Raw genomic sequence first — 45,919 nt, 5'->3', positions numbered from 1 at the left:
TTTTTTCTCCTTTTCATCTTACTTTGAAATTTTTTATTTATAGAAACAAGTTGGGTATAAACATGACAATACCCGGTACAAATGTTATAAGCAATAATACAGCAACCATAATACCATAGAATGGTAGCAAAGATTTGGTCATTTTCTCTATGGATACTTTTCCGATGGCGCATCCAACAAAAAGGGCGCTACCAACAGGCGGTGTACATAATCCAATAGCAAGTGCAAGAATTAGTACGACACCAAACTGAACCGGATCCATACCTAAGCTTGTAACAACCGGCAATAGAATGGGGGTTAGAATCAATATGAGTGGTGCCATATCCATAATACACCCAAGTAATAGGATGAGCACAAGTATAAGCAATAATAATAGAGTCTTGTTTTGAGTAATGGTCAATAATGCATTGGTTGCTAGTGCAGGTACCTGTAACAAGGCCAACATATGACCAAAAGCTTTGGCCGCTGCTATTAGACTTAGAACCAGAGCGAGGGTTTTTAAAGCATTATATAAGATATTACCCATACGTTTTAAAGGTATTTCTCTATACACAAAAAATGTTATAACAAAAGCATAAAGGCAGGCAACCGCTGCTGATTCTGTAGCTGTAAATACACCCGAAAGTACACCACCCATAATAATAACGGCGGTCATAAGACCAAAGAAAGCGTTCATGGTGATTTTCACTTTTTCTTTAAAAGGAATCTTATCCCCTTTTGGATAGCCCCTCTTAACGGCAATGATATAACTTAAGATCATAAGGCCAACCCCAAGAATAACACCCGGTAACATGCCACCAAGAAACAAACGACCAACAGAAACGCCACCGCCGGCTGCTAGAGAATATATAATCATATTATGACTTGGAGGAATGATCACCCCTTGACATGAGCTTGTTACGGTTACGGCAACAGAGTAATCATCATCATAGCCATTGTCTTTCATCATAGGAATCAATATGGCACCAATTGAGGATACATCGGCAACAGCTGAACCGGATATTCCACCAAAAAACATACTGGCTAGAATATTCACTTGTGCCATACCGCCTCTTACACGTCCAACCATAACATTGGCCAGTTCAATAAGTCGCCTGGATATGCCTCCGGCACCCATGATTTCACCTGCTACTATGAAAAAAGGAATAGCCATGAGGGAACTGGACTCAATACCTTTTACCATTTTTAAAATAATGGTCATTAGTGGCACTTGGTAATATAAGGCTGTTAGAACAGAAGATAGGGCTAATGAAAAGGTTACAGGTACTTTTAATATTAAAAGAACAAAAAATGAGATTAATAATATAGCGATTGCTGTACTTGCAACTGGCATTAGTTTTTACCTCCTAAGGATAGATTTTTTAAGGATTCTATAACTTCATCATCTTGAGTCTCTTCTTCGTTTTCAATTAAGCCAAGTAACTCCATAAGACTGTCAAAAACAACGAATACACCTGATATTGGAACGATAATGTATAAATAACCTGTTGGCATTTTTGTTGCCGGCATCGTAGAAGCCATCATAACCATCGCTAGCTGCCATCCATAGACCACCATGATGACACCAAAGGTTAATATACATAGGTCAACAAATTTTAGTAATACTTTTTGAACAGGTTCCGGGAACATTCTAAAGAATAATTCAATACTGATATGAAGCTTTTTCTTGACACCTAGTGCTAAAGCAATAAAGCCAAACCACACCATCATAATCAATGGCACTTCTTCTGACCACCTCAGACTAAAATTAAGAACATATCTAGAAAAAACTTGAATACAGGTTAGGATTGTTATCAGTACCAACATGATTTGCCCTAAGACAACCATAACTTTATGCAGTTGATCAACAATTTTTCTTATCTGATTCATGGGTAGTACTCCTTTCACTTGATTCATAACGGTATTAATATATAGTGCTGTTCATCAACACGATTCATGTTTGTTGTACTGTTTTATTATAGAAAGCCGGATTTCCATCCGGCCCTCTATCCATTATATGGTTAAGGTATAACAATTATGGCTACTTAACTGCTTGAACTTGTTTAATAAGGTCTGTATATTCAGCTGCGTATTTTTCATATACAGGTTCCATTGCTGCAGCAAATTCTGCTTTGGCTTCCGGTGTTAATTCTGTAATGATACTGCCTGCCGCTTCAACTTTTTCTCTTGACTCAACTTCTTTTGCATTCCATTTTTCAATTTGGAAGGCTTGAGCTTCTTTGGCAGCTTCTTTCATAATTGCAAGATCTTCAGCTGATATCTTTTGCATTGCTATGCTGCTTGCGATAATTATTTCTGGAACCCTTACATGACCATCAATGGTGTAATATTTTGCTACCTCATAGTGTGAGGAAGTATCATAACTTGGCCAGTTGTTTTCTGCACCATCGATAATGCCTGTTTGAATTGCACTGTATACTTCACCATATGGAAGTGGCGTTGGAGATGCACCAAGTGCTGCTACCATGTCCATCATAAGTTCACTTTGCATAACTCTAAATTTAAGTCCTTTTAAATCCGCTAAGGATTTGATTTCTTTTTGAGAATTGTAGAAGTTTCTTTGACCTGGATCAAACCAACCAAGGCCTACAAAATTCGCTGATTCAACACTCTTTAAGAAATTTTCCCCAATTTCACTATTAAGAACACTCCACATATGGTCTGCATCACGATAAATATATGGCAATTGTAATACGTTAAGTGATGGTGAAAACTCAGTTAGTGGCGCAATACTTGTTCTAGTTAGATCAATGGCACCAATCTGTACTTGTTCAATAACGTCTTTTTCTTCACCAAGTTGAGCTGCTGGGAATACTTCAATCTTAACACGGCCTTCTGTTTTTTCTTCTACAAGACGCGCAAACTCATAATCACCCAAAGTGGTTGGATAATCTGCTGGGTGTGTTTCTGCAAGCTTTAATATAACTGCTTCAACCGGTGCTGGTGCTTCTGTAGGTGTTTCTGCTGTTTCTGCTGGTGTTTCTACAGACGTTGCTGCTGGTTCCTCTGTTTTCGCACATCCGACTGCAAGTACTGCCATCATAGCTACGATCATCATAATACTAAGTAACTTCTTAATCATTGGTGTTACCCCCTTGTGATTTGTTGGTTTATGTAACAACTACATGTTCATCATACAGGGGGGCAATGCCTTCAACAATTCATAATCTTGTTATTATCATCATAATCTTGCGTCATCGTATGTTATTAAGAATCCTTCTCACTAAATCCATGACATTTTTGAACAAATAGCATGATTTTGTTCTTTATTCCATCTCTTGAATCCGTTTGACAATTTCCAAATAGTCGTTGGCATATCTATCATATAATGGACGAACTGCTTCTACAAAAGCTTCTCTATCTTCTATTTCTGTTATGATTGAACCTAACTCTCTAAGCTTTTTCTCCGATTCTTTTTCTTCAATGCGCCATTTATCTCTTTGATAGATTTCAGATTCTTTGGCACAAGCCATAATAATTTCTAAATCTTCTTCTGTGATTCGATCTAAGATTTTTTTGCTTGCAATCAACATTTCCGGTACGCGTACATGTTCATCTATGGTAAAATACTTGGCAACTTCATAGTGTAGAGATGTCTCATAACTAGGAAAGTTATTCTCAGCACCATCAATAACACCCGTCTGAATTGAACTATATACCTCACCATAGGCCATGGGTATCACTGAAGTGCCTAATGCCCTTGCCATTTCCACCATCAATTGACTTTCCATAACTCGAAACTTTAATCCTTCTAGATCAGATAGAGTCTTAACTTCCCTGACACTGTTGTAAAAACTACGGGCACCACCATCATACCAGGCCAGTCCGATCAAACCCTTATCTTCAATACTCTCTAAAAAAAAGTCTCCTATATCGCTATTAAGTACTTGCCACATATGATCACTATCACGATAAATATATGGGAGCTGAAGTACATTAAGCTGAGGTGAGATCTCCGCCACTTGACCCATGCTTAATCTTGTAAAATCTATAGCACCAAATCGAACTTGATCTAAAACCGCTTTCTCAGGTCCCAACTGCTCCGAATCATATACTTTGATGATAATACGGCCCTTTGTACGCTCTTCAACAAGACGTGCAAATTCTTTATCTGCCTTTGTTGTCGGATGATCGGACGGATGGATTTCAGCTAATCTAAAATAGATGACTTCCGGTTGTTTGACAACAGTTGCCCCTTGATCACTACAACCTGTGGTTAGAATAAATGTCATAATTATTGAAATCCATATTCTACTTATCTGCTTCAACTTCATCACCATCCTTTTTGGGCATACTTGTGTTATACCACTTGTTGCGATAGTCCGAGGGGGTCATCCCCTCATATTTCTTAAATACTCTTGTAAAGTAATTAGAGTCGAAATAGCCAATCTCATAACCGATTTCCTTGATGGACAGCAATGAGTTTTTAAGAAGTCGTTTTGCCACTATAATTCTGACCGAGCTAACATAGTCAATAAAGTTCGTATTCAGATGCTTCTTAAACACCTTGCTAATATAGCTTGGACTTAGGTCACAAATTGAAGAAAGCTGATCTAATGTTATATTTTCCGCATAATGTAAATTAATATATACAATGAGTTTATCCAGAATAATCGACGTTTTATCTGATTTTTGCTTGTCCAATTTCTCCATATATTGATTACAAAAGTCTCTTAGAAGATATTTGGCCTCGTGATGATTGCTTATTTTCATGGTTTGATTAAACAAATCAAAAGTATAAATGTCTGATTCATAAATATTATCTGATACCCGCTCTCTTATTAAAACAAAGTGTTCATAAAGCTTAATACGAATCATCTCCAAATCTTCTGATCCAGAAGATATGTCTTCAAATAATAAATCAATATATTTATTAAAGGCAGCTTCATCCTTGTCTTTTAAGCTTTTTACCAAAGCTTGAAGATCTTGCTCATTTCTTGAATCCCTCGTAGGTATACGTTTGTTACAGTTAGCTTTAGCTGTAGAAAATGATTTCCAAAGGCAATCTAGTTTATTGCAGATGTCACCGATACCAAAATCTGAGTATAGCTGATGCTCTAAGGCAAATAAACTACCGACTTCATTAAGAATTTTTCTTATTTTTTCTTGGATTTGCAGTAATTCATTTTGACGCTCACCCATTATAAAAATGTAGATGTAATCTTTGATTATTGTTGAGTATTTTTGTCTTACAATCTTATTGATTCTTGTATCGATGGCATCTAATAAACGTCTTCTCATAACTTGCAGTCTAAGTCCAGATGAAACCATTGCCTCATCCGCATTGGCACGTACCACTATGCCCATACCACATTCAAATTTGATGCCATTAAAGTCTAAGTATTCTTTACCTTGTTCGTTTTCAATATCACCATTTATGACCGATGATAAAAATTCATTTTCTAGATATTTGGAAACTTGTTCTAATTTAGATGCCATCATTTCTTTTGTTATTGCCTGTTGTTTTTCATCTTTTAGGGTTTTAATCGCTCTATTGATAACCTCTACTAAACGCTCATTGGATGCGGGTTTTACAATAAAATCCTCAACACCCAATTTAATGGCCTCGTGAGCATAATCAAACTGGTCATAGGCTGTTAGAAAAATCACTTTACTATCTGCCAGTATTTTTTTTAAAACTTTGACAGCTTCAATACCATTAAGTCCCGGCATCTGTATATCCATCACAATAATATTAGGGCTATTTAAAGCCGCACTTGATATGGCTTCTTGACCATTGGCTGCTTCATAGAATTCAAGATCTTCATTTAATTCTTTATTTAATATAAACTTTATAGCTTCTCTTTCAATGGATTCATCATCAACAATTAATATTTTATATTTTTCCATCTAAATCATTCCTTTCAAACTTGAATTCAACACAGGTGCCTGCACCTTTTTTACTCATCATTCTAAAGGATCCTTTATGTTGGTACATAATCTTGAAGCGATGATATACATTGCTAATACCGATACTATGGTGTTTCATTTCAGTAAAACTAAGCACTTCCTTCAAACGCCTTGGTGTCATGCCCACACCTGTATCAGTGATACGTAGAATAATCCATTCCTTATTATCTATTTGAAGGCTTTTAATCTTAATACGTATCTTACCGCCTTCAACCTTAGGTTCAATACCATGTATAATGGTATTTTCAATAATAGGCTGTAACATAAATATTGGTACACTCACTGACTTAGTACCTTGGTCTGCAACGATTTCATAGGTCAAACGCTCCTTGAATCTAAATTTTTGCAAGTAAATGTATTCCTCAGCAATCCATAATTCTTCCTGAAGATTTATAACAGTAGACTGATTCTTAAGTTTATATCGAAATAGATTAGACAGGGCTTGAATAAGTTTGGTTGTATCTTCTGCTCCTTCAAACATAGCCGTTCTAGATATGGTATTTAAAGTATTAAATAAGAAATGGGGATTGATCTGGGATTGAAGTGCTTCAAATTGAGACTCTCTTAGCAACTGTTCCATACGAACAACTTCTAGTTCTTCTTCATGAAGTCGCTTTTCTATGACCACCTTTTCTTTTAAGTCATCCACATACTGTCTGATATTATGACTCATTATATTAAAGGCATCTGATAGGGTTCCGACTTCATCTTTTGAAATGATGACCATTGGTTCAACATCAAGGTCTCCTGAAGCCATTTTCATGGAATTAGATGCCAAGTTTTTAATTGGATTAATAAAAGAATTGACAAAGAACAAGACGATAAACATCGTAAAAAGAGCACTGATGGCAATTAGAAAAATAGAAATTCTTCTCATAACTACCGCTTCTTCGGCAAGCTTATTATATAGTTCATTACCTTCTCCTAAGCTTAAGTATAACAGCTCTTCTATGTAGGATATGACATAAACTTCAATACTTTCACCTTCATAAAAAGCATTAAAGTAAGTGGGTATATTCTCTTCTCTTTCTTCTATTGCCTTATCCCAGTTCTCATACATAGCTTCTGAAGCATTGCGTATGGCAACGATGATAAAGTAGGCATCGGTAGACGTCAATTCCGCTTCAAGGTCTTCCACTTTTTCCATTAGATCTACTTTTTTTCTTGTATAGTTTTCTTTATCTTCCGGGTCAAGCTCTCGCAAGTATCTTGATACCAGTGTCTTATTTTCACTTGTCATGACCAGCAAACTATTAATGCCATAATAATTGTTCATAGTATCTTTAAACTGATCCACAATTTTATAATTATTATTGTTTAAATACAAATTAAAAAGACTTATGATTGCAATAACAATAAAAAAGTACAACAGGAGTTTTACTTTTATTGACAAGTGCAACCAGAAGTCTTTAAGTCTTTTCATAGCGTTCTTCCTTTCAGGAAAGATAGATTTTTTTGATATTGCGTCATTTCTTAATTATACTTTCTATCTATAAGATGGTCAATCTTAGTCTTATAAAGCATTACATACCAACTCATGTTTACTCTTCATCCTATCGTCCATTCCTTTACTAAACAATAAGCATTTTTTGATAAAGTGTGCATTTTTTGACATTACTTTCTCATAATGCATCTGTGATATTTATTTTATGCTATAATTGGCTAGGTATCCCAAAAAAAGATAGTCTATATTCTTGGAGGAAACACAAATGACAAAACCATCCTTTTATGCACAACTGGATCCGCGTAATAAATATATATTGCTTTGCTGTTTTTTTGTCTTTGCTGTTAATGGTTTATACGGCATGATTCTTGGCTCTTTATTACCACTTATCAGCAATGCCTATAACCTCAACAATACTATAAGTGGTGGTCTCATATCTGCCCATCAAGTTGGTAATCTTATTGCCGGTTTTATTGCCGGCGTTCTTCCCTTATATTTAGGTAGAAAAAAAGCTGTCATATTTATGTGTTGCTTTGTCGTCATGGGTTTTTTGATTATGATTCTAACTGGCAATCCGGTACTTCTTATTCTAGGTTTTCTTTTTACCGGATTAAGCCGTGGCAGTATTTCTAATTTTAACAATACCATGGTCAACGAAATCTCAAACAGCAGTTCAGCAGCCTTAAATGTATTACATAGTATTTTTGCTGTTGGAGCATTGTTGGCACCTTTCCTTGTTATATTCTCAACTAAACTTACCGGTGACTTTGGATGGAAATTGTCAGCTATTGTCATTATCATCCTCGCCATCATATCCATGATACTTTTTTCTAGAATGGATATGGACGCGTCATCCCGAATCAAGCAAAAAACCGACAAGTCCTATGTTTTTATTCAAGATCGACGGTTTCTAATTGGTGCCGGTATTTTGTTTTTCTATCTTTGTGCTGAAGCGACCATCAATGGTTGGATGGTAAAATACTTCATTGATTCAGGCATTATGTCTATACAATATGCGCAGATTCTTGCATCTTTATTATGGGTAGTTATCTTAGCCGGAAGATTAACAACCGCTTTTATAGGTGATCGTATTTCAAAAAAAATAACTTTAACTGTTTTAAGTGTCGGCACTGTTATGTTTTATTTGTTATTACTCTCAACAAGGAATACCACCACCATTACTCTGGCAATCATGGGTCTTGGTTTTTCCATGGCTGGCATCTACCCTACCACTGTATCGACACTAGGTAGTATCATCAAAACCTACCCCATGTCCATGGGCGTCCTCTTAATGATCAGTGGTATTGGCGCCATTATTATGCCAATTATAACCGGTGCCCTTGCAGATGGTTTTGGTGTCCTTGCCGGTATGAGTGCCATTATTGTTGCAACTCTAATGATGCTTATATTTGTCGGTTTATATGTTTTTGACAAATCAACACCTGCCAAACTTCCCTTGGAGACAACTTTGTAAATACAAGCATTCATACTATGGTTAAAGGGTCAAAACTAAGTTTCACTAAATTCACATACCATATATAGATTACGTTGATGCATTCGTAACTATATATGGTATGTAAAAGTTCAACTATATATTTTTGACGCCTTAACCACTATATAATTCAATTAAAAAGACGGCAGCCAGCAAGTATTATGGACTTGGTGGCTGCCGTCTTTTTTGTATAGGGAGGATGATGTGTTACATTACAAAGCAGTCAATTCTAAGCCTTCTAAGACTTCTCGCACATCGCCTGCTTTGTTAAGGGCTTTTGCAACCTCTATTCCTTTAGTGGATGTCATCTGGGAAATGGTCCACTTAACTTCAGGAATAAGGGCTACTGACATACTCAGCTTACTAATACCAATACCTAACCAGTAAGGTAATAGCTTTATATCTGCAGCGGCTTCACCGCATATGCTGACTGAAATATTTTCCTTTTTTGCTGCTTCTGCTATCACTTTCATACTTCTAAGTACAGCAGGATCATATTGGGAGTATAATGCTGATATTTTCAAGTTGGAGCGGTCAACTGCCATGGTGTACTGAATCAGGTCGTTGGTTCCAATAGAGAAAAAATCCACTTCTTTTGCAAATAGATCTGCCATGACAACCGCAGCTGGGGTTTCTATCATAATACCAACTTCAATATTTGAATCATAGGCTACATCCACCGCTTCAAGTTCCTTCTTACATATTTTTAGAATATCTTTTGCCTTTCTAATCTCAGTCAGACTGGCAATCATAGGAAACATAATTTTGATTTGACCATGGGCACTGGCTCTAAGTATTGCTCTAAGCTGTGTCTTAAAAATCTCGACTTCCTCAAGACATAAACGAATGCCACGATAACCTAAAAATGGATTGTCTTCCTTTGGAATATCAAACAGTGGACTTTCTTTGTCACCGCCAATGTCCAAGGTACGAATGGTAACATACCCTTCTGACATAGCTGTGGTTATTTTTTTATAGATCTCGTATTGCTCATCTTCTGTTGGTAACCTCTCTTGATCCATAAAAATAAATTCGGTTCTAAAGAGACCAACGCTTTTAGCATCACTTTTGACAATAAAATCAAGGTCTTTAATCTGACTGATGTTTGCAATCAGTTCTACTTCCATGTTATCTTGGGTTTTACATACCTTGCCTCTAAGGCTGGCATATTTTTCTTCTTCTTGAACCAGTTGTTTTTCTTTAACGTAGTAAGCATCTAGATAGATCTGATCCGGATCTACGATGACGCTGCCTTCTCGACCATCAAAAACAACCTCATCACCATCTTTTAATAAGGTGGTTCCTTTTTCTATCACCACATAGGGAATCTTAAGTAGTGTTGCTATAATGGCTGAATGAGCTGTTTTTCCACCCACTTCCGTTATAATTCCTTTAACATATTTGGTCTCAAGAGTGGATGTTTGTGATGGTGTCAGATCATGAGCGACCAATACATAGGGTTCGTTGATTGATCCAACATCGCTATAATGGCCCATAATGAGATTGACGACGCGACACGTGATGTCTTTGATATCAATGGCTCTTTCTTTCATATATGCGTTGTCCATAGCTTCAAAAATAGCTCGAAACCTATTACCCACAAGACTTAAGGCCCATTCTGCACAACACCTTTTATCCAGTATATAAGCTTCTACTTGACTTATCAGTTCCGGATCTTCTAATATGCTTTGGTGTGCTTCAAATATCTTGCTTTCCTGCTCACCAATATTTTTCATCGTGTTTAACCGAATGGTTTCAATCTCACCTATGGCTTTATTACGTGCGTCATGAAATATTTGTATCTCTTCATCGGTATTGCAGCCTAAACGCTCTACAGCTTCCATAGAGGTATCATGTATGATTCTTACAGGGCCATGGGCAATACCTTTGGCTATGGGTATGCCTATGATGGTATGCATACCACTACCTACCCTTGGAAATTAGATGTGAACAGTTGTGAAATACTTTCCATTGCTTGCACTTCATCATCACCTTCAGCTACAAAGGTCAATCGTTCACCTTTTGCAGCACCAACACTCATTAAGGATAATATGCTTTTAGGTTGAAATACTTTGTCAGCTTTACCGGATTTCATGAGTTTAATGTCACAAGTGAACTTCATAGCAACTTTCGCCAGCATACTGGCCGGTCTTGCGTGTAAACCTTCTTCTGCTTCTAATACAAAATCTTTCTTAACCATCTTAATCTCTCCTTTTTCCGTTCTCTAATAAGTATTTTTCAGCTTCAGCATTCCACAAGCCATTGTACTTCTTAACACATTCTGCTAAGCCTTTAAAGAATGCATCCTTTTCACCAAGCTTTTCAAAATCATCTATGGCTGTAAGAGGCATATCGATTTCATTATAAATCATCTTCTTGCCTCCTGGAATGTTAGGTAAATCCAGTATCGTATCAATGACACAATTGATACCGCCAATATGGGTCAGCATAACAGCGGGATTAATTAACTTCTTAGATGACATATTTAATGATTCAATCATATCGTCAGCATTGCCACCGGTTGAACCCATGATATGAGTGGGTGTATAATGCACATTGTAGAAATTAATATTCGCATTAAAGGTTGTGTCTGAAGGTCCGGCAAAAAAGTTCATACAACCATCTTTACCAAGTATTTTATCCCCTTCTTCGATAACCGGTCTTACAGGTGCATAAACAAATACATCATCATAGCCCTCACCATCACTTAGGTCCATTAAGGTCTTTACAGAATCTGCTTCTTTCATGGTATTAATAAAGTGTAGCTTTACACCTTGTTTTTCTGCTTCTTCTTGTGTGAAAAGAGATCTTGCACGGTCCAATCTGGCATCATCAATATCCGTTACAACCAATAAAGAGGGCTTTCTGTCACAATGCAGCGCATAATCAATAGCACCAAGACCCATTGGACCGGCACCTGCTAATAAGGCCATTTTACCCTTTTCTATGATGCCCATATAATGTTTGTACTCACCTGTCTTTGTGTGGTAGTTGGCATGAAAGCCACCAATAACACATGACATCGGTTCTGATAAAGATGCTTCGTAAAAAGCTTCTCCTTCATATTTAAGAAGAAAGCCAAGTTCCATGACTTCTCTTGGAATAATGCAATAGGTCGCTGATCCACCAAAAAATTCAAATGAATATCCGGGTGCATAAGGGCTGCCTTTATAATTTAAGGCCGGTTGTATGGCAAATTTTTCTCCAGGTGTAAATTGATCTTGCCATGCTTCACCTACTTCTACAATAACGCCTGAGAATTCATGACCCATAATTGTCGGGTTGGTTGCGATATTCTCAGGAACACGTTTGTGCTTGCTGCCTTGTATAACGGCTTTGTAGGTGGACATACATACACTGTCTGTAACGACTTTTACTAAAATCTCGTCTTTTTTAATCGCCGGTAACTCAAAAGTTTCTAGTTTTAATGTGTTGACATCATATAATCTAACCGCTTCTGTTTTCATTTAATCACTCCTATTTCGTCTTGTTTTCTATCATTATATTTGGTTAAAGTATCAAAACTAAGTTTCTCTAATTTACTTACAACACGTATGTAAAAGTTCAACTATATAGTTTTGACACTTTAACCATATTAACAGTAATCTCTTGGTACAACTCATTGACTCTTGTTAAGCTACCCATATGGGTTCCTTCTTCTTCAATAGATGCACTACTGGATGCTACACCTAGTCTCATGATGTCCATAAATCTTGCAAAATCCAGTGTTTCATTTTTTTTCATGACCTCGTCTATGCCAAAAGCAATACCCGCTACCATGGAATCACCTGCACCTACTGTACTGACAACCTTTAGCTTTAGAGCATCCATCTTAGCTGTTCCATCCTTACTAACCACAAGACAACCTTTTTCACCTTGTGAAATGACCACAGCATAGATGCCCATATCTAACAATTCCTGAGCTTTTAAGATCATATCTTGGTCATTATCAAACTTCTTTCCAAAATACATTTCTAACTCATTTTGATTTGGTTTTATGATCCAAGGCAAACCTTTGATACCCAACTCAAGTACATCTCGATCTGCATCTAGAATGACTTTAGCACCTTTTTCCTTGCCAAGTTCGCACCAATGCTTATAGATATCCTTAGGAACACCTTGTGGTAAACTGCCCGCCAAAACCAAAATATCTTTTTCGGATAAGTGATTCATAAGATAGGCATCAAGTGTCTCCAGTGTTTTGCTATCTACAACTGGCCCTTTTTCATTAATATCTGTAAAAGTATGGTTGTTGTGATCCACTACCTTTACATTGATACGGGTTTGGCCGGGTGTTTTAATGGCTTTATAACTGATACCTTCATCATCCAATAAACTGGTCAATCGATGGCCAATATCACCGCCGGTAATCATAACCGCTATGCTATCACCTTTTAATTTGTGTATCATCTTCGTTACATTGATGCCTTTGCCACCTGCGTCTTCTCTATACTCTTTTACGCGGTTAACCTGATCTACTTTGAAATCATCAATTTTCAAGGTTTTATCAATGGCAGGATTTAAAGTTACTGTATAAATCATGGACTACCTCACTTTTATTGTCAGATTACCAATCACCACTTGGGTTTGAAAGTCAAACCTAATTGCGGTTTGAAAATCAATCCTAATTGGTAAATTGTTTGTATATATAATCTATATCTGTGGTTTGACTCAGTTGCTTGATTTTCTCTTCATCTTCAACAATCTCTGCAAGATTAGATAGAATCATAAGATGTTCATTACCCACACCTGCAATCCCAACGACTAAATATACTGTATTACCGCTAAAATCAACGCCTTCCGGAAATTGAAGTATGCTGATACCTGTTTTAATGATTTTTTTCTTAGCATCGCTCACACCATGAGGTATTGCTGTGCCATTTCCGATGTAGGTTGAGAGCTCACTGTCACGTTGTACCATAGCATCTATATAACCTTCTTCGACATAGCCGCCTTCGAAGAGAATCTGTCCGGCCATTCTTATGGCCTCTTCCTTTGAGCTTGAAGGCAGACCTATACGTATGTTTTGTTTTTTCAATGGTTGATACACATCTTCACTTTCAATAGCATCTACAGATGATGAATGAAGTACAGCAAGTCTTTCTGCCAAGCGATCGTAGATATCTGTATTAATAAAGTCTGATATGGATATATGAATGGCACCTGGAACAACACCGCTTGCTCGCTTGGTCAGTTTTTCGTGGGTGATGACAAGATCACTTTGATCATCTAGCTGATCAATCGAACAGTTGATGACTTCCAGATTCACTTTGGCATCTTTTAAGGCTGCTTTAAGTTTACTTGCACCCATGGCACTAGATCCCATACCGGCATCACATGCGACCGCAATGGTTTTTACTTGTGATAAGTCCAAATCTTCATCAATCTTATTGACCATCTGTGTTTTACTGGTGTTTTTCATTTGACTGACATTTTCTTTTGCTTTGGTTAAAGCCTCTTCTTGCTCACCTTTTTTGTTAATAAGGACAGCAGCCACAAGGAAGGTTACTGCTGTGGATACAACAACACCTGCCAGTACCAGTATCAATCCGCCTCTTGGTGCCATGGCTGAAAGTGCAAAAATACTACCTGGTGACGGTACTGCAACAAGTCCTGCACCTGTGATGACGAAGGTGAATACGCCGGATGCTCCACCTGCTATTACTGCAAGTAACAAGGATGGTTGCATCAAGATATATGGGAAATAGATCTCATGAATACCACCGAAGAAATGAATGATAATCGCACCTGGTGCAGATTGCTTAATCATGCCTTTTGCAAACACCCAGTAAGCTAATAAGATTCCAAGTCCAGGTCCAGGATTGGTCTCAAGTAAGAAGAAAATGGATTTTCCAGCTGTTGCTGCTTGTTCTATACCCAGTGGACTCAGTACACCATGGTTGATGGCGTTGTTGAGGAATAATATTTTGGCTGGTTCTATGAATATAGAAGCCAGTGGTAGTAAACCGGCGTTTACAAATGCTTCAACGCCTGAACCAAATGTATTACTGATACCTTCAACAACCGGTCCTATGCCTACATAGGCAAGTAATGTTAATAGTGTGCCTAAGATACCTGCCGAGAAGTTGTTCACCAGCATTTCAAACCCTGTTGGTACTTTGCCGTCAACGGATTCATCAAACTTCTTCATAAGGTAACCGGCAATCGGTCCCATAATCATACCACCGATGAACATTGGAATACTTGTTCCTACGACAACACCCATGGTTGCCACGGCCCCTAGCACACCACCCCTTGTACCATAGACCATTTTACCGCCTGTATAACCGATAAGTAGTGGTAATAAGTAAACAATCATCGGACCAACTAAAGTCGCTAGATTTTCATTTGGTAACCATCCTGTTGGTATAAATAATGCTGTAATTAGCCCCCATGCAATAAATGCACCAATGTTTGGCATCACCATGCCACTTAAAAAACGTCCAAACTTTTGTAGACCTTGAGCGCTGGTATTATCATTTGTTATTGTTTTCATTTTTGAACCTCCTATTTTTCTTTAACATCATTTGTTCACTGTTCCTATTCACAGATGCCTTAAGTTGTTTTTATTATAATACAGTCAACACCTCATGTTAAAGCTTAAGAAAAACGACTATGGCAATATAGACAAGTGACATTCTTCTATAATGTCTTTGAATGTCACTTGCTTTATGCCTATATGATGTTTGCTTAAAGATGTTTTTTGATATGTTTTTTGATATATTATTCTATTATTTTAATCTTTCAACCAGTTCATCATAAACACCAGTCATAATAAAGTCTTCAATAGATATATGCTCTGCATTTGGTGCCACACCCATTGCTCTTGGTGTTAATGATTTGTGAGAGATGACAATGTCCGCATCGCCAGGTATTGCATCAATAGATGCGTTGGCTACTTGGATGGATAAACCAGCTTTTTGAAGTTTATTTTTTAATTTGCTGGCACCCATGGCACTAGATCCCATGCCTGCATCACATGCTACGATGATTTTTTTAACACTTGTTTTTACAACACTTGATTTTTTACCTTTTAGATCCACCATTTTTTCTTTGGCTTCTTCAAAAGTCGCTTCTGCTTGTGTGTCTTTTTTCTTAATAAGGACAGCAGCCACAAGGAATGTTACTGCTGTGGATACAACAACACCTGCCAGTACCGGTATCAATCCGCCTCTTGGTGCCATGGCTGAAAGTGCAAAAATACTACCTGGTGACGGTACTGCAACAAGTCCTGCACCTGTGATGACGAAGGTGAATACGCCGGATGCTCCACCTGCTATTACTGCAAGTAACAAGGATGGTTGCATCAAGATATATGGGAAATAGATCTCATGAATACCACCGAAGAAATGAATGATAATCGCACCTGGTGCAGATTGCTTAATCATGCCTTTTGCAAACACCCAGTAAGCTAATAAGATTCCAAGTCCAGGTCCAGGATTGGTCTCAAGTAAGAAGAAAATGGATTTTCCAGCTGTTGCTGCTTGTTCTATACCCAGTGGACTCAGTACACCATGGTTGATGGCGTTGTTGAGGAATAATATTTTGGCTGGTTCTATGAATATAGAAGCCAGTGGTAGTAAACCGGCGTTTACAAATGCTTCAACGCCTGAACCAAATGTATTACTGATACCTTCAACAACCGGTCCTATGCCTACATAGGCAAGTAATGTTAATAGTGTGCCTAAGATACCTGCCGAGAAGTTGTTCACCAGCATTTCAAACCCTGTTGGTACTTTGCCGTCAACGGATTCATCAAACTTCTTCATAAGGTAACCGGCAATCGGTCCCATAATCATACCACCGATGAACATTGGAATACTTGTTCCTACGACAACACCCATGGTTGCCACGGCCCCTAGCACACCACCCCTTGTACCATAGACCATTTTACCGCCTGTATAACCGATAAGTAGTGGTAATAAGTAAACAATCATCGGACCAACTAAAGTCGCTAGATTTTCATTTGGTAACCATCCTGTTGGTATAAATAATGCTGTAATTAGCCCCCATGCAATAAATGCACCAATGTTTGGCATCACCATACCACTTAAAAAACGTCCGAACTTCTGTAAACCTTCTCGTGATCCTGATTTCCCTTTTTCTGTGCTTTCCATATTTACCTCCTAAGATTTTTTGGTTTGTGCATTGATCAATGAACATGGTCTGAGTATACACCCCTGCCTAACCAAAAATAAAGAAATAGAAAAGTGGCTTTGGCATTCTGATAAGTGACATAAAAAAGCAATAAAAAAAAATGTCACTATTCAATAGTGACATTTTCTAATAGTCCATATATTAATAAGATTAGAAAAAGTCACGCCTTAATAGTGACATTTCTATATAACCTTGATATAAATAAGAATTAGGAAAAGTCACGCCTGAATAGTGACATTTCTATATAGTCCTTTGCCTTACCACTTTTTTATATGCCGAACACCAAGGATTGATAGTATTTGTCCAACAACGCATTGAGTTCAAATTCTACATCTTCTATTTGTCCTTCTTTGATGATATCTGCAAAACCACCTGTAATAATATTACGACTAATCTCAGATAAGACTTCTAAGATCTTTTGATTTAACACAACCGGTCCGACCATTACAATGATGGTATCCACAGGCACATAACCGGATGCTTGTTCCATAATAATCGGATCTGTTAAATCTATGACCTTTAGGCAAACACCTTTATCAATATCAGCCCGACAGTGTAGTAATTGCATGCCTTTTTTCATAAGAATGGTAGAACCTTTTTCTTCTCTTTCAATAAATGCTTTGCTCAGCACTGCAATCTCCTCTTGATTACTTGACAATGAAGTGCTGATATAGTGAATCAAATCCATCATCGTTTTTGCTGATACATATTTGTCATAAGAGAAATTGTCTATAACCTTCATAATGATATGACTATACTGTTCTAATGCGACAAGTTTTTCTTTTAGTGCCATTTTATTCTTAGTCTGTCTATGTGTGGTGTTTGGCTTATATCTTTTCAAAGCTTCTCTGATTTTCTTAATATCTTCATCCTTAATAACCGGATTCACCACCACACAAGGTATGGCCAAATTTTCTGTCGGCACGGTTGATATGATTAGGTCAATGGCACCTTCATCCATTGATTCCACATCTTGATCAATAACACTCACAACCCGAACGATATGGATGTTAGAAAAATTGCGTTCGATTTCCGAAACCAGTAGTTGAGAAGCGCCTATGCCATACATGCAAGCTACTACCACTTGATATTTTTTGACAATTTCCCTATGGTTTTTTTCTATGACTGCCCCGATATGGGTAGCTAAGTAAGCGATTTCATCTTCAGGAATCTGAATATGTTCCTTTTCTTCAATGACTTTAGCACAAGTGGCTATCGTCTGAAACAGCTTTGGATACATGCTTTTGATTTCTTCCACTAGGGGATTAATAATATCAAGGTCCATCTTCATGCGATAGATGGATGGTCTAAGATGCTTAACCAGACCCACAATAAGCTTGTCGTTATCTGATAAATATATACCTGTTTCCGACTCAACTTTTTGAATAAACTCTTTGACCAATTGAATGACTTTAAAATCCTCAATCATAGAAATCCTATTGTATTCACCTGTTTGTCTAAGCTTAGATCCTTTAAGATGCATGGTTAAATAGAGCAATTCTTCTTTTGGTAGGACTCTAAAAGGATTATCTTCTTTTTCAATAACCCAATCCCGTAAAAGATGAAAAATCTTATCTGATTCGATTAACGCTTTGGTTTTTGAGTCAATATAAAGTTCGTCCCAAAAAAACTTCCTTTTTAATGTCATGCTGAACCTTATGATTAGAGCAATATAGGCATTGTCCGCAAATTGATACCCCATATCTTCTTCCATACGCATTAAAAAAGCCCTTGTATGCTTTATACTTTCAAGATCCAGAAGCTCAAATATAGATTGATTGATATTTTCTTTTAATGTTCTTACATCAATGGGCTGGTGCTCTTTTTCTTTTATAACGTCAATAAGATCAACTAGATGAAAATGCTCATAAATCAAGGCAACAATCGCCTTTCTTTTTGCCTTTTCATCCCCGTCAATTAATATGCCCAAGCCCGGTTTACGAATCAACTCAATGTTGTATTGGTTAAACCATGGTTCTAACTGGGCAATATCGCCACCAATCGTACTTTCTGTAACATCCAATAATTGGGTTAATGTATATAATTTTGTAGGTTCATTGTATTGAAGCAGCTGAGCCCTAAGTATGATCTGCCGATCTATCGGTGTATATATGATTTCACTTACTTCTTCAAGAAGTGAATTTCTCAGTTTGGTTTTTATGGTATCATCCGCAACTAGAGAAATGCCTTTTCCCTTTTTTTTATTCAGATCACCACCATGTTTTATTATCCAGTTCTGCACATCGTTTAATTCTCTTAATATGGTTCTGGTACTCACATTAATCTGATCTGATATTTGTTGTACGGTTATATAGTTATTCGATTCAAGTATGATAGATATGACTTCCTTCATGCGTGATGTTAACATTTTAGCACCTCTCATTTTGAATTCAGACCTAAAGTTCGCCTACATTATACTTGTATTATACACGCCCCAACTTTAATACACTATTTATTTTTATTTTGTTTTGTCATTTATGCAAGTGACAAATAATACACTTCTCAATTTTAATAGACTATTATTTTATTGTTTAAAAGAATCACTTCCCTTAATAAGTTTTGATCAATGATTTATAACCTTCTCAATGCCTCAACAGGACTTAAACTTGTTGCTTTAAGTGCTGGCCATACCCCAAATACAGTACCAACTAATATTGAAAAAAGTAGAATGTAAATCGTTGAAACAACTGGCAGTACAATATCCACCTTTAAGTATAATCCAATCATATAGCCGCTTAACAAACCTATTGTTATTCCAATTATTCCTCCAATACCCGTAATAATGGATGACTCAAGTAAAAACTGTAATAAAATATCCTTGTTCTTCGCTCCAATTGCTTTTCTTATCCCAATTTCGCTGGTTCTTTCTGATACAGTAACAAGCATGATATTCATTATTCCAATTCCACCAACAAGCAAAGATATCGCGGCAATGATACCTATAACAAGGGTAATCATGTTTCCGATATTATGTGCCACAGATAATGATTTTTCTGCATTTTGTGCCAAATATAAATCTTCTCCATTATTACTATGTATGGATTCAATATAATAAATAACATTCTTTACAAACTCATCCGAATCAACATTATCTTTAATAGTCATGTCAATCCCATAAACCCTGTCATCTTTATTGTTCAAGTATTCCAAAGTGGTGTTTGGAGAATATGCAATACTATAATTATTTGCTCCGACCAGTTGATTAAGGAAATCGTCCTCTTTTTTATATACTCCAATCACAAAAAATCTAGTCGGAATACCATTTGTATCAAGAGTAATAGTTTCTCCTACCACGTTTTCATTACCAAAATACTTATTTGCAAACCTATTGTCAATTACAAGTACCTTTCGTTTAAGTGCCAAGTCATTTTCAATTAAATACCTTCCCTGTAACATCTGAATCTGCTGTATTTTATTATAGTTGTTATTGACGCCATATATCATCAAATTTATATTAGTATCATCTTTTATGTCAATATATGTACTCTGTAAATACACTCTTGATAAGGCAATAATTGAATCCTCAAATCTTTTTTTAATCAATATTTCATCTGACATATCGAGAAAATCTTGTTCTCTTAATTCTTTCGAGCTATCTGTTGTTATGTATACTCTCTTAATTCCTATTTTTTCAAACTCTGATATTACTAAACTGTCAAGTATGCTCCCAAGCATAATGATTGTCACTACCGAAGAAATACCTATGATGATTCCTAATATCGCTAAAAAAGTACGACTTTTTCTTTTCAATAAGTAGGAATATGATGCCTTTAAATAATATATTACTTTCATAGAAGCTACGCCTCCTGTAAAATCCCATCTTCAATTTTATATCTTTTATTCGCCATATTAGCATAACGTTCATCGTGTGTAATCAACACAACCGTCATACCTTTTTTATTCAAATCCTTAAATAAGCCCATAATTTCTCTTGTATTCTTAGAATCTAAGTTTCCTGTTGGCTCATCAGCTAGCAGTATTTTGGGATTAGTAACTAAAGCCCTGGCAATTGACGTGCGCTGCTTTTGTCCTCCTGAAAGTTCCGTGGAGTCATGATGGATTCTATCGCCCAAATCCATAAGTTCTAATACTTCCCGAGCTTTTTTAATACATTCTTTTTTTCCCTTTCCTCCATAAAATAAAGGAAGTATTACATTTTCTAGAGCTGTTAATCCTGGAATCAGAAAAAAGGATTGAAAAACAAAACCAATATATTTGTTACGTATAGTAGATAATTCAGATTGCCCTATAGTATTTATCGGGACACCCTCGAAAAAATAATTACCCGCCGTCGGACTATCTAAGCAACCTATTATATTCATCAGAGTACTTTTTCCCGAGCCACTTGTACCACTAATTGACACATAGTCACCTTCAAAAATATTAAGATTGATATTTTTAAGGGCAGTTACTTGTGTGTTATTCATTCCATAAATCTTTGATACATTATCTAACCTTATCATACAAGTCCCCCCTAATGCTATTGGGGTACAATACAATTAAATCCTGGTAATCAAGACCCTTAATTATTTCATAGTAAAAATCATTCATAATCCCAATCTCTACCTTGGTTTTTATATATTTCCCGTCTTTTTCCACCCATACAAAAGCCTCATTATTTTCACGCACTACGGCTTCAATTGGTACCGTGAGTGCATTTTTAGATGTTCTAGTAACGATTTCCGCCTGTATGCTTTGATATATTTTATATCGATCATCCATTAATTCCAGGGTCATTTCTATTACAATCCCATTATCCATTTTAGACCCACTCGTATTATTCGTTGCAATATGACTAATTTTCGTTACCCTACCTTTTCCCACAGAATTATTGTTATCATCTAAAAAATTCACTTCTAGTCCCTCATTAATATTATTAATATCATTTTCCGAAACATAACCACTAACTTTTACACAATTACTTTTTGGGATTTTTATTATACTTTCTCCAACAGTTACTGGCATCCCTTCTGCCTTGATTATCTCCATAATGATACCATCGACAGGCGCTCTCATAACAGTCTCTGAGAGTTTTTTATTTATTTCATTTATCTGCATTTTTAGAAGTGTATTCTTTTTATCTTGTATGATTTTTTCATTGAGATTAATCATACTTTTTTGCATTTGATATTTTAACTCTACTTCTTTTAAGTTATTTTGTATGTTATCAAGTTCTTGCTTTGAGATTATCCCCTGTTCAAATAGATGCTTGCTAAGCTCTAAATCTACACTTATCTTCTCTATTTCTAATTCTAAAGCATTTAACTTATATTCATTGTTTTTTCTATTACTATCTGCTTCATCTGAAAGCACTAAACCTATTTCTAATTCATTTCTTTTTAATAACAACTCTTCCTCAAGATTTTTCCCCTCAAACTCCACAAGCACATCACCTTTTTTCACCTCATCCCCAATACTAACTAGCATTCTAGAAATATACGTGTTAAAGGGAGCCTTTAAAGTTATGGTTTCGGCGGGTAGAATAAGGCCATTTACCAAAACTTCTGTCGTCAAGTCTTGAATATTTGTCGAAACCAGCAACACCTCATTTGAATAACCTTCATTTTTTGTTGACCACTTTATAACTATTAGTATTATACAAAAAATAATTATGATATAGAATAGAATATATCTTTTTTTCTTTAATCCTTGCATACAGCGACTCCTTAAATCTAGTATAAGATTAATTGACAGTTTCATAAATGAGGGTTTTATTAAATCAATATTATGGTTAAAGGGTCAAAACTTAGTTTCACTAAGTTCAACTATATTGTTTTGACACCTTAACCATATTATATAAATACATTACTCTCTTGAAACAGGAAGTTTTGTACTTATCTGTGTATTTTGTGATTTTTTATTACGCACTTCCAATATTAATAAAGTTATATTTCTAAAGGTTGTATAAATAATCCGAATTACTAAAAAAGCTGAAATGAATACCATGAAATAATTCTTAAAGTATATTGCTATAGATTTTAAAATTTCCATAATACTGCCTAGTTCAAAAAAATTCAACAAATCTTCTTTTGCAAAGGGTAATAGTTCAAATGCTGTTAAGGTAATGTTTTTTAACAGTGTAGCAAAGAATATGAAGAAAACTAAGCTGATCATTACATAAAGATAGAATACAATCTTACTTTTGCTCGTCAGCTCATTATGCGGCTCATAAATAGAAATCGAAAACGGTCTTAAGAGTTTTGCTTTAATATATCTTACTGTTGTATCATGCAGATTTGATATCCCCGACAAATCTGTAAAAAGCCAGTAGCCATCCATTTTTAAAAATGGATTAAAGTTATAAATCAATCCTATATACCTTATTACTGTTGCAATTAAGATTATATTGCTTTTCGTTATAATTGTTATAATAGCCAAAGTGCATAAATATAAATGTTCAAAATATATACCTCCCAAGTCAACTACGGCCCTTTGCTTTCTCTTAAGCACCCATATTCCTGATACATCTGCAAACAATACGGGCATTGTCATGTAAAATGCAAACCCTATACTATACGGAACAATTCCATAATGCATTGAAGCTCCAGCATGACCTAACTCGTGTATATAGCCTGATGAAATAATGAGGAGAGTTATTATCATCCAATCTTTATAAGAAACCGTCGGAATCATTAAATAGAAATCTGGTAATGCAATTGATCTTAGAATGATAAAAAAACCCGGAATTGATAATATCAAAACTAATAAAGAGAAGACTTTATTATATGGGTATTTTGTGAAGGAAAGCTTTTTTATAAGGCTTTCCTTTAAAATATTAACCTGAAACCAGAAATATTTTGATTTTTTTTCATTTTCCGCTTCACCTTCATATCCTTCAACAATACCTTTTGAAACAATGTGTGTCTTAATAATTTTTTCTAAATCCTCTGCTGTCGAAGATATACCAAGGCTTTGAAGTTTACAACATATGTCTGAAAGCGTATTCTCTCCATCTAAAAAAGACAGTATCAAATACAATTCCTCAGCAATTATCCAATGCTTTTTTTTGTGAACTATTATATATTTTTTATCCCTTGTTGCACTTTCAAATTCTTTTATTATTAATGCGTTTATCAACTTATATTTTTTGCTTTCCATAATAATTCACCTCGATGGATATATATAAAAGAAGAAATCACCAGAATAATATATTTAATAAATGATCTTATTTAAAATTTCAAAATAATTATAAAGAAAAATTTATGGCACATGCCCAAATAGGCTTAAAACCTAAGGATGCGTCTAATCCGCAAGCATGGGCAATACATCTTAATTCATTTCTAACCTCTAACTCTTCACATAATCTATCTTCTAGCTCACTAAATTTTATTTCGTGTATCGATTTGTTGATTGATTTTATCATTGATAACCTCGTTTCGTATTATCTCGTGATTTCTTCTTTTTTAATTTGCTAATAGACTTTTGATAGTCTCTCCCTCAATCGAATGCTCCATATAAGAATAAAAACGGTTGAGTGCATACGCTGAAACTGCTGTTGTTAAGGTAGCACTTCTATATTCTATAAAATCTGCTGGCTCAGTGGATATCTTTTTAATTTGAATCTCTCCAAAATCCACACCATGCCAGTAGCTCCCTGTAGCCGAACTCATTAAATAGATTATACCTTTATGAATTGAACTAACTATGGCTTTTTTTTCAGTTTCATTCATTACTATTTTGTTTCTCGATAATTCCAATATCTCAATCAAACTCAATATTGCATATGAGCTTTCCTTAGGATCTCCAAACACCTGTCCCCATGCTCCATTATCATGCTGGCTCTCTAATAAGTATTTTAATGATAATCGGATTTGAGAATTAAATCTGTTAAGTTGTTTTGTACACCTTAGTATTTGCCAAATTGCAAAATGTACGCCTGTAAAATAATAATCCTTCCAGCTTCCATCTGGATTTTGTTTAGAAAGTATTGATGAATAGACATTTTCTATTACTTCTGAATACTTGTTATAATCCAGAATTATAAGTGCATATATAAACTGTGCATTAGCTGAAATAACAGGATTTTTGTACATTTTTTTCAACAAAGTTCTTATATATATACACTTCACAGAAGAAATACTGTTAAAAAATCCCTTTTGATCTTTTTCCGTCAGCCAATAGTTTATTGTTCCATCCTTATTTGGATTCTGACTAATAATTTTATCTACAAGTTCTTTTGTGTACTTAAGCAATGTGACGTCTCTTGCTGCAACTGCATTTAATATTATTTCTCCTAACGTACCAATATCTGGCGGTATCTCTGGTAAATCTGGAAAATGTCCCCAGCCTTCTTTGAAATATCTATGTTTTCTATTTTCCAAATAATTTAATTCCTTTTCAAAATATGCATTGGTTATTGCACTATTATTCTTCATAGAAAACATAAGATTTAGTAAATACGATCGATAATAAACATCTCCTGGAAGTGCCTGTTCTTCTCCGGTAAAACCATAAGGATGTAAAAAAACCCCCCAGTGCGTTAACTCAGGGTAACCAGATTTACTTTGGTTGAGAATCCACTTAACTGAATCGGCAATCTGTTTTTTTATGTCTTCTCCAGAATATTCTTTATTTGATTCAATATAAGGATATATCCTTTTAGGCTCACCTTTTAAGGTTCTAAAATCGTATAATAAAAGATTTATGCGACTTTGAATGGAGCGTAAAGATTTTTGGCAAGGTGCATTACTGCCACATAAAAATAAAGCTTTTTCTACTTCTCTGTTTGCTTTGATAAGGTATTTTTCATCATAATTATTGCCATATAGCAAATCCATAATTTTCTCTTTGTCATGAATCGCATTCTTATGTGCCATAATAACTTCTGTGAGTATAGGAGTGTAAAATTCTCGCTCTAAATCCTTTTTCCAGATTTTTAAATCTAAAAACAATTTGTGTGCAACATAGTAGTGATCTAAGGATTTTTCAAGTAAGCTTATTTTATCAAACTCATTATTAATCCCTGCCAGAATAGGAAGAACAATTTTTGAATGTGCATTTAGTCCTACTGAAATCGAAAAAATATCTTCTTCAGTATAGTTTTTAATTTTACCAACATGATTTAGCTTAAATAGATTTGCACCCTCTAATACTTCATTGTAATATTTATTAAAGTAAGTCCAGAACTTTTCCATACTTTCTTTGCTTAATATTCTTTGAAGCTTTTCTACCCCCTCACAAAGACCTATTTGTAATTGTAAATTTTTTGCAGGCGTATTCATTTCATCTTTGTTCTCATAATTAGCAAGCAGAAAATGCTGAAAAGGATGAATAATCAGCATACTTATCTCAGATACTAACTCTAGCACTTTAAAGCTATTAATCGAAAAACTTTCTTCTAGCATATATACATAAGTTATGAAATAATATAAGCTCTTTGATTCAATCTCAAGATTGTTGTCACTCACATTGCTAAAGGCGTACTTTTTATTATTAATTTTTTTGAGAATATTTCTATGTGTTTTCACAATATTCTCAAGTTTTTCTTTTGTAAATATTTCAATCAATCTTGAAACATCCAAATCATATCTTTGCATTTATTTATACCTCTTATTTAATCCTATATTGAAAACAGTGACGGTAATGTACTTAAATGTGATGTTTTATTTTAAAGCACCACATGCGGACACCCCTGCATTAGCAGCACATGCTGAGATCCCTAAAAGTGTTTTTACAGACATAACGCGTCTGTCTTCCAGCTCTTTTAATAATCTTTCGTCAATGATCTTAATGTCAATAGCTTTGTTGATTTTTTTCATTTAATCTCCTCTTAAATGATTATTTTTGACCACCGCAGTTTGTTACTGTTGCATTAGCCCCGCATGCGCTTGCGGTAACATTTGCTGCACAGGCATTTGTGCTGACCTTGGTGGCCATTTCTTTTCTACCTTCAAGTTCAATGATTAACCTATCATCCAAACTTTTCACATCAATTGATTTGTTAATTGTAATCATGATTTTAATCTCCTTTTAAATTATTTTTTAATTAATCGTTCGCCTTTTATCAGTAATATATAAACATACTACTAAAGGGTGTGTATGCTTCTACTTTATAGTCCTGCTCTCGCATGTCCTGCACATAAATTTGGATTGATAATCCCTGATTTATTGGTTGCACAGGTTCCAGCATATGCATCTGCTGTACAAGCATTAACACCTATTACTGATTTTGACATTTCTCTTCTTAATTCTAACTCCCTCATAAGTCTTTCATCAATTTCCGAAAGATTAATAGGTTTGTTCAATGAAATCATTTTTTTCCTCCTAATATTGCCGTCACTGTATTCAAACTTACTATTTATAAATCAGCTCCTCATATATTTGGGGAACAGTTTTATCAAAAACTTCTATATATTTATCGCAATATGGTGTTTGAATCGATTGATTAATAACCCTAGCATGCGCGGGGCATCCTCCACCACAATACAGAATATACGCACACGTCTGGCATTTAGCAATATTTTGTGGCTTTCTATTCATCCATTGATCGTAAACCGGTGAATAGGCGAGACCATACTGATTGATTTGACCGATAATGTGTTTGTTGTCCCCAACTGTATCCCAGCATGGGTAAATGTCACCAAAAGGATCAAATACAAGCATACCGTTTACAGCTCCACAATATGTAGCTTTGAAATATGCATATTCTCCAGTTTCCACAACATATTTAATCCTTGTTGCTATATCAGCTGCTACACCACTCAAGGCGCTCGTAAAGATGCTCTTATTTTCGATTAATTTATTAACAATATCCTCATCAGTAATTGGCTTTTCTTCTTTTGAATAGCAGGTATGTACCGCTTTAAAGTAGTTTCTAAAATACTTATTCTCAGACCATCCCATCTCATCAAATAATGTATTTAACGCTGAAATCTCTTCGATATTTTCTTGATCAATATTTGTCCTTAAACTCACAAATATTTCTCTTTTTAATAATTCATCTACCACCTCTAAGGTTTTTTTATAAGTTGGTACACCATCCATATGCTTTCTACGATGATTATGAAGCTCTCCAGTCCCATCAAGCGTGATTTGAATTTCTCTTATAACTTTGGTCTCTATCAAATCGTAATAGTTTTCTATTTCATAACCATTACTTATAGCCATTACAGTTAATTCACTCTTCTTACAATGCTCTATAATTTGCTCAATTACTTTTCTGTTTTTCTTTAAAAATGGTTCTCCTCCATAGAGATTGATTTCACCAATTCTTCTTCCTTTTTCCATTTCTCTATTTAAATATTCAAAAATATTATTGACGGTCTCTATAGACATTTGCTGATTCATCCAATTTTGACCATTTTTATGTAGTTTTAATTCATAGCAATAAGGGCATCGAAAATTGCAGTCATAAGTTGGTATGATTGTAACCTGTAATAGCTTCTGGTCAACTTTTTGATATATTTCTGCAATTTTCTTCATATTCTCAATTTCTTCATTCTCCGTTACGGATGTAATATACCCTCTTTCAAGCAAAGTTTTCAGTATGCTTGGATTATAATTGACGGTCTCTTTATTTAATAAGTCCAGGGTTTGTATAACAGTTTCATCTACTTCATCCATTGCACCTGTACAGCCGTTCATTAATAAATATTTATTATTCTTTAGCTTATATCTTAAATTATATATACTCGAACGCATAATTATTCTCCTTATAAATAATCCTCTTAGATATTTGAGAAACACCCTTAACCCTATAAATACAGTGTTTTTGTGTCACACAAAAAATACCTCATAAGATCCTGGTGATATTATATTGTAAAAATCTTGAAGCACCTACTCCTATATTTAGTTGTTTATTGAACAATGATGTATATACATAGATCTAAAAAAGACAGATTCATCCATTCCCCCCAACAGATAACCTAGAATTTATTATAAAAAATAATTGGTTAAAGGGTCAAAACTAAGTTTCACTAAATTCACATACCATATATAGATTACGTTGATACATTCGTAACTATATATGGTATGCGAAAGTTCAACTATATAGTTTTGACGCCTTAACCATAATTACCATTTTAATTATATTTGTATTCTGATGTTCTGTCAATGCTATTTTATATATTTTTTAATATTTCATCTTTTTATAAGTCTTAGGTAGTTTAATAGTATAATTATTTTTTTAATGTCTATTTTCTTTTTAATTTTTACCTTTTTTTATTTATATAGTCTAGTGGCATTCATTTGTAATACAAAAATAATTAAATTGAATCTAGGTAAATCTCTTTAATCTCCTAGAGAGAACAAAAAAGAGGCTATACCAGGTCTCGCTTTCGCGTAGTGGTATAGCCTCTAAAGATGTTTATACTTTAACGATATTAAATGATATTTAAACTTTCTGCTTATAAGAGTCTACATAATTCTTTGATATGATTAATCTTATAATCCGCGTCCTTTAGTTCATCACCTTGAGCATAGCCATATAGACAGGCAATGGTCTTAAGGTTGTTTTGCTTACCCGCTTCTATATCTTTATACCGATCACCAACAACAACAATTTCACTTGGCCATTGATCCATAACCTTTGAAAGAATCTCATACTTAGGTATAAACTCATAGTCTTGTGCACATAACATTTCATCAAAATAATGATCCAGTCCAAATAAGTCTCTGGAATAGTCCATATAAGCCTTTCCACAGTTACTTAAGAAAACCAACTTATAACCTCTATTTTTTAAGTATTCCAAGGTCTCTAACGCACCTTCATAAAGCACCGCTTTCTTATTCTGAAGTAACCTTTTCATTTCTTCACCAATAATGCTTCCGGCTTGTTCCCTAAGACCACTGTCCAGATTCGGCATGAAGGCTTCCCACATTTCTTTGCTGCTTAATCCGAGCCACTTCACAATCTCTTGATCTTCCCAAGTTCTTGGTGGGACCTGATGCTGATCTACTAGAAATTCATAAGCTTTTCTAAAAGCAGGTCCATATATTTTTATACTGTCATGTAGGGTACCATCATAATCCAAAACAATGGTTTTTACCTGATCTAACATAAAGGCCCCTATAGGGTTTTTAAGAGATTTGCCATCTCAATAGCCGTCATAGCTGCATCTGAACCCTTATTACCTGCTTTGGTTCCGGCTCTTTCAATGGCTTGTTCAATGGTATCCGTTGTTAAAACACCAAATATAACTGGCACTTCTGATTCTAATGAAACATGGGCAATACCTTTTGATACTTCACTGGATACATAATCAAAATGTGGTGTCGAGCCTTTTATAACAGCACCAAGACATATTACACCATCGTATTTTTCGTTTTTAACCAGTTTTTTTGCTGCCAATGGAATCTCAAAAGCACCTGGCACCCATATAATATCTATGTCCTCATCCTTCACACCATGTCTTACCAAAGTGTCTATGGCCCCAGACAATAATTTCCCGCCGATAAACTCATTGAATCTTCCTACTACAATTGCAAATTTTAGATCTTGTGCTACCATTTGTCCTTCATATACATTCATTTACTTTTCCTCCTTAAAATCTAACATATGTCCCATTTTTAGTTTCTTTGTTTTTAGATACGCAACATTTTTTTCATTATGATTCATTTGTATCGGCACACGCTCTACAATCTCAAGTCCATATCCAGAAATACCTGACATCTTCTTAGGATTGTTGGTCATGAGCCTTATTTTCTTAACACCCAAATCCGCTAGAATCTGAGCACCAATACCATAATCTCGTAAGTCATCCGGAAAACCAAGGGCTATGTTGGCCTGAACCGTATCCATACCATGATCTTGAAGTTCATAGGCTTTGATTTTATTGATTAAACCAATACCACGTCCTTCTTGTCGCATGTATAACAAGATACCGCTTCCGTTCTTTTCAATTTTTTGCATTGCTTTTGCATATTGTTCACCACAATCACATCTTAGAGAACCAAAAGCATCTCCTGTTAAACATTCGGAATGCACTCGAATTAAAGTAGGTAGATCCGCCGATATTTCACCCTTTACCAGTGCCACATGATGTTCTCCGTTAAGCTTGTTCACATAGCCATACATTTTAAAATTACCATATTTGGTTGGTAGTTCTGCTTCTGTTACGCACTCGACATAGGTCTCATTGGCTTTACGATAGGCCACCAAATCTGCTATGGTAATAATTTTTAGTTTGTGTTTTTCTGCGTATTTCATAAGCTCCGGTACTCTGGCCATAGAGCCGTCATCATTCATGATTTCACAGATGACACCGGCTGGATATAAGCCTGCAAGCTTGGGAAGATCTATCGCCGCTTCTGTGTGTCCGACACGTTTTAAGACGCCGCCTTCTCTACCAACCAGTGGAAATATATGACCAGGACGACTAAAATCCTTAGAAGACGCGTCAGGGTCAATAAGCTTCTGAATGGTTAAGGCTCTTTCTGCTGCCGAAATACCTGTGGTACATGTAATGGCGTCGACGCTAACGGTAAAAGCTGTTTCCTTAGGGTCTGTATTGTTGTTCACCATAGCATGTATGTCTAAACTTCTTAATCTTTCTTCCGTCATAGGGGCACAAATCAAGCCTCTTCCATACATAGCCATAAAGTTAACGGCTTCAGTTGTGACTTTTTCTGCTGCCATAAGAAGGTCGCCTTCATTCTCACGATCTTCATCATCCACAACGACGATCATTTTTCCTGCTTTTATGTCTTCAATTGCTTCTTCAATTGTATTAAACTTTTCCATAATCCTTACCACCTTTACATAAATCCGTTGTCTCTAAGGAAATTCATATCCATAGGTTTTTTAGGTTCTGCCACGTCTTGGTACAGCATTAATTTCTCAATGTATTTTCCGACCATATCACATTCCAAGTTCACACTATCACCCACTTTTTTACCAAGTAAGCTTGTTTCTTCCTTTGTTAATGGTATTAGAGATACTTTGAACATCTCTTCATCTACATAGGCCACTGTCAAGCTAATACCGTCAATGGCAATTGAGCCTTTATGAATTATATATTTTAATAATTGAGGACTTGCTTTTATACTCACCCACGTTGCATTGGCTTCTTTTACCATTTCGTGAATCCTTCCAACACCATCAATATGGCCTGAGACCATATGCCCGCCTAATCGATCTTGTAGCTGTAATGCCCGCTCTAGATTCACTGGACTGTTGGTAGTGAGTTCCCCTAAGTTACTGCTTCTCATCGTTTCCGGCATTACGTCCACAGTAAAACTGATATCATCCATATGAACCACGGTCAAACAGACACCATTAGTACATATGCTATCGCCCACTTTGGAACCTTGGGTGACTTTGGATGCCCGAATGGTCAACTTAGCGGACTTGGTTGTTTTATTGATTTTCTGAATATAACCGATTTCTTCAATTAACCCTGTAAACATCTATAAACCCTCCTTCTTGATATAGCCTTCTATAACAATATCACCCTCACAGATGGTGGTGGTAAGATCTTCGAGTAGAATCGCTTCTTTCACCTTGGATATACCTATCCCACCAACCGGCGTCTTAGCTAAATCGCCGCCAAAAATTTTGGGTGCCACGTAAGCAATTACTTTATCAACAACACCTGCTTGTAGGGCCGAGTAGTTTAAAGTGGCACCGCCTTCTATAAGGATACTATCTATGCCTTGTTCACCTAAAACTTCTATGAGTGCTATCATATCCACCTGATGCTCTTTTATAGGTAAGACCATAACCTGATTACCTGTGGCCTCAATGGCTTTTTTTGTTACTTCCGGCATTAAATCTGTCGTAGCGACTATGGTGATTGCCTCGGATACTTGAGTTAAGACCTTGGCATCCAGTGGGATACGACCTCTCGTATCTAAGATAATTCTAATGGGATCTATGCCATCTCGACCATCTTCAAGGCGCGTTGTTAGGCTCGGATCATCCGCTATAACCGTACCGACACCTACCATAATACCCATGACTTGATGACGCAGTTGATGGACTTGTTTTCTGGATGCTTCGTTCGTAATCCATTTGGATTCACCTGTTTTAGTGGCTATTTTCCCATCTATGGTCATGGCTGTTTTTAGAATACAAAAGGGCTTTTTGCTTTTGATATACTTTAGAAAAATCTCATTAAGCTTGAGCAGTTCATCACCCATGTCTAATACAACCACTTCTATATTGTTTTCTTTAAGAAGAGCAATGCCACGACCTGAGACTTCCGGGTTAGGGTCCATCATACCCACAACCACCTTACCGATACCCTTTTCAACAATTAAGTTGGCACAAGGTGGCGTTTTTCCATAATGAGAACATGGCTCCAGTGTTACATACATGGTAGCACCTACCACAGAAGCTGTGGCGTTCTTAAAGGCGTTCACCTCAGCATGGGGACCACCATAATATGCGTGGTAGCCTTCGGCGATAATCTGACCTTCTTTTACAATTACTGCACCGACCATTGGATTTGGGTTTGTTCTGCCAACACCACGTTTGGCCAAGGCTATGGCTTTCTTCATATATACTTGATCCATAACGTCCTCCCATTCCCTTGCAAATTCAAGACATTTTGAACATACCGTTAAACATAGAAAAAGCTCTAAAGAATCATCTTCAGAGCTTGTCACAGTTTCATTAAAGCATAATTTTTCATGCTATAATTGCCTTCTCTCATCCAGACTTTACTGTCGGTCTTGGAATCACACCAAGTCAGCCGAAATCGGCTCGCGGACTTTACCGCCGGTCGGGAATTACACCCTGCCCTGAAGGAACTATTCAATTGTTTAATGGGGTAATTATAGCATCAAATTTTTTTAATGTCAATTTTTTTGTATATTTGTATTTCTCTATTTTGTGTATTTGTATTTCTCTAATAACAATGTCTGGGGTCTTTATCGTTGGAGAATTAAAGCTAGGTTCAAACCGAATTAATCATTTTAATTATAGACTAATTGGATAGACTATAAATCAGGTCTTCAATTGATTCTAACATTTTTTCAAGTTCCATTTCGCCATTAAAGTATTTGTAAAAATATGTATTCATTTCATTAATAGCACCTGTAGGCAATCCTAACCAATACCAATCATAATATTGACCTGAATCCAGATACTGATTGACGGATTCTGACAATAATCCTAATTCTACAATATCATAAGGAATATGATTGAATGATGGGATAAACTTAAACTCATCAGTCATATAGCTTTGACCTATTTGAGAATTAACCATGAAATCCAGAAAATCTTTTGCAATGTCTTTAACATTAGATTGTTTATTGACACACCAATAAGATGGAACTCCAATTGGAATCTTACCTTTTAAATTTTCTGTCAGAGGTACTGCCAATATCCCCATATCCAATTCAGGATTCAACTGATCCAATTGGTCCTGTGTCCAGTTTCCTTGGAATATCATTGCGGCTTCTCCTTTAGAGAAAGCCTCTAATGATTGGCTATAACCCGTCATAAATGGCTTCTCTTGTCCATATTTCAAGGTTAAATCTATTAAATCTAACCACTTATACATCGCTTGATTATTGGTTAAGTCTACAGTACCATTTCTAAGACCTTCAATAAATGCTTCTGGGTCATTTTGACCCGCTATGACAAAATTAAAACTATGCTGTGAAATGACCCACCATTCTTGATAATCGTTATAAAAAGGTCTTATTCCTGAGTCATCTAATTGTTTTACCATCTCCACAAATTCAGTATAATCATTTGGCAACGATAGAATACCTGCTCTTTCAAACAAGGTCTTGTTATAGATGAAGCCATAGCCTTCAATTGCATATGGCATTCCATAAATCTTACCATCAATGGTGATCCTATCAGCCACCTTGTTTTTCAAGTGTGCAACCCATGATTGGTCTGATAAATCTTCTAAAGTGGATTGCCATGTAAGTAATTGATCTTTCGTACCTATATTGAATATATCAATCTGTGTTCCAGCGGCAAATTCTGCTTTAATCATTTCATAGTAATCTGTACCTCCTGAGTTTTGAAGTATAATTCTAACATTAGGATTCATTTTTTCATATGCGTCCGCCAATCTTCTTAATGGCTCGACAATTTCCAACTTATATTGATATATACTCAGTATTTGCTTTTCCTCTACATCTTCTTTCAAACCTATATCTCTATTCTCACGCACTTCTCCCCCCTTACAACCCGTGAGTAATAAAAGTGCCAAAAAACAACATAACCACTTTCTCATAAATCAACCACCCTTTTTCAATACATTGAGTCACCTTGCCCGTTGTAATACTCATTTAATATTTTTCACTTCATGGCACCATTTGTTACTCCTTTTATTATATGCTTTTGTGCCAAAAGATAAAAGATAATAACTGGAATTATTGCCAATGTCAAACCTGCCATCGCTAAATGCCAATCTTTTGAGTATGCGCCAAAAAAGTATTGAGCTGCTAACGGAATGGTTCGCAAAGCTTTTTCTTGTAAAACCAAGGATGGCAATAAAAAGTCATTCCAAATCCAGATGCCATTTAAAATGGCAACCGTTACAGATATTGGCTTGATTAGCGGCAATATAATATGATAAAAAATTTGGAATACATTACATCCATCCATATATGCTGCATTCTCAAGGTCCAAAGGAATGGATTTTATAAACCCGTGGAATAAAAAAATAGACATACTCGAACCAAAACCGATATACATAAGTACTATGCCAAATCTGTTGTTTAATAGATTTAATTTATTGGCACCAAAAAAATCAACAAGTGGTAGCATGACAGCTTGAAATGGTATGAGCATAGAAGCGACAAACATCATAAAAATTAAAGTACTTATTTTTGATTTTGTTCGAACCAAAATCCATGCAGCCATAGATGAAAAAAGCACCAAAGCTATCAAACTCAAAAAGGTAATCCATGCAGAATTAATAAACGACTTATAAAACTCCATCTTTTCAATAGCAGTGGTATAGTTTTCGAATTGTAACGTAGTCGGTAACCCCATAGTATCCACTAATATGTTTCTCTTTGATTTAAGACTGTTTGATACAATAATATAGAAAGGTGAAAGATACAAGATACCAAGGATCAGTCCTATGCCTTCTAGAATTAGTCTCTTTTTATTGTAGTTCTTCATCACATTTCCACCTCTCTCTTTTTTGAATAATAAACTTGTATCATTGATACAGAGGCAACCACCACAAAAAATAAAATGGCTTGGACCTGACCTTGCGCAAAATTTAACTCTTTATAGGCCTTACTAAGAATCCCCATAGCTATGAGTTCCGTAGACCTAATTGGATCACCATTGGTGAGTGATACATTAACGTCATATATCATAAAAGCTGAACGTAATGTCAAAAACATACTCACTGTAAATGCCGGAGCTACTAACGGGAATATAATGGATTTAATATTCTGCCAGCTGTTGGCGCCATCAATCTTTGAGGCTTCAAGGAGTTCTGATGGTATACCTTGAATGGCTGCCACATAGATGACCATGATATAACCACCCATCTGCCATGTGGCAACTATAGCCATTGCAATCAGAGCCGTAGAAGGTTTGGATAGCATATTCCCATCCGTTTGAAAAATATTTGGTACTATTTTCAAAAAAAGAAACTTCCATACATAACCAAGAATTAAGCCACCTATTAGATTCGGCATAAAAAAGACGGTTCTTAACAGATTGGCTGATCGCATTTTTTGTGTTACCAAAAGCGCCAACAAAAAGCCTATGGTGTTGATTAAAAAGACGGCATAAAAGCTATAAATGAATGTATTTCTAAAAGCTCTGATTAATTGTGGATCATTGAAGACATTCTTATAATTAACCAAACCAACAAAATGAATTGTACTGCCTGGAACAGCATTCCAGTCTGTAAAAGAATAATATATACCAACAACAAAAGGCACCAATACAACAATAGTAAAAGCAATAAGACTAGGTCCTAAAAATCCCCAAAATATCAACTTTCTTTTCATAGATTTTTTCATATTCCATCCTCACATTTTATATAACAACACCTGCATTTATGCAGGTGTTGTTATATGATTTTCAATTTAAATACTATTCTACTTTGAACTTAACTCTGTCCAGCCTTTATCTAACGCCTCTAAAAAAGCTTTTTTGTCACTATTACCTAGATAATAATTCTGTATGGCTTCTTTTACAACAATATCGCAAAACCCACTAGGTGTGTACATCCATACCCATGGCACCGTATCTCCTTTAGCACTGTACTCCAAAATGGAGGCTGCTAACTGATCGGATGGTTCTAATTTAATATTGGAAAAAGCAGGAATAAAGGAACACTCTTCAACTAAAAACTTTGCGCCTCGTTCGCTTGACGCCATATAGTCAAGGAACAATTTTGCTGCATCTTTTTTATCTTCCGATGCTTTTTTATTGACACACCAGTAGTTAGGTACACCAATAGGAATAGAACCATTTGTCCAACTAGAATCATCATTCAAAGGATGTGGTAAAAATGCAACCTTCAGGTCTGGATCTATTTCATCAAGCATACCAATCGTCCAGTTGCCTTGATGTAGGACTGCCGTTTTTCCTAGTGCAAAATCACCCACCTGGTCATCATAAGAGACTGTCATTAAATCAGAATAGCTGTATTTAAAATATAAGTCCATCAGATTAGTAAAAGCCATGAAACGGTCATTTCCTGACATTGTAGCTGTCATATTGTTTAAATTCTCAATAAATTCCAATGGATTTTCCTGTTTTGCAAAGGGAATGTTAATGGCATGAATCGCTGCTGTCCACCAAGCTGTATCGACTATGGAGAAGGACAATACATCCTCTATACCTAACGTATCTTTCATGTCCTCAAGTTTAGCAAAGGCTGCTTCTAGTGATGATAATGTTTTAATGTTCTCTGGATTAATTCCAGCTTTTTGAAACATATCCACATTATAAATCAAACCATAACCTTCAATATTATAGGGTTGCCCATAAACTTCACCATCAATCGTCAACATATCCAATGTTCCCTTAAATGATTTTTCAACCCAAGGTTGATTCGTTAATGGCTCAAGGAAATCAATCCATTGATCTCTTTCAACTGGCCCACCAATATTAAATATATCTGGCTCGTTACCTGAGTTCATTCGACTTCTAAATGCCGCTCCATAGTCCTGACCCCCCCCCCAACAGTATCGATGACAACATCTATATATGGATATTCCTTTTCAAAATCTGCGATTAGCCCATTCAATTGTTCTACTATTTCAACCTTAAATTGAAATATTTCAATGGTCACCTTTTCATTTTCAGGCGTTGTTGTAGCTGATTCTTGAGCGCTGGTGCTTTGATTCTTAACTTCTTCTGTTTTGGAACAGGCAGAAAATAGAAATACCATTGATAGTAAAAGTGCAAAAATTTTCTTCATAACATATCCTCCATTATAATCATTCAATAGTAAAAGCCGGCTATCACGATCGTAAAATCATTATAACCGGCTTTTATAATTGATGACACTTAGGATATTGATATATGAGGAGGAAATTATTGATATCTAACAATCTCTATAATCCACAGGAGATATACCATAGAATTTTCTAAATACTTTTGAAAAATATTTCTCATCCTTATAACCAACCGTCATTGCAATAATCTTAATCGTTAATCCAGGATTACCAACAAGCAATCTTGCATTCTCCATGCGAATGGTGGTTATGAATTCCGATAGATTCTGGCCCATCTCTTTTTTAAACTTTCTTGATAAATGCTCCTTAGAAATAAAAAATATCTCCGATAATTTAGCAAGAGAAATGTCATCGTCATAATGTTGCCTCACATAACTGACTATATTTTCAATCATATTATCAATCACTTCTCCGTCTTTTCTAATAGATTCCACCAACTCAAAAGTATCGTTGTAAATAATGCTTGCCAATCCTTCCAATGTGGTTCTAGATTGTGCAAACTTTCTCATAAGCTGTATAAAACCGTCTTCTTCCTTGGCCAACTTTTTCAACCAATATCGTTTGTTAAGCTCATACTCAGATTCAATCATTTCTAGCATTTGCTCGGAAATATATGACAATTGCTTATAAGGTTCGAAAGTCGTGTCAAGAAGCAACTTGATTTTTTCTGTATTCAGACTCTTAAATGCTCTTAAGTATTCCTCCCGATCCATATAAAAAAATGGTATAGGTTCTGCATATTCCTTATTATAATTATGAATCTTTTGCTTGCTCTCTAACAGATTTCGATTCGCGAGTGCTTCTCGAGTTTCTCGGATTAAGCTTCCAATATCTTCAGGATATAGGTGGACTTCACTTACACCTACACTTACTTCAATTTGATATATATGGTAAATGGCACTTACTAGACGTTTGAGCAATGTGTTAGATTTGTCTATATTTTTCCACAATAATAAATAGATGCTCCCTTTACTGGCATATGTGAACCCTAACATATCTAAACTTGAGGAAATCTCATTGCAAATATTTATGATGGCAAAATAAAGCAAGTGCATGTCGGTTTCAAATTGATGACTAATAATATTTGTTAACCTATTGATTTTAAATTGTGCTAATTGAACCTTGGATTGATCCGATATGCCAAAATGCTTTGTAAATGCTTCCAGCCGTTGTTCGTTTTTATGAGGTGCTTCCAATATGCTTTCAATAAGCTTTTCCCAATACAACTTACTGACCTTTTGGTAGTCCATATTTTGATTCTTAATCACTTGTTCTCTCTCAATCGTCTCAACAGCCTTTGTTAGAGCTTTATCTAACTGCTGCTGATCAATCGGCTTTGTTATATAATCTATTCCACCATATCGCATTGTGTGTTGAATATAATTGAAATCGGTATAACCACTAATGACGATTATTTTTGTATGAGGTGCATTATTATGAAGCCACTCAACTAATTTCATACCATGCATGTTTGGCATTTGCATATCCGTCAATACGATTTCTGGCTTAATATGTTGTATCATTCTTACTGCTTCATCATCATCGAAGGCAACCTCGACCTGACTGAATGGGTGCTTGTTCCAATCCACTAACAAGCGTACGGCTTCAATGACATGTTTTTCATTATCCACAATCAACATTTTCATCTTTATCTTTCTCCTCAACCATGAACCATTGGTCCAATGCCACTAATGTAGGTATTGTTAGTTGCACACAAGTGCCTTGATCCTTCGTTGAACTAATAAATAAATCGCATCTGTCCTTATAGTAAAATTTCAAACGTTTATAAACGTTTTTTAAACCAATTGAGTAATGTGCATTATTGATATCACAATTTGATTTTATTTGTTCCTTCAACTCAGCCAACTGATCCGCTTCAATACCAGAACCATTATCTAGAATAGATATGTTTGCCTTTCCCGATATCAACTTGATAATCACATGAATATTGCCCATCTTTTCAGTTTCTTTGAATGCATGTTTAAAGCAGTTTTCAATGATAGGCTGCAGCAATAGTTTAGGTACTTTTATATGTTCAAGCTCATTTTCCATTGATATTTCATAGTCAAAAGCATCCCCAAACCGATGTTTTTGTAATTTGAGATAGCTGACACAATAAGCCACTTCATCTCTTAATTCTACAATCTGATGCTGATTTCTCATTGCATATTGCATCATCTGACCCAATTGAACAACCAATTCATAGACTTTTAAATTGCCTTCTTTTAAGGACTCCGTACCAATGGATTGAAGTATATTATTCATAAAATGTGAATTGATCTGACCTTGCAACGCTTTTAGTTCATTTGATGTATTTTCAATCGCTAACTTGTATTCTATATCAATATGGTTATTGATGGCCTCCATCATATCATTGAATTCATACTGAAGCCTACCAAATTCGTCATCTCTTATTATATGCGTTATGGTGTCAAGATTACCCTTCCTAATTTTTTGAATAGAATCTAGCAACTCATTTATAGGCTTGGTAAAATAGTATGAAACCAAAACAGAAACAACCAATATGATTATTGTTGTAAGACTCAAAATAAAAAATACAAGGCTAAGAATCTGATTCAGTTTATCATTTAGTTTTTTTTGAGGAATAACTTTAACCATCATCAAGTCCATATATGGCTTCTCAACTGTGTTCACAACAACAATACCTTGGTTATTACCCTCATTTGTTTCAAATATTTTCTTCCCATTAGCAAAGCTCCGTTCTGCCTTTTCATATAATTTCTGATCAATGGCTTGCCCAATTAGTTTTGATTCAGAAGCATATAGAATAATCCCATCATGGCGATCTACCAGATAAAAATACTCATCTTCACTATATAGGTTGCCAAAAAGTTCTTGAAGTATCCTTGCGTTCAAGTCAATACTGACTTGTCCAATACGCTTGCCTAAAGGTACTTCATATATGTTTCTATGAAAGGTGATTACCTCTTCTTTAATATTAATAATATGCTTCATTCTATAAGATTCATTCAGATGAATCCCTTTTATATAGGCTTCTCTACTATCATTTTCTGTATATCCATCACTGTTTTCCTCTGATACTACCATATAGTTCCTAAGTAAAAAGGAACGCTGTATATCATCCAAATACATATAAACCTGTACTATAGCATCTTCAAATTCTTTCATCGTTGTTAAAGTATGATAAAAAAACCTTTCAGATTCCATATCATAATCCTTTTTTAACATAGTCGCTAAATGTTGTTCCCTAATCTGATTGCGATAAACATATAATGATGCTCGATTAATGACATCAAAATAAAAGACCACATGGTTTTTCCCTTCATCAAAAAGGGTTTGGGTCTCTCTCAACATCATATCTCTAACTATTGTACGTGTATTGGTATAGGACATAATTGACATGATTAGCATAGGTAACGATACAGATACCAATAATACTATAATCAATCGCCTACGAATACTTTTCGACATCCAAGCCAATAGCATCACCCTATTCTGCATGTTGAAGTTCTATATTAAATTATAAGCCAGAATCTCCTATAATTAAAGTAACAGTATTGATACCTATATTCTATGTGCATTTTTATAATAGATTTAACAACATATTTCATTTAAAATTCAGACTACTTCTTGAAAATCAAACCTTTATATTGTCAGTTCAAACATTTTCGCAAATTATTGAAGCTAGAAACACTCTGCTTTTGTCCTATTCTGAAACTCTTTTCACAATCTGTCAATACAATAATAAAAATATCGCCAAAAAATACACTAAGGAAACTTAATAACTGTCTACTAAAAAAAGAAAAATCATGAAGACATCTCATGACTTTTCTTTTTTTCTTAAGTAGCTCATTGTGTGAAATAGAATTATTTCAAATAATCCTGTAATGTCTTTTCTACAGCTCCTGGACCTTGTAACATACTTACAAACATGGTTTCAATCTTATTTCCTAGTCCTACTTCGTATAAATTCAACCCAAAAATCTCTTGGTTACTCAAAATCGGACTCAAGTCAGTAGATGCATCACCCATCTTTACTGTATCGATTGTCTCTTTTAATGTTTCTAACATAGGGTCTGCGCTGATCTCAAAAGTGTTTCCTTGATCATCAATACCCATTAGATAACGACACCAACTGGCAATAGCTAAAGGAATGCCTACTAAACTTGACGGATCTAATGATGGATCTTCTACATAAGACTTAATGGTTTCACCAAAACGTATGCCCACTTTTTGTGATGTGTCCGTTGCAATTCTTTGTGGCGTATCTGGAATAAAAGGATTTGCAAATCGGGCTTGGACCACTTCATCAATGAAAGCTTTTGGCGATAGTATAATAGGGTCTGTAACTACTGGCAAACCTTCACCATAGCCAATGGTTTCTATCAACTTTTTAAGGATTGGATTTTTCACTTCATCCGCTATCAGCTCATAGCCCAGTAGACAACCAGCTACGGCTAGGGCTGTATGAAGTGGATTCAGACATGTCGTTACCTTCATGGTTTCCACCTTGTTAACCGTTGCTCGGTCACAGAAAAGTACACCGGCTTTTTCAAGTTCCGGTCGGCCGTTGGTGAATTTATCTTCTATCACCAGGTACTCACTCACCTCAGCGTTCACAAAAGATGCCATATAAGTATTTTTAGAGGTCACAACCACATCCATACCTTCTAAACCGTCCTCTACCAATGCTGCTTTGATAATATCTGAGGGTCTTGGCGTAATCTTATCAATCATGGATATAGGGTACGTGATCTTATTCTCATTCATAACATAGTCTACAAAGCCTTTTTCTACAAAGCCTTTTTTTTGCCATTCTTCTGCTATGGTAATAACAGCGGCTTTTACTTTATCACCGTTATTGGCACAATTATCCATACTTAATAGGGTCATGGGCGTTGCACCTTTTTGATAGCGCTTATGCAAAAGTGCAGTAACAACACTCATAGCATGGGTCGCATTTTCCGGTCCACGATCCAAATCCACCTGAACAAAAGGATAGTAATTGCCGGAAAAATCCTTCAAGGCATAACCTTTTTCTGTAATAGTGAAACTGGCAATCTGTAGACTAGGTGCCTCAAATATTTCCGTCAATCTTTCCTTGTTTTTACTTTCTGAGGTCATACTTTCCACGATGCTGGCTACAACCGTCTTATCAAAACTGCCATCACTGTTCATAAGAACGACCAAAGCCAGATTATCTGATGGGTCAAAAACTTTTTCTATAACTTCATAATCAAAGGTTTCAACCGCTATAATGCCGGTCTTTGCCAATCCTTTGTCTAGTAGTTGTTGATGGCATTTGGCTACAAAGCCTCTGAAAATGTTACCAGCACCAAAGTGGACCCATTCCGGTGCTTCCTTAGTATTTTCTTTTATTGTGTTTATATTAAAGGTAGGTAACTTTACACCCATGGCTTCCCACTTGGAAGTATTATCTAAAGTGTTTAAATTCAGCTTCATCACTTTACCCCGCTTTCAAGGGTATCCCATATGCCTAGTAAATACATGACACCAAGGGCTCTATCATATAATCCATATCCCGGACGACAATGCTTCTCCTCACCCCACAGATGACGACCGTGATCCGGACGCATATAGCCTTGAAAGCCGATATCATGATAAGCCTTCATGACCTCAACTATATCTACATTACCATCACAAGCTCTGTGGGAAGTCTCAATAAAGTCACCGTTTTCAAAGACTTTAACGTTTCTAACATGGGCAAAATGGATACGGCTACCAAACTCTCTAATAATACTTGGAATATCGTTGAGCTTATTGGGTCCAAGAGAACCTGTACATAGGGTTAATCCGTTATATGGACTGTCGACTAAGCTTAAAAATTTCTGAATATGTTCTCTACTTCTGATGATTCTTGGCAAACCAAATATCGGCCATGGCGGATCATCCGGATGTATGGCCATTTTGACATCTTCTTCTTCACAAACCGGTATAATTCTTTCTAAGAAGTACTTAAGATTGTCAAATAAGACATCTTCCGTGATATCTTTATAACCTTCAAAGAGTTGTTCAAGATGAGACAGGCGTTCCGGTTCCCAACCCGGCATGGTTTTTTCTCCGGCGCCTTCGAGAATTCGGTCAACAATGGATTTTGGAGTGGCACCCTCAACGAGGGCTTTTTCATAAAATAGTGCATTGGATCCGTCGGGATGTTCTTTATATAAATCTGTACGTGTCCAGTCAAATACCGGCATAAAATTATAACAAATAACTTTTACGCCCACTTTTGCCAACTTACGAATGGTATCAATATAGATATCTATATAATGGTCTCTAGATGGTAACCCCATCTTAATATCATCATGTACATTCACACTCTCAACAACTGCGGGACTGAAATTCTTTGAGGCCAGAACGTCTGCAACTTCCTGTATACGTTCCATTTCCCAGACTTCACCGGCCACTTTGTCATGTAATGACCAAACAGCACCCATGACGCCTGGAATCTGTCTAATATGGTCTAAAGTAATGTCATCATTACCTACACCATACCATCTCCATGTCATCTTCATTGGTTTTCCTCCTTTTATGCTTCCAAATCAAAGTTTAATATGACTTTACAACATTCATCCGGCTTATTGATTAACAAATCAATGGCTTCTTCAACCTTTGTATACTCAAAGGTATGAGATATAATTTTCTTAGGGTTAAACAGTCCTTGCTCTATACAATCTACAACAACCGTGAACTTGTTACAACTTAAGCGCGAACCTTTAATATCCAGTTCTTTTTTGGTCACTTCCATCTGAATTAAGTTGGACGGTGCTTTTAAAAATCCAAGTAATACGACCCTACCTGTCGGTAACATACTGGGTAATATACTTTCAATTATACTTGGATGACCCACAGCGTCAAGTGCCAAGGTAAATCCTTCGATGGATTCATGAGCCTCAATAAATGCTTCTAAAGACGTATTTAAAGTGTTAATCGTATAATCTGCACCAAGGGCTTTTGCTCTTTTTAATTTGGCATCTGAAATATCTGAAATTATAACGGTTGCACCTTCACTTTTAGCCGTTAGCAAGATCGTTAAGCCAATTGCACCTGCACCGGCAATAAAAACGATGTCATTTTTATTAATACCACCGCGAGATAGAGATTGAGATGCAATGGTAAAGGGTTCAACAAGACAAGCCACTTCCCATGGAATGTTCTTGTTAATCTTGTGGCACGCTTTTTCCGGTATAGAAACATACTCCTTAAAGCCACCGTCTACATGGACACCACGTACTTTTAGATCTGAACATACATTATAGCGTCCGCTCTTACATGCATAGCACACGCCACAACTCATTACTGGGTCGACGCTAACATGATCTCCAACTTTTATGTTTTTGACAGCTGCCCCTACCTCTGTTACAAGACCGGCAAATTCATGACCGGGCACAACAGGATAGTTAATAAAAGGGGAAGTTCCATGGTAACCATGCATGTCGGATCCGCATATGCCACCGGCTTTAACTTTGATTAGGACATCCTTCTCACTTTTTAATTGTTCCATTTCTATATCTGTTACCTCAATTTTATGAGGTTCTTTTATGAGTATCGCTTTCATAGTTCTCCTTTACTTATGT

General features: G+C 35.8%; 39 protein-coding genes and 1 riboswitch. Of the genes, 1 reads left to right on the top strand and 38 read right to left on the bottom strand.

Going from position 1 to position 45,919, the window contains the following annotated elements:
• Positions 1-37 precede the first annotated feature (37 nt).
• From P0N36_RS07355 to P0N36_RS07330, 6 genes are all read right to left on the bottom strand, one after another.
• The gene (locus P0N36_RS07355) at positions 38-1,333 is read right to left on the bottom strand and encodes a TRAP transporter large permease (RefSeq protein ID WP_275842203.1); all 1,296 of its coding nucleotides are present in this window, start codon (positions 1,331-1,333) and stop codon (positions 38-40) included.
• Positions 1,333-1,869, bottom strand: a complete 537-nt coding sequence (locus P0N36_RS07350) for a TRAP transporter small permease (protein ID WP_275842202.1) — start codon at positions 1,867-1,869, stop codon at positions 1,333-1,335. The genes P0N36_RS07355 and P0N36_RS07350 overlap by 1 nt, the downstream gene beginning before the upstream one ends.
• Before the next feature lie 151 nt (positions 1,870-2,020).
• Positions 2,021-3,082, bottom strand: a complete 1,062-nt coding sequence (locus tag P0N36_RS07345) for a TRAP transporter substrate-binding protein (RefSeq protein ID WP_275842201.1) — start codon at positions 3,080-3,082, stop codon at positions 2,021-2,023.
• Between the two features lie 184 nt (positions 3,083-3,266).
• Entirely contained in the window at positions 3,267-4,274 is a 1,008-nt protein-coding gene (locus tag P0N36_RS07340) for a TRAP transporter substrate-binding protein (protein WP_275842200.1), read from the bottom strand.
• Positions 4,252-5,850 carry a response regulator transcription factor gene (locus P0N36_RS07335; protein ID WP_275842199.1) on the bottom strand — a complete coding sequence of 533 codons (1,599 nt, stop codon included), beginning with the start codon at positions 5,848-5,850 and terminating at the stop codon, positions 4,252-4,254. Before P0N36_RS07335 ends, P0N36_RS07340 begins: the two co-directional genes overlap by 23 nt.
• The gene (locus P0N36_RS07330) at positions 5,837-7,333 is read right to left on the bottom strand and encodes a sensor histidine kinase (RefSeq protein WP_275842198.1); all 1,497 of its coding nucleotides are present in this window, start codon (positions 7,331-7,333) and stop codon (positions 5,837-5,839) included. The genes P0N36_RS07335 and P0N36_RS07330 overlap by 14 nt, the downstream gene beginning before the upstream one ends.
• A 286-nt stretch (positions 7,334-7,619) precedes the next feature.
• On the opposite strand from P0N36_RS07330, the gene P0N36_RS07325 reads away from it, so the two are divergent.
• Positions 7,620-8,828, top strand: a complete 1,209-nt coding sequence (locus P0N36_RS07325) for an MFS transporter (protein ID WP_275842197.1) — start codon at positions 7,620-7,622, stop codon at positions 8,826-8,828.
• A 230-nt stretch (positions 8,829-9,058) separates the two neighbouring features.
• On the opposite strand, the gene ptsP is transcribed toward P0N36_RS07325, so the two are convergent.
• From ptsP to P0N36_RS07165, 32 genes are all read right to left on the bottom strand, one after another.
• Positions 9,059-10,765 carry a phosphoenolpyruvate--protein phosphotransferase gene (gene ptsP, locus P0N36_RS07320; RefSeq protein ID WP_275842196.1) on the bottom strand — a complete coding sequence of 569 codons (1,707 nt, stop codon included), beginning with the start codon at positions 10,763-10,765 and terminating at the stop codon, positions 9,059-9,061.
• Between the two features lie 8 nt (positions 10,766-10,773).
• Positions 10,774-11,046 carry an HPr family phosphocarrier protein gene (locus P0N36_RS07315; RefSeq protein WP_275842195.1) on the bottom strand — a complete coding sequence of 91 codons (273 nt, stop codon included), beginning with the start codon at positions 11,044-11,046 and terminating at the stop codon, positions 10,774-10,776.
• Between the two features lies 1 nt (position 11,047).
• Positions 11,048-12,313, bottom strand: coding sequence for a zinc-binding dehydrogenase (locus P0N36_RS07310; RefSeq protein ID WP_275842194.1), 1,266 nt, complete (start codon positions 12,311-12,313; stop codon positions 11,048-11,050).
• A gap of 97 nt (positions 12,314-12,410) precedes the next feature.
• Positions 12,411-13,388 carry a 1-phosphofructokinase gene (gene pfkB, locus P0N36_RS07305; RefSeq protein ID WP_275842193.1) on the bottom strand — a complete coding sequence of 326 codons (978 nt, stop codon included), beginning with the start codon at positions 13,386-13,388 and terminating at the stop codon, positions 12,411-12,413.
• Between the two features lie 82 nt (positions 13,389-13,470).
• Positions 13,471-15,342 (bottom strand): PTS mannitol transporter subunit IICBA, encoded by a 1,872-nt coding sequence (locus tag P0N36_RS07300; RefSeq protein WP_275842192.1) that lies wholly within the window; start codon positions 15,340-15,342, stop codon positions 13,471-13,473.
• 235 nt (positions 15,343-15,577) lie between these two features.
• A complete protein-coding gene (locus P0N36_RS07295; protein WP_275842191.1) occupies positions 15,578-16,963 on the bottom strand; it encodes a PTS mannitol transporter subunit IICB in 1,386 nt (461 codons plus the stop codon).
• Positions 16,964-17,271: 308 nt separating this feature from the next.
• Positions 17,272-19,371 carry a BglG family transcription antiterminator gene (locus P0N36_RS07290; RefSeq protein ID WP_275842190.1) on the bottom strand — a complete coding sequence of 700 codons (2,100 nt, stop codon included), beginning with the start codon at positions 19,369-19,371 and terminating at the stop codon, positions 17,272-17,274.
• A gap of 203 nt (positions 19,372-19,574) precedes the next feature.
• Positions 19,575-20,795 (bottom strand): ABC transporter permease, encoded by a 1,221-nt coding sequence (locus tag P0N36_RS07285; RefSeq protein WP_275842189.1) that lies wholly within the window; start codon positions 20,793-20,795, stop codon positions 19,575-19,577.
• Between the two features lie 5 nt (positions 20,796-20,800).
• Positions 20,801-21,466 (bottom strand): ABC transporter ATP-binding protein, encoded by a 666-nt coding sequence (locus P0N36_RS07280; protein WP_275842188.1) that lies wholly within the window; start codon positions 21,464-21,466, stop codon positions 20,801-20,803.
• The gene (locus P0N36_RS07275) at positions 21,450-22,658 is read right to left on the bottom strand and encodes an efflux RND transporter periplasmic adaptor subunit (RefSeq protein ID WP_275842187.1); all 1,209 of its coding nucleotides are present in this window, start codon (positions 22,656-22,658) and stop codon (positions 21,450-21,452) included. The genes P0N36_RS07280 and P0N36_RS07275 overlap by 17 nt, the downstream gene beginning before the upstream one ends.
• A gap of 150 nt (positions 22,659-22,808) precedes the next feature.
• Positions 22,809-24,101 (bottom strand): hypothetical protein, encoded by a 1,293-nt coding sequence (locus P0N36_RS07270; protein ID WP_275842186.1) that lies wholly within the window; start codon positions 24,099-24,101, stop codon positions 22,809-22,811.
• An 88-nt stretch (positions 24,102-24,189) separates the two neighbouring features.
• A complete protein-coding gene (locus P0N36_RS07265) occupies positions 24,190-24,366 on the bottom strand; it encodes a hypothetical protein (protein ID WP_275842185.1) in 177 nt (58 codons plus the stop codon).
• A 40-nt stretch (positions 24,367-24,406) separates the two neighbouring features.
• On the bottom strand, positions 24,407-26,539 hold the full coding sequence (locus P0N36_RS07260) for a hypothetical protein (protein WP_275842184.1): 2,133 nt from the start codon (positions 26,537-26,539) through the stop codon (positions 24,407-24,409).
• A 66-nt stretch (positions 26,540-26,605) separates the two neighbouring features.
• Complete coding sequence (locus P0N36_RS07255) at positions 26,606-26,761, bottom strand: hypothetical protein (RefSeq protein ID WP_275842183.1); 156 nt, start codon at positions 26,759-26,761, stop codon at positions 26,606-26,608.
• A gap of 19 nt (positions 26,762-26,780) precedes the next feature.
• Positions 26,781-26,957: a hypothetical protein gene (locus P0N36_RS07250; protein WP_275842182.1), complete on the bottom strand. Its 177-nt coding sequence runs from the start codon at positions 26,955-26,957 to the stop codon at positions 26,781-26,783.
• Positions 26,958-27,052: 95 nt separating this feature from the next.
• Positions 27,053-27,256: a hypothetical protein gene (locus P0N36_RS07245; protein WP_275842181.1), complete on the bottom strand. Its 204-nt coding sequence runs from the start codon at positions 27,254-27,256 to the stop codon at positions 27,053-27,055.
• A gap of 40 nt (positions 27,257-27,296) precedes the next feature.
• Positions 27,297-28,643 carry a radical SAM/SPASM domain-containing protein gene (locus P0N36_RS07240; RefSeq protein ID WP_275842180.1) on the bottom strand — a complete coding sequence of 449 codons (1,347 nt, stop codon included), beginning with the start codon at positions 28,641-28,643 and terminating at the stop codon, positions 27,297-27,299.
• A 704-nt stretch (positions 28,644-29,347) separates the two neighbouring features.
• Positions 29,348-30,001 (bottom strand): HAD family hydrolase, encoded by a 654-nt coding sequence (locus P0N36_RS07235; protein WP_275842179.1) that lies wholly within the window; start codon positions 29,999-30,001, stop codon positions 29,348-29,350.
• Between the two features lie 8 nt (positions 30,002-30,009).
• Positions 30,010-30,471 carry a 6,7-dimethyl-8-ribityllumazine synthase gene (gene ribH, locus P0N36_RS07230; RefSeq protein ID WP_275842178.1) on the bottom strand — a complete coding sequence of 154 codons (462 nt, stop codon included), beginning with the start codon at positions 30,469-30,471 and terminating at the stop codon, positions 30,010-30,012.
• Positions 30,472-31,683, bottom strand: a complete 1,212-nt coding sequence (locus P0N36_RS07225; protein WP_275842177.1) for a bifunctional 3,4-dihydroxy-2-butanone-4-phosphate synthase/GTP cyclohydrolase II — start codon at positions 31,681-31,683, stop codon at positions 30,472-30,474.
• A gap of 14 nt (positions 31,684-31,697) precedes the next feature.
• Positions 31,698-32,348, bottom strand: a complete 651-nt coding sequence (locus P0N36_RS07220; protein ID WP_275842176.1) for a riboflavin synthase — start codon at positions 32,346-32,348, stop codon at positions 31,698-31,700.
• On the bottom strand, positions 32,349-33,455 hold the full coding sequence (gene ribD / locus P0N36_RS07215; RefSeq protein WP_275842175.1) for a bifunctional diaminohydroxyphosphoribosylaminopyrimidine deaminase/5-amino-6-(5-phosphoribosylamino)uracil reductase RibD: 1,107 nt from the start codon (positions 33,453-33,455) through the stop codon (positions 32,349-32,351). It lies immediately after the preceding gene.
• A 124-nt stretch (positions 33,456-33,579) separates the two neighbouring features.
• A riboswitch (FMN riboswitch) is annotated at positions 33,580-33,695 on the bottom strand.
• A 173-nt stretch (positions 33,696-33,868) separates the two neighbouring features.
• Positions 33,869-35,137, bottom strand: coding sequence for an ABC transporter substrate-binding protein (locus tag P0N36_RS07210; protein WP_275842174.1), 1,269 nt, complete (start codon positions 35,135-35,137; stop codon positions 33,869-33,871).
• A gap of 65 nt (positions 35,138-35,202) precedes the next feature.
• Positions 35,203-36,033 carry a carbohydrate ABC transporter permease gene (locus P0N36_RS07205; protein ID WP_275842173.1) on the bottom strand — a complete coding sequence of 277 codons (831 nt, stop codon included), beginning with the start codon at positions 36,031-36,033 and terminating at the stop codon, positions 35,203-35,205.
• A complete protein-coding gene (locus P0N36_RS07200; RefSeq protein ID WP_275842172.1) occupies positions 36,033-36,893 on the bottom strand; it encodes a carbohydrate ABC transporter permease in 861 nt (286 codons plus the stop codon). The genes P0N36_RS07205 and P0N36_RS07200 overlap by 1 nt, the downstream gene beginning before the upstream one ends.
• Positions 36,894-36,971: 78 nt before the next feature.
• On the bottom strand, positions 36,972-38,021 hold the full coding sequence (locus P0N36_RS07195; protein WP_275842171.1) for an ABC transporter substrate-binding protein: 1,050 nt from the start codon (positions 38,019-38,021) through the stop codon (positions 36,972-36,974).
• Complete coding sequence (locus tag P0N36_RS07190; protein WP_275842170.1) at positions 38,018-38,302, bottom strand: hypothetical protein; 285 nt, start codon at positions 38,300-38,302, stop codon at positions 38,018-38,020. Before P0N36_RS07190 ends, P0N36_RS07195 begins: the two co-directional genes overlap by 4 nt.
• Before the next feature lie 126 nt (positions 38,303-38,428).
• Complete coding sequence (locus P0N36_RS07185; RefSeq protein WP_275842169.1) at positions 38,429-39,985, bottom strand: response regulator; 1,557 nt, start codon at positions 39,983-39,985, stop codon at positions 38,429-38,431.
• Positions 39,963-41,792: a sensor histidine kinase gene (locus P0N36_RS07180; protein WP_275842168.1), complete on the bottom strand. Its 1,830-nt coding sequence runs from the start codon at positions 41,790-41,792 to the stop codon at positions 39,963-39,965. Before P0N36_RS07180 ends, P0N36_RS07185 begins: the two co-directional genes overlap by 23 nt.
• Before the next feature lie 396 nt (positions 41,793-42,188).
• Positions 42,189-43,784 carry a mannitol dehydrogenase family protein gene (locus P0N36_RS07175; RefSeq protein WP_275842167.1) on the bottom strand — a complete coding sequence of 532 codons (1,596 nt, stop codon included), beginning with the start codon at positions 43,782-43,784 and terminating at the stop codon, positions 42,189-42,191.
• Positions 43,784-44,857 carry a mannonate dehydratase gene (gene uxuA, locus P0N36_RS07170; protein WP_275842166.1) on the bottom strand — a complete coding sequence of 358 codons (1,074 nt, stop codon included), beginning with the start codon at positions 44,855-44,857 and terminating at the stop codon, positions 43,784-43,786. The genes P0N36_RS07175 and uxuA overlap by 1 nt, the downstream gene beginning before the upstream one ends.
• A gap of 14 nt (positions 44,858-44,871) precedes the next feature.
• Entirely contained in the window at positions 44,872-45,900 is a 1,029-nt protein-coding gene (locus tag P0N36_RS07165) for a zinc-binding alcohol dehydrogenase family protein (RefSeq protein WP_275842165.1), read from the bottom strand.
• Positions 45,901-45,919 lie beyond the last annotated feature (19 nt).

Source organism: Petrocella sp. FN5 (assembly GCF_029210395.1).
Lineage (GTDB): Bacteria > Bacillota > Clostridia > Lachnospirales > Vallitaleaceae > Petrocella.
Note: the sequence above shows the minus strand (reverse complement) of the source record. Positions and strands in the feature narration are given on the sequence as shown.

Coding starts and splice junctions, on each gene's coding strand:
- P0N36_RS07355 (WP_275842203.1), bottom strand. CDS start 1,333: ATGCCAGTTGCAAGTACAGCAATCGCTATATTATTAATCTCATTTTTT.
- P0N36_RS07350 (WP_275842202.1), bottom strand. CDS start 1,869: ATGAATCAGATAAGAAAAATTGTTGATCAACTGCATAAAGTTATGGTT.
- P0N36_RS07345 (WP_275842201.1), bottom strand. CDS start 3,082: ATGATTAAGAAGTTACTTAGTATTATGATGATCGTAGCTATGATGGCA.
- P0N36_RS07340 (WP_275842200.1), bottom strand. CDS start 4,274: ATGAAGTTGAAGCAGATAAGTAGAATATGGATTTCAATAATTATGACA.
- P0N36_RS07335 (WP_275842199.1), bottom strand. CDS start 5,850: ATGGAAAAATATAAAATATTAATTGTTGATGATGAATCCATTGAAAGA.
- P0N36_RS07330 (WP_275842198.1), bottom strand. CDS start 7,333: ATGAAAAGACTTAAAGACTTCTGGTTGCACTTGTCAATAAAAGTAAAA.
- P0N36_RS07325 (WP_275842197.1), top strand. CDS start 7,620: ATGACAAAACCATCCTTTTATGCACAACTGGATCCGCGTAATAAATAT.
- ptsP (WP_275842196.1), bottom strand. CDS start 10,765: ATGCATACCATCATAGGCATACCCATAGCCAAAGGTATTGCCCATGGC.
- P0N36_RS07315 (WP_275842195.1), bottom strand. CDS start 11,046: ATGGTTAAGAAAGATTTTGTATTAGAAGCAGAAGAAGGTTTACACGCA.
- P0N36_RS07310 (WP_275842194.1), bottom strand. CDS start 12,313: ATGAAAACAGAAGCGGTTAGATTATATGATGTCAACACATTAAAACTA.
- pfkB (WP_275842193.1), bottom strand. CDS start 13,388: ATGATTTATACAGTAACTTTAAATCCTGCCATTGATAAAACCTTGAAA.
- P0N36_RS07300 (WP_275842192.1), bottom strand. CDS start 15,342: ATGAAAACAATAACAAATGATAATACCAGCGCTCAAGGTCTACAAAAG.
- P0N36_RS07295 (WP_275842191.1), bottom strand. CDS start 16,963: ATGGAAAGCACAGAAAAAGGGAAATCAGGATCACGAGAAGGTTTACAG.
- P0N36_RS07290 (WP_275842190.1), bottom strand. CDS start 19,371: ATGTTAACATCACGCATGAAGGAAGTCATATCTATCATACTTGAATCG.
- P0N36_RS07285 (WP_275842189.1), bottom strand. CDS start 20,795: ATGAAAGTAATATATTATTTAAAGGCATCATATTCCTACTTATTGAAA.
- P0N36_RS07280 (WP_275842188.1), bottom strand. CDS start 21,466: ATGATAAGGTTAGATAATGTATCAAAGATTTATGGAATGAATAACACA.
- P0N36_RS07275 (WP_275842187.1), bottom strand. CDS start 22,658: ATGCAAGGATTAAAGAAAAAAAGATATATTCTATTCTATATCATAATT.
- P0N36_RS07270 (WP_275842186.1), bottom strand. CDS start 24,101: ATGGAAAGCAAAAAATATAAGTTGATAAACGCATTAATAATAAAAGAA.
- P0N36_RS07265 (WP_275842185.1), bottom strand. CDS start 24,366: ATGATAAAATCAATCAACAAATCGATACACGAAATAAAATTTAGTGAG.
- P0N36_RS07260 (WP_275842184.1), bottom strand. CDS start 26,539: ATGCAAAGATATGATTTGGATGTTTCAAGATTGATTGAAATATTTACA.
- P0N36_RS07255 (WP_275842183.1), bottom strand. CDS start 26,761: ATGAAAAAAATCAACAAAGCTATTGACATTAAGATCATTGACGAAAGA.
- P0N36_RS07250 (WP_275842182.1), bottom strand. CDS start 26,957: ATGATTACAATTAACAAATCAATTGATGTGAAAAGTTTGGATGATAGG.
- P0N36_RS07245 (WP_275842181.1), bottom strand. CDS start 27,256: ATGATTTCATTGAACAAACCTATTAATCTTTCGGAAATTGATGAAAGA.
- P0N36_RS07240 (WP_275842180.1), bottom strand. CDS start 28,643: ATGCGTTCGAGTATATATAATTTAAGATATAAGCTAAAGAATAATAAA.
- P0N36_RS07235 (WP_275842179.1), bottom strand. CDS start 30,001: ATGTTAGATCAGGTAAAAACCATTGTTTTGGATTATGATGGTACCCTA.
- ribH (WP_275842178.1), bottom strand. CDS start 30,471: ATGAATGTATATGAAGGACAAATGGTAGCACAAGATCTAAAATTTGCA.
- P0N36_RS07225 (WP_275842177.1), bottom strand. CDS start 31,683: ATGGAAAAGTTTAATACAATTGAAGAAGCAATTGAAGACATAAAAGCA.
- P0N36_RS07220 (WP_275842176.1), bottom strand. CDS start 32,348: ATGTTTACAGGGTTAATTGAAGAAATCGGTTATATTCAGAAAATCAAT.
- ribD (WP_275842175.1), bottom strand. CDS start 33,455: ATGGATCAAGTATATATGAAGAAAGCCATAGCCTTGGCCAAACGTGGT.
- P0N36_RS07210 (WP_275842174.1), bottom strand. CDS start 35,137: ATGAGAAAGTGGTTATGTTGTTTTTTGGCACTTTTATTACTCACGGGT.
- P0N36_RS07205 (WP_275842173.1), bottom strand. CDS start 36,033: ATGAAGAACTACAATAAAAAGAGACTAATTCTAGAAGGCATAGGACTG.
- P0N36_RS07200 (WP_275842172.1), bottom strand. CDS start 36,893: ATGAAAAAATCTATGAAAAGAAAGTTGATATTTTGGGGATTTTTAGGA.
- P0N36_RS07195 (WP_275842171.1), bottom strand. CDS start 38,021: ATGAACTCAGGTAACGAGCCAGATATATTTAATATTGGTGGGCCAGTT.
- P0N36_RS07190 (WP_275842170.1), bottom strand. CDS start 38,302: ATGAAGAAAATTTTTGCACTTTTACTATCAATGGTATTTCTATTTTCT.
- P0N36_RS07185 (WP_275842169.1), bottom strand. CDS start 39,985: ATGAAAATGTTGATTGTGGATAATGAAAAACATGTCATTGAAGCCGTA.
- P0N36_RS07180 (WP_275842168.1), bottom strand. CDS start 41,792: ATGTCGAAAAGTATTCGTAGGCGATTGATTATAGTATTATTGGTATCT.
- P0N36_RS07175 (WP_275842167.1), bottom strand. CDS start 43,784: ATGAAGCTGAATTTAAACACTTTAGATAATACTTCCAAGTGGGAAGCC.
- uxuA (WP_275842166.1), bottom strand. CDS start 44,857: ATGAAGATGACATGGAGATGGTATGGTGTAGGTAATGATGACATTACT.
- P0N36_RS07165 (WP_275842165.1), bottom strand. CDS start 45,900: ATGAAAGCGATACTCATAAAAGAACCTCATAAAATTGAGGTAACAGAT.